The sequence below is a fragment of the Clostridium sp. UBA2485 genome (genome assembly GCF_002341865.1).
Classification (GTDB): Bacteria; Bacillota; Clostridia; order Clostridiales; family Clostridiaceae; genus Clostridium_J.
The window spans coordinates 1-57671 of record NZ_DDOV01000056.1 but is presented as its reverse complement, the minus strand read 5'-3'; the positions used below and the strand labels follow the sequence as shown (position 1 = coordinate 57671).

The window sequence follows — 57671 nt, the reverse complement described above, 5'->3', positions numbered from 1 at the left end:
CTGTACTAATACAGCTGAACGATGACAAGTTCCTCAACCTGCAGTCAATACTACAGCATCTACTCCTTCTTCCTTTAACATTTTTGCTATCACTGGTCCTGTTTCATTAGAAAACTTCTCTTGATTTCCACCACCACCCATGAATCCAATGTGTATTGATGAAATTTCTTTTATGAATCCTTCTTCTTTTAATTCTTTTAATCTATCTATAGGAAACATACAGTTTATATCTTTATTGACATCCCCATTATCATAACCACCATGTGATACCATAAGTTCAGATGATGGTGTATCTCCTGGTATTATTCTATAAGTAAAGTCCCCTGCTAGGTTAAATCTTTTATCCGTTTTTAAGTGGACTCCTGCTGCAGTTGCAAAAGCTACCTTCATATCCTTAAGCTCTTTTGTAACAGGTGACCATACTGGTGGTGGTGTTATAGGTACAAATATTTCTGATTGTAAGTTCTTAACAATAGAATAATCCATATTACTTTCCCGCCTTTCTATTTCTTTTCTCAATATTACTTACATATTTTTCATTTGCTTCTTCTGATAAAACCTCTGGAAAACTCATTTTAAACCCAACCTCTTGTCCTAGTTTAAGAGGGTAATCTGTTATAAGCATTCTCATAGGTATCTTCATGTAACCAAGCCTACCTTTTAAATCAATTCCAACGGCTCCATCCTGTACTTCTACTATTATTCCTTGCATTTCAATAATTTTATCTCCGTACCGCATCTTTTACCTCATTATATAAAATCACTATTTTGTAGCATATTTTTCTAGTCTTTTTTGACTCATAGGTATTGAAGTTTCATTTTCTACTCTATCAACTTTTATATCAGAAGCTTTTTCAACTTCATCTAAATTAGATTCCTTAACATTTGGATTCCATTTTCTTTCAGCAGCTTTAACTTCCTCACCTGACATAGCAGACTTAACCATAGCTAATGCTCTTATGGCATCTTCTTTGCAAAGGGTATTACAGGAAAGAACCTCATTTTCTATTCCTGCTTCTGACTTGTTATTATCAACCATATATTTCATATATTTATTACCAACAACTAGTGCTCCTTGTACAGCACAGAAAGACATCCCAACACAAATTACTCCTCTCATCCCAATTTGCTCTATATGAGAAGCAAAATCTATATGATTGTTTCCAAAACCTTCTGTAGTAACTATAGCTCCATCTACGTCCATAGACTCTACTATCATTCCTAATCTTTCAGATACATAGAATTTTTCAGAGTTAATCTGTGGAGAACCTACAAAAATAACTCCTGCCAAATCTATTTCTTCATCTTTCATTGCTTCTATTACTAATGGTTCTCTAAAATAATGCCTTGAACACTCTTTAGATGCTGGCCCTATACAAGTTAATGCATGTATACCTCCATCTAATACCTCCAATGGTGACAACATTACAGGAACATTTCCAAGGTCAACATTTGGTTTCCCTCCAAGAACTCCAACTGGTTCCACTGGCAAAATTAAATTATCATGCATTGCACCTTGTCCCATTATTTCTTTAACTATAACCAACTTTTTCTTTCCTGGTCTTCTATATTGAACTAATTCTTCAATATTAACTACTAAACTTTCATCTAAATCTTTTAGTGCCATTCTTATTTCTTGAGTTATAAAATCTGTTGCTTTATGTGCTGCTAACGGTCCTGGTCTTTCCATATTAGTTCCTCTAGCTATACCTACTTCTGTTTTTATAAAAATTTCACCCTTATCTGGAGCACCTGGTCTTCCCCACATTATATTTTCTTCTAATATACCTTCTGATGAACCAAATTCACCTATTTGTACTCCATCTTCATCAGTTCCAGTAACCATTACAATTACTCCATCTAATATCCTTGTAATCCCTGTACCTAGTTTTGACTCTGCTTCTTTTGTAGCTATTGGCTGTACGTCCATTATGGTTTCAGAATAGATATTATATTTTTCTGGAGTTATTATATCTACTTTTATTGATTTCACTAACTCACTTTCATTTACTGCATCTTCACAAATATTTTCTCTTATATAAAGAGTTGTCCCTTCAATTTTAGTTTCTTGTCCAAACTTAACTTCATCTATTTTAAAGTGTTTTTTAGTTAGATTTCTTACTTTTCTAGGTTCTAAAATCACTTCTTTTACTTCACATTTATCTTCTATTTTTACTTCCTGTGCTTTGATATTTGATAATTGAGTCTTAGTAGTTGTCATTTTTGCTGGAGATTCTGACATTGATGTCATTGTTAGTGGAACTTCAATATCAATTCCTTTACCTTCAGCTATTTTAATTTTGAGAACTCCACCGTTAAAGCTTGTAATGGTTTCTGATTGATTTGGTATTACTGCCGCCTCATCATCATATCCCTCTAGCATGTTTCCTGTAACTGAAGTTAATGCAACTGCATCAACCTTTAATTTTTTTCCTACAACTTCTCCTATAGTTAATACATCTTCTTCCAATTTTATAAGTAATGAATCTTCTAATTGTTCAAAATGCATTGGATTTTCTAAATCATCACTTGAAATAATTTTACCTGACTTTTTATTAACTTTAAGTACTGCTTTAGCATTTTCATCTATGCTTTCTTTCATTTTGCTTTCAGCATCTGTAGATAAGCTTTTAAGCCCTTCTAATAATTCTAAAGTTAAAGGTGTTAACGAATCTATAGTTTTAATTAACCTAGCTCCTAAAACTTCACCTATTTTTAAACAATCCTTTGGTATATTTAATAATCCTGAATCAACCATATCAGGGAAAATTTCTGGATCTTCTAAATTATCTGCTGAGATTATAGTTCCAGCTTCTGTTCTACAACATACAACCGCAACTTCATCTTTTAAAGCTTCTGCATGTTCCCTACTCATTGACATAATCAAAGGCCTCCTTTTAATCTACTATTTTAATGTAGTTTTACAATTATGAATATTCAACAAATGTAGTCCATATAAAATAACAAGTGAAAAATACATAATTAAAGTCTTCTAGTTAATTTGTGATCTACAGTTCTAAATATATGATCTGTATGATGATATACAGGTAAACCAGCCTTAGGTCCACAGTTCATAACAGTGTTTGAACAATCACTACAATTAGAAATCAATACTCTCTCTGCTTTAGCCTTTTTAAGGTCTAAAATTACAGCAACCTGTCCTGGACAATCTCCAGGAGTTTTACATTTGTTAGCGCCTTTAACATTGACTATATTTTTACATTGTACTACCTTAACAACATTTGATTTCATTTTACCTGCTAAGTCTCTTAATCTTTCTTCATTTGCTCCACAAGCACAGACTAACAATCCTAAATTGCCTTTAAATTCAGGCAATTCTATAGTTACTATAGCTCCTCCTGATATTTTTGTTACAGTAGCTTCCTCAAGTTCTTCTGCTTTTCCTGTATATGGTCCACCTATTACAAGTTCACCATATTCCCCATCTATTCCACCGCATTGATCAATTAACTCCTTTATAGGAGTTCCTATAGGAACATCAAAAAACACTTTAGATTCTTTACCACATTTAATTTTTCCAGCTATAGTTATATCTTTATCTATAACAGGTTTTTTATCTTCTACAGCTCTTGTTATATTTGCTAATGTTTCCGTATTCAATACAACACATTCAGCTGCTAATGGAAGTTCCGTTGGTTCTAACCATCTTCCAAAAATCCCATGAATTAAAGCTCTTTCTTCTCCCATAGGATAAATGTCTTTAAGCTTTTTTATTTTTATATTATCAATTCCATTTATCTCTTTTTCAAGAGACGCAATAGCCTTTTCATTTTTAGCCTTTATTCCTATGTATGCACCTTTAGCTTTAGTAGCTTCCATTGCATATTTTATTCCTTTTATAACTATTTGAGGATTTTCCTCTAAAAGTCTTATATTATGTTCTAGTAATGGTTCACATTCTACACAGTTAGCTATTATATATCCATCTGGTATTTCAGCTTTAAGTTTTATATGGGTGGGAAATCCTGCTCCACCAGCCCCTACTATACCAGCTTCAAATACAGTATCAACAATATTATTACATTCTTTAATCTTTACATAATCTTTGTTTTGATTTTTATCACATAAAATTATTATTTCTCTATTTGTTATTTTAAAAATTTCACCATTAACACTACTGTGAATTTTAGCACCTAATCCCTTTGTAGGATTTGCAATACATTCTCCTCTTTTTACTTTTTGTCCTTCTTTCACAATAGGTTCACAAGCTTCGCCTATATGCATTTTTAAAGGAAAATTAAACATATTACTCATAGATTCCCCTCCTTTTCTTACTCTATTTACCAGCAAAAACTATGCCAATATCATTAATATTATGAAAATTTATAGTTAAGCATTGGAAAATAGCCCTAATAAATACAAAACGCTTCATTAATAAATTTTATTTATTTTTCCTTTTAGTCAAAAAACTGACATTTTTTTCACTACGATTTTATTAGAATACTTGTAATCTCCCATTATATAAAGATTTCCAATCATTATATATATATGTCAAAAAATCAACACACCTGTCAATTTATTGACAGGTGTCTAACATATTATATTGCTTTAATTTATAATATAGTGTGCTTCTTTTTACTTTTAAAATTTCTGCTGCTTTAACTTTATTGCCGCCAGTAATATTCATAACTTCCCTTATTATTTCACACTCCAAAGTTTTAACCATTTTTTCTAAGTTGTATTTGTCCTCTGAATCAATATCTTTATTTATAAAATATTTTTCCTCTTCATAACTTAATATATATTTTGGAATGCTATCTACTGATATACATTCTCCATTAGATAATAGAACCATCCTTTGAATTACATTTTTTAGTTCTCTTATATTTCCTTCCCATTTATAGGATGATAATATGTTATAGATTCTATTATCTATTTCCTTTATCTCTATTCTCTCATTCTTTGACACTTGACTGATAAATAAATTGATTAAATCTTTAATATCTTCTCTCCGCTCTCTCAGTGGAGGAAGTTCAACTTGTACAATTGCTAATCTATAAAATAAATCATTTCTAAAAGTTTCTTCTTTAATAGACTTTTTTAAATCTTTATTAGTAGCTGCTATAATTCTTGTATTAGTATAAACAGGTTTGCCACTGCCCAATTTATATATTACGCCATCTTGAAGTACTCTTAAAAGTTTACTTTGCATACCAAGAGGCATGTCCCCAATTTCATCTAAAAACAAGGTTCCGTTATTTGCAAATTCAAACATTCCCATTTTTCCTTTTTTAGTAGCACCAGTAAAAGCTCCTTCTACATATCCAAAAAGCTCACTTTCTAAAAGATTTTCAGGTATAGCACTACAGTTTATTGCAACAAATTGCCCATTTCTTCCACTAGCTTCGTGAATTGCTTTCGCAAAAACTTCTTTTCCCGTCCCACTTTCTCCAGTAATAAGTACAGAAGCTGAGCTTGGTGCTACCTTTTGACAAAGATTAATAGCCTCAATTATCTTTTTACTCTTTCCTCCTATATAAGAAAAACTATAATTATTAGCAATTTCTTTATTATAAGCATTACTTAACATTTCTACTTTAGCATTAGCACTTTCTAATTTTTTTGATAACGATACAACTTCTGTTACATCTCTATCTGTAGATACCACTGCCACCATTTCTTTTTTAGGATTATATATTGGAATTACACTTAAAATTACCGACTTTCCTCTCATAGGCTCATGTCTTATATTCTCTATAGCTTTTCCCTCTTTCAACACTTTAGGGATTAGCGGATTATTAAAATATTCTGTAACTTTCAATCCAATAATATCCTTAGCTTTAATCTTATATAGTTTTTCTGAACTTTTATTCCAATAAGTTACTATTCCATTAATATCACAAATACATACAGCTTCATGAATATTATTCAAAATATTATTTTGGAGATTAAATATCTCATCTACTTTTAGATAAAAACTATCTCTTAAATTATTGTTTGTTATTATTCCAATAATTTTATCTTTCTCCATTACTGGAAGACGCCCAATATTATTTAAGATCATAATATCTCTTGCATCTCTTGCAAATTTATAAGGATTTATAGTAACTACGTCTTTTATAGCATAATTTATAACTTTATCTTCTAATAGATCTTTTCTCTCAGTACTTATTTTTACTAAATCCTTTCTAGTAAAAATACCCATTAACTTGTGCTTTTCATCAACTACTATAACTTCATCTAAATTCTGTGTTATCATCATATCTGAAACCTGTTTAACATTATCACTATAAAGAACCTCTTTAAATTCTATATTCATTATATCCTTTACTTTATAAAGTAATTCCCCAATGTTCATTTTCTCCTCCTACCACCCTTATAAATTCAATTAGCATTTATATAGTAAATCTATATCCTTTAGTTAATATAAAATATTACTAGTTGCTTTTAAATTAAAATTAAAAATATTACAATAATTTAACTAGCTTTAAGCTAGTTTTATATAAAATAGAAGATTGAGTAAAATTAATTTGTATATTGAACTCAAAAATAAAATTTTATAAATTCATATACTTAAATAAAATCGTGACAAAGTCACGATTTTATCCAAGTCTTCAAAATTCATAATAATTATTTAAACATTATCTTTTCTTATTAAATTATACCCTAAAAGTATAATAAAGGCACTTAAAATTCCTACTAACATACCTACAAATACATCACTAGGATAATGAACATATAAATAAATTCTTGAAAAACCTATAAGTACAGCAAGCACTATAGGAATTATTTTGTATTGAGGTAATAATATAAATAATATTGTAGCTACCGCAAAAGATGATGAAGTGTGTCCTGATGGAAAAGAAAAAGATTTAGGTATGTGTATCAATGGATCTGATATAGGATACCTAATAATTGGTCTAACTCTTTCCACCACATTTTTTATTATACCCTCTGTTAAAATAGTACTTAATAATAAGGAGCTAAGACAAAGCAGTCCTATATGTCTATAATCTTTTTTAAATAAACATATTACAGATATAATTATCCATATAACTCCTCCATCACCTAAATGAGTTATAATCGGCATTAGTTTATCAAATAATGGATTTCTTAATCCATGGTGTATAAAATCAATTAGTATTTTATCAATAGCATGAATACTCTTAAGCATATTTAATCTTTTCTCCCATTTAAATTCTCATATAAGGCATCTGAAAGAAAATAATAAACCAAAGATGTTAGTATATTTTATATCAGACAAGGCGTCAGGTTCTGCTCATAGTGCTGCTATGGGCGGGTTCTGACAACGCAGTATGATGAAAGATAGGCTAACATACTGGTCAATTATTTTTTGAAGATGCCTAAGATCTTAAGTTTCTAATTACTTTTAATAAGACACTTAAAAAATAACAAGTGAAAGATATTAGTATGTTTTATATTAGATTCTGATCATAGTAATGCTATGATCAGAATCTAACAACACAGCATGATACAAAACAGATTAACACTAGCTTGTTATTTTCTGAAGATGCCTAGAAAATGCCTAACATAATTTATAGTAAAATATACTATTATTCTACTATAAATTATTAACTATGTTAACCGAAAATTTTTATTGTTTTGATAGCGCTTAAATAACCTTCCCCATCAGAAGTATAGATTAAAGTTAACGGCGTTACAGCAACTCCTTTAGCTGAAATATGGTATAAATCTCCTTTTTTCTCACTACATATTCTAGAGATATAAAAACCTATAGTATCATGTATTATAAAGTATTCATCATAATATTTACCTAAATAAATTACAACATGACCATCTAGATACATAAGACATCCTGGAGTCATCGTATCCAATACTTTTTTCTTTTCTTCAATAGTCATATTTTCTATACACTTAGTTATTCCTATGGCCTTCTTCTCTTGCTGAGATGTATTTCTAGGAAGCATTAGTCCCATAGTCTTAAATACATCTACTACTAAACTGGAACAGTCTCTTCCAAAAAATTCTCCTCCCCATCCATACCTTTCTCCTAAGCATTTAAAGCTTTGCCTTATAATATTCTCTTCTGTATAAGGTAAATATCCATAACATACATCTTCACTTCTCGAAATTAATATTTGTGTAAACTTTAAACTTTCATCATAACGCCTTACTGGAAGCCATACCACATAACTTCCACAAGGATACATATCATAAATAGTTTCTAAAATATCTTCTTCTTTTACTAATGGAAGTTTTACTCCCATATCTATAGGAATCATAGATATGCTTTCATCAAAAGGATTATACCCAGTATAAATTCTTCTACCTGTAACTACTAAAAATTCCTTAGCTTTTGTATATTTTAATATAGGTTCCTTTTCTCCTATAGCAATATCTTTTCTTTTAATCCATCCTTTATACTCATATGCCTTTATAAAATACCATTCTTTATCCTTGCTTTCATGTAAAATTACACAAGGATCGCAAATATTAATCGCCGTTTCCAGTAATCTATCTAAGTCATAATCCTTTGGATTTTTAAAAATTCTATCATCTGTAGGATAAGATTTTATATGTGATCTTCTTGTAACCATTCCATACCGTATTAAGTTTTTTTCTTTTATAGCTTCTAAATTTAAATTTTTACTTAATTTTAGAAAATATTCTTTTTCTAAAATAACACTATTTTTATATCTAATTGTAGAATGAGGTTTACTTACAGATAAAATTAGGTTCCTTAATTCTTTCTCTTCGAGAAAATTTTGTAATGAAAATATATCCTCTATTATATTACTTTTCATAGATCTTTCATTATATCTTTTTATCTCATCATCGCATATTATTATTCTCTTTGAAGTATTACTATTATTTATCCAAAATTCAGGATATAACATTTCTGTTTTAACCCTAGCAACTTTTGAAGAAAATTGAGTAAACATTACACTCACCTCTTTATATACACTTTTATTATATATTGTATTAATTCTTAATGGATTATAAAACCATTAATGGTAGATTAATATTTACTAATCTTAAAAATAAGTATATTTTTAAGATTAAATTTATACAAAAAGTATTATTTTTTAATTCTTAATTACTATGTACAATTTTTTATTTTAGAAGTCGAATTATTATATAAATTTAAGCTTGTGCTTAAAACCAATATGAAAATTCAAAATATACTCTAGAAAATAAATTTTCTATAAAAATAGCTTAAATCCTTAGAAATTAAGGATTAATAATTAAGAGTGAAGAATTAAGGAAAAAATTCACCCTTAGTGAATTTCTTAAAATAAAATTTATTTTAAAAAACTCCAAAAGCTTTGGCGGTGGAGTTTTGACCATAATTCTTCATCTTTAACTCTTAATTTTTAATTCATAGAAAAGAATTTTTGTTATAGTAATTAAAATATTATATAAGCTAAATTTTCATTGTGGAATCCTATAGTTATAACATACTTGCTGATTATATCTCTCATTGAAATTATTATTGACATGAAATTTATAAGTGATATAATATTATAAATATATATTTGTAATATACAAATTTTAATAATATGCATATGCTATTATTAAATAAATAATAAATGCAATGAAGAGAAGAGTAAGCTGCCTTACATTTACAGAGAGAGAATACATTAGCTGAAAGTATTCTTAAATAGAATCAGTTGAAAACCACCTCTGAGTGACTCTAATAAAGTCCGGATAAATCCGTTAAATTTTTTTAAAGTGGTATATCATAATTTTGATATACAATTTGGGTGGAACCACGGGAATTTTATCTCGTCCCTTTTCTAATTATTATAGAAAAGAGACGAGTTTTTTATTTATAAAGTTTTATAGATTATGAAAAATTATATATTAAAATACTATGAAGAGAAAAGTAAACTGTCTTACATTTACAGAGAGAGGATATATTAGCTGAAAGTATTCTTAAATAGAACCAGTTGAAGACCACCTCTGAGTGACTCTAATAAAGTCCGGATAAATCCGTTAAAATTTTTAAAGTGGTATATCATAATTTTGATATACAATTTGGGTGGAACCGCGGGTATAGTATCTCGTCCCTTTTCTAATTATTTATAGAAAAGAGGCGAGTTTTTTATTTTAAAAAATAAATTAATAATTCTCAATAGTTTTAAGGAGGTAAACAAAAATGATTAAAGTTACATTAAAAGATGGTTCAATAAAAGAATATGAAAACTCATTATCAGTTTTAGATATTGCTAAGGATATTTCTGAAGGGCTTGCAAGAGTAGCAACCGCTGGATTTGTTGATAATAAAACTGTAGATTTACGTTATATAGTTGATAAAGATTGTAAATTAAGCATTCTTACTTTTAATGATGAAGAAGGGAGAAATGCTTTTAGACATACAACAGCACATATATTAGCTCAAGCTGCTAAGAGATTATATCCTAATGCTCAGCTTGCTATAGGTCCTTCAATTGAAGATGGTTTCTATTATGATTTTGATTTAGAAAAACCATTTACTTCTGAAGATATAGAAAAAATTGAAGCTGAGATGAAAAAAATTGTTAAGGAAGATTTAAAAATTGAAAGATTTGAGCTTCCTAGAGAAGAAGCACTTAAATTAATGAATGAAATGAATGAACCTTATAAAGTTGAATTAATTAATGACTTACCTGAGGATTCTATAATTTCATTTTACAAACAAGGTGAATTTGTAGATTTATGTGCAGGTCCTCACCTAATGTCTACAAAATATATTAAAGCTATAAAATTAACTAAATTAGCTGGTGCATATTGGAGAGGAAATGAAAAAAATAAAATGCTTTCTCGTATATACGGAACTTCTTTCACTAAAAAATCCGATTTAGATGAGTATTTAGAAAGAATTGAAGAAGCTAAAAAACGTGACCATCGCAAACTTGGTAAAGAACTAGAGCTTTTCACATTGCTTGATGAAGGTCCTGGCTTTCCTTTCTTTTTACCTAAAGGAATGGAGCTTAGAAATACTCTTATAGATTTTTGGAGGGAAGTCCATAAAAAAGCTGACTATAAAGAAATTTCTACTCCAGTTATATTAAATAAGAATTTATGGATTAGAAGTGGTCATTGGGAATATTATAGAGAAAACATGTATACGACAGAAATAGATGAAATGGACTATGCAATCAAACCAATGAACTGTCCTGGAGGAATGTTAGTATATAAAACAAGTCTTCATTCCTATAGAGATTTACCTCTTCGTATTGGTGAATTAGGCCTTGTACACCGTCATGAATTATCCGGTGTACTACATGGATTAATGCGTGTTCGTAACTTTACTCAAGATGATGCTCATATATTTATGCTTTCTGAACAAATTAAAGATGAAATTAAAGGAGTAATAAGACTAATAGATGAAATTTACAGCGTATTTGGCTTTAAATATCATGTTGAATTATCTACAAGACCAGAAAATAGTATGGGCAGTGATGAAGAATGGAATAGAGCAACTGAAGCTCTTAGAGATGCTCTTATAGAACTTGAATATGACTATAAAGTTAATGAAGGTGATGGTGCATTTTATGGTCCTAAGATTGATTTTCACCTCGAAGATTGTTTAGGACGTACATGGCAATGTGGTACAATACAACTAGATTTCCAGCTTCCAGAAAGATTTGATCTTCATTATATAGGTCAAGATGGTGAAAAACACAGACCAGTTATGATACATCGTGTAGTCTTTGGAAGTATAGAACGTTTTATAGGAATTTTAACTGAACACTTTGCTGGTGCTTTCCCTACTTGGCTTTCACCTATACAAGCAAAAATTCTTCCTATTTCTGAAAAATACAATAATTATAGTGAAGAAGTAGTAAACAAATTAAAAAGTTCTGGTATAAAAGTGGAAATAGACAAACGTACTGAAAAAATAGGATATAAAATTAGAGAAGCACGTAATGAAAGAATTCCTTATATTTTAGTTGTAGGTGAAAAAGAAGCTTCTAAAAAAGAAGTATCTGTTAGAAGTCGTAAAAATGGTGAAGAAGGCAATATTTCTATAGACAATTTCATTGAGAAAATTCTTAAAGAAATAAAAAGTAAAGATTTATAGGAAAATTTACCATATAAAATTATTCTCAATTTAACATTAATAGTTAATAAGATTAAACTAGACTTAATAAAGATATAAGTATTTTATATCTTTACACTAAAAATTATAAAATAATTTAAAATACTTCTTTTAAATTTATTTTTATTATTATATAATTTTAGTAGTAATAAATTTATTTAAATATGGTAATAATAGTATAAAGCTGTGAAGAGAAGAGTAAACTGCCTTATATTTACAGAGAGAGGATACATTAGCTGAAAGTATTCTTAAATAGAACCAGTTGAAAACTACCTCTGAGTGACTCTAATAAAGTCCGGATAAATCCGTTAAAATTTTTAAAGTGGTATATCATAATCTTGATATACAATTTGGGTGGAACCACGGGAATATTATCTCGTCCCTTTTCTAATTATTATAGAAAAGAGGCGAGTTTTTATTTTAAAAAATAATTTAAAAATTCTCATGCTTTGATGTGAATTATCATAATTAATTATCAATAATTTTAAGGAGGTAAATAAAAATGATTAAAGTTACATTAAAAGATGGCTCAATAAAAGAATATGAAAACTCATTATCAGTTTTAGATATTGCTAAAGATATTTCTGAAGGTCTTGCAAGAGTAGCAACTGCTGGATTTGTTGATAATAAAACTGTAGATCTACGTTATATAGTTGATAAAGATTGTGAGCTGAGCATTCTTACTTTCAATGATGAAGAAGGGAGAAATGCTTTTAGACACACAACAGCACATATACTAGCTCAAGCTGTTAAAAGTTTATATCCTAACTCAAAACTTGCTATAGGCCCCTCAATCGAAGAAGGTTTCTACTATGATTTTGATGTAGAAAAACCTTTTACTTTCGAAGATATAGAAAAAATAGAAGCTGAGATGAAAAAAATTGTTAAACAAGATTTAAAAATTGAAAGATTTGAACTTCCTAGAGAAGAAGCGCTTAAATTAATGAATGAAATGAATGAACCTTATAAAGTTGAATTAATTAATGACTTACCTGAGGATTCTATAATTTCATTTTACAAACAAGGTGAATTTGTAGATTTATGTGCAGGTCCTCACCTAATGTCTACAAAATATGTTAAAGCTATAAAATTAACAAAAATAGCTGGTGCATATTGGAGAGGAAATGAGAAAAATAAAATGCTTTCCCGTATATACGGAACTGCTTTTACTAAAAAATCTGATTTAGACGAGTATTTAGAAAGAGTTGAAGAAGCTAAAAAACGTGATCATAACAAATTAGGAAGAGAACTTGAATTATTTACAACTGCTGAACCAGTAGGTCAAGGACTTCCACTATTAATGCCAAAAGGAGCTAAAATTGTTCAAACTCTTCAAAGATGGGTAGAAGATGAAGAAGAAAAAAGAGGCTACCTATTAACTAAAACTCCATTTATGGCTAAAAGTGATCTATATAAAATTTCAGGACATTGGGATCATTACAAAGATGGAATGTTTGTTCTTGGAGATGAAGAAAATGATGAGGAAGTATTTGCACTTCGTCCAATGACTTGCCCTTTCCAATTTATGATATATAATTCTAAAAAAAGAAGCTATAGAGATTTGCCATTAAGATATGGTGAAACTTCAACTCTATTTAGAAATGAATCTTCTGGAGAAATGCATGGATTAATTCGTGTAAGACAGTTTACAATTTCTGAAGGTCACTTAATAGTTACTCCAGAACAGTTAGAAGAAGAATTTAGAGGAGTAGTTGATTTAATTAACTATATGTTAGAAACTTTAGGACTAAGAGAAGATATAACTTACAGATTCTCTAAATGGGATCCAGATAATAAAGCTAAATATATAGATAAACCAGAAGCTTGGGAAGAAACTCAAGTTATAATGAAGCAAATTCTAGATAACTTGGGACTTGATTATAAAGAAGCTATTGGTGAAGCTGCTTTCTATGGTCCAAAATTAGACCTACAAATTAAGAATGTTCATGGAAAAGAGGATACAATAATCACTGTTCAAATTGACTTCTCACTTGCTGAAAGATTTGGAATGACTTATATTGATAAGGACAGTAAAGAAAGATATCCATACGTAATTCATAGAACTTCAATTGGATGTTATGAGAGAACTCTAGCGTTACTTATAGAAAAATATGCCGGTGCTTTTCCAACTTGGCTAGCACCAGTTCAAGTTAAAGTTCTTCCAATCTCTGAAAAACATCATGATTATGCAGAAGAAGTTGTTAAAACATTTAAAGCAAATAATATAAAAGTTGAAGCTGACTATAGAGCTGAAAAAATAGGCTACAAAATAAGAGAAGCTCGTAATGAAAGAATTCCTTATATCTTAGTTGTAGGTGAAAAAGAAGCTGAAAATAAAGAGGTTGCTGTAAGAAGTAGACAAAATGGTGAAGAAGGTGCTGTAGCACTTGATGTATTTGCTCAGAGAGTATTAACTGAAATTAATAATAAAGAAAGATAAAATAGAATCGTGGCTAACTGCCACGATTTTATAATTTAAATTGCTCTAATAAATACATGATATTTATAATTACCTAATATTAATAATTACTTAAATAAGGTTGTAAATTTAGTTTTTTTAAAATATAATTAATAATATATTAACTTTTTAATAATAATTTATATTCTTAAATTCATTATCTCATAATAAAAAAAAGGTAATAGCATTTTGCTATTACCATCAACAAGCGAAAGTTTATGTGAGGTATGATTTTTTTACTTCGCATTTAAAGCAAGTATATTAAAGGGTATAAATTGGGTATTAAACTATTTTTTTAATTTTTTAGGAACTGCTGGTTGATACCATAATCCCCAACAAGCTGTTCCTGCACTCATTTTAGCAACAGCTAGAGATGCTGTTCCTATTCCTTTAAGAACTAATGAATTTTTTTTCATAATGACTTCCCCCTCTATAAATTATATTAATAAAGATACTGCTTCTATAAATATAGCTGCAGAACCTATATAACAATAAATATTTAAATCTTTATTTAATATAAATAAAGCTGTTATAATGGATACTTCAATAAAATATGTTATAAATGTTCTTTTTCTATAAATCCTCTTTTCATCTTCATCTAGAGGTTTATTTTCCGTATCCTTTGGTGCTAATTTAATAAATATTATCAATGCTATTAGAAGCATTCCTATTAATATTATTGGATTTCTTATCAAACCTATATTTTTAAATAAAAATATAGAAACATTACTTAATATTGCAAATGATAGAAAACATCCTAATGGTGTACTAGCATGATATCCTCCTGCTTGCAACCTCATAAAAAAGAATATTACTGTAAAAACTATCATCTCTTTAAGCCAATTAAATAAAACACCTAATAAAATTAATCCAATCAGCTCTCCTATAGTTATTAATAACATAGTTAAGCCATACATATAAACTTCTAAATCATCTTCGTTAATTATTTTGTTTTGAATTAATGAAGTACATATTTTGCTAGATATTCTATTTACCATAACTTTACCTCATTTATCAAATTTCTTTATTTTTCTATTATTAATATAAGCTACTTTTACTTTAAAATAAAGTAGCTTTGCATAATTTGACATTGAAATGTAATAATTGGACAATCTTTTATAAAAAGTACCTAATAATGTTATAATTAATAGTTTTACATATCTAGATATTACTGTTTTCAAATTATAATATAAATTAATTCCTTAAAATTATAATTTAAAAATATAAAAGATCACCTATATTTATAGGTGACCTTTTATAATCCATAGGTAGTAATGGATTGCTAATTTATGTGGGATTAATTTATTTATAATAAAGTAACTGACTGAATAAAAATAGCAAAAGCTATTGTACATGAATATGATGATAAATTCTTATTTATCAAAAATAATATTAAAACTACTAAAGCCTGTAAAAAATAGGCTATAAATGTATTTCTTCTAAGCTTTTTTCTCTTTTCTTCAGAACAAGAAGAAAATTTTATTTTATAAGGTGCTTGTTTAAAAAATATTACAAGTGCTATAATCATAAGCACCACAGTAATTATTATATTATTTCCTGATAATTCATTAACTGAGGATATGTAAACACTTATTAATGCTAAAGAGGAAAAGCAAATGAAATTCTTTATATAATTGCTAAGCCAACATCCTCCTGCAAACATCCTCATTATTCTAAATGATATAATAAATAACATCATTTGTGAAAGACAATTAAACAATATTCCAATTACTGTAAATCCTATAACATCTAAAATTAACAAGATAACCTTTTGAAGTTTCTTTATATAAGTCTGAAAATCATCAAATTTGATTATATTGTTTTTAACTAAGGACTTACATATCTTTACTGATAAAGTGCCTATCATTGTATCACCACTTAATAAAGTATTTACTCTTCAATAGCTATATTAATATATCCATTTAATTTTTAAAATACATTTTGCACATTTTGACTTTCAAATGTAATAATTGGGCTAAAAATATTAAAAACCTTATAAAAATAAGGTTTTTAACATATCTCTTTCATAGCAATATTTAAAATAAATTCTTCTTTTGATTGTTCAATTTTTAGCAATCCATCATATTTATCAACAATATATTTTATATTTTTAAGCCCAAATCCATGGTTTTCTTTATCTATTTTAGTGGTTTCATAACTATTTTCATCAATAAATACATCTTCTTTCTTACTATTTTTTATTTTTATAATTAAATATTCACCTTTCATATACATATAAAGTTTTATATATTTCTTTTTCAAGTTTTCACAAGCTTCTATGGCATTACTAAGGGAATTACCTAGTATAATAGAAATATCCATAGAATTAACTTTTAGTTCTTTAGGAATATCTATATTTAAATCTACTTCTATATCTTTTTCCTTTGCTACTGTTAAATTATTATTTAGTATGGCTAAAATTGTTGAATTTTCTATGTTTACTATATTATTAACTTCTTGTACATCTTTTAATAATTCTTTTGCATATTTCTTAGCTTCATCAATATTATTCAAGTCTAAAAGCCCATAAATACAGCTAATATGATGATTAAAATCATGTCTTTGAGCCTTTAACTTATATGTAAGTCTATCTAAACTTTCTATATAATTTTGTTGTCTTTCATATTCTCTCATAAGCAATAGCCATTCAGATTCCTTTTTTGAATATTTAATTATTTGATTTATAACATTTATGACCATTGCAGTAAAAATGATGATTGTTATTGTCATTGTAAATATAGCTGATGAACTAGCTTCAACTATATCTTTGTTCTTAAATAAGCTAAATATCATAAATATAAAAAATATATTTATACTTAAGGTCATTATTAATTCATATACATATACCTTCTTTAAATTTTTTTGCACTATTTTTATATTACCTGCAAATCTAATCATTAAATATACTATTGTTCTAGTTAATATAAAATATATTACTGTATATAAATTAGAAGAAACTAGTTGATTTTGATTTATATCAAATAACATATAAGTAAATGAAACAAATATAAGTTCTACAAAGGTTATTACAATTATATAAGCTAAATTCCCAAAAATTATTTTTAACAAATCTGAGTTAAAAATATATTTATAAGTAATTACATTTGAAAATATTATAAATAAAATCCCCTTTTGACTTCCTAATCCAAAGTAGCTATTACTCAAGTAAGTTACTGCAATTTGAAAAATTAATAGAATAACCACTATATGTTTAGGTCTATTATTTTTATCAAACATAGCTCTCATAAATAAATATCCTAAAATTACTTCTACAACTTTTATAAAAATATTTGAAATTACTACTATATCCACATACCCTCACCTATCCAAATAAATTGCTTGCTAAGCATTCTCTTACTTCTTTAACTGATGCTTTGCTTACAGGAATATCAATATCTAAATCTGAAATATATACACTTTGACTTTTATAGGAGGTTAGTTTACTTCTGTTAATTATAAAACTTTGATGACATTGTACAAAGTAATCCATATCTAACACTTTCTTTAGCTCTTTTAAAGAAGCATAATATTCAATAGTTTCCTGTTTTGTTATCACCCTTACTTTCCTTAAATACTTTTCAAAATAATATATATCATCGTATCTAATTCTATAAACTTTATCTTTATTATCTATTACTAGTTCTTTAGATTTTTTGATTTTTAAACTTAATATTTCCATTGCTTCTGAAATAATACTATAAAACTTTTCATAAGATATAGGTTTAATAATATAATTAAAACTCATTATCTCAAATGCATTCAAAGCATAATCTTTAAATCCTGTTATATAAATTATAATTGCTCTTTTATTAACTTCCCTAATTTTGTATCCAAGCTCCATACCATTTAAGCCGCTCATTTCAATGTCTAGAAGAAAAATGTCTATATCACTGACTTTTAATGATGAACTATTTTTTGATAGTTTGTCCAAAAGTTCTTCTGCACTATTAAAACTTAAGATATTAAATAAATCATTGCCATCAGAAAATTTATTTAAATATCCATTAATGATTCCCACTTGAACATTATCATCATCACAAATAATAACATTATATGACATCTATATTCCCCCTTCCTAGATAGTCATAATAATACCTATTATAATATCAATTTTCCAAATATTCAATTTCTCCTTCTTTCTTCGAGGTTTTAATTTATAGATAATAATAAAATTATTGTAAACGATTTAATTAATTATTTTTATATAGACTTTATTTTTACATTTTCCAAATTTTAAAACTATACTAAATATTTATTATTATTATGCTTTTAAATTGATGTTGCAAATGTTACAATTGTGTTAATTAAGATATCTTTGCGATTTTTTGTATAAAATCTTTAAAACTAGGAGGGTTAACAACTATGGAAATAAATAAAATTCATAACTTTTTAGAAGAAAATAGAGAAAATATCATAAATCATACTAAGGACTTAGTTGAAATTCCAAGTGTATCTCAAAATATAGATAAAGTAAAAGAAGCTTTAAGACTTGCTATAGATAAAGCTTCTAATATGGGCTTTAAAGCTTACACTGTATTAAATGATTCCATAGGAATTATTGAAATGGGAGAGGGAAAGGAAACAATTGGGATATTAGCTCATATAGATGTAGTTCCTGCTGATGATTTAGAAGACTGGAAAACCAAACCTTTTGAAATGGTTGAAAAAGATGGAGTTCTATTTGGTCGTGGAGTATTAGATGACAAAGGACCTATAATTTCTGCATTATATGCTATGGATGCTATTCGTAAATTAAATATGCCTATTAAGAAAAAAGTTCAACTTATAATAGGTACTCAAGAAGAAGTAGAATGGACAGATATGAATGAATATGTAAAGAAATACCCTCTACCCGATTATGGTTTTACTCCTGATGGACAATTTCCTATATGTAACAAAGAAAAAGGATATGCAGATATATCATTTAAATTTGAAGGAAAATGTGAAGATAGTATAGATAATTTTAAAATTTTAGACCTACAAAGCGGTAATGCTACAAATTCAGTGCCTGTAGTAGCTAAAGCAACTTTAAAAGGAAACTTGGAAGAACTACAAGCTATAGTTGAAGCCTACATAAAAGAAAATAAAGATGAAAAAATATCATTAAAGTTAGATGGTGAAAACATCATAGTAACAGCACAAGGAATTGCTTGTCACTCAGCATATCCTCAGCAAGGTGTTAACCCTATAATAATGATAGGGAAATTTTTAAATACTTTAAATTTAACAAATAATGCAGGAGCTAAATTAGTTAAATTTATAGCAGAGTTTTGCTATGACTATTTTGGAGAGGGCTTAGGTCTATATAGTGAAAGTGAATATTTAGATGGAGAGTATATGCATAGAAATATTCTCTCCCCAACAGTTGTTAAAGGCGGAAATGACATCTATGATATAAACCTAAATATGAGACCAGTATATGGTACTACAGTAGAAGGCTTAAAGGAAACTTTAAATAAAGTATGCGAAAGTGCTAACTGTACTTTTGAAATTGAAGATTTCTTAGCTCCAATATTTGTAAGTAAAGAAAAACCTTTCTTGAAAATAATGGAAGACACTTATAATGAATTAAGTGGATTAAAAAATGAATTTACATTAGGTCATGGAACCTCTTATGCAAAGGCAATGCCAAACACAGTGGCATGGGGACCTGTATTTTATGACGAAGACGAATGCTGCCATATTGCTAATGAATATATGTCCGTTGAAAAATTGCTAAAAGCAACAGAAATCTATGCTGTAGCACTAGCAAGAATGGTATCAACTGAAGATTCACTGATATAAGACATATTTAAAAAATATATTAATATCTTTAGTTTATTATTTTCTTTTAGATTGCTAAAATTAAAAGCCGTAATCTTCTATTACGGCTTTTAATTTTATATCTATTTACAAATCATTATATCTAAAATTACATTATCACAATCACACATACCTTTATTTGCTATACTTGCAAGATTTCTAATTGATTTATCTGCTTCTTTGCTTACTATTCCATCTTTTTCAGATATTTCAACTCCTCTTGTTGAAAGTATAGCAGATTTAACCGCTGCCCCAACTGCTGTTGATAACTTTAATGCACATCCTGGCTTAGCTCCATCGCAAATCATTCCTGAAACATCACCAATCATATTTTTAATAGTATAACTCACATTGTCTAATTTCCCACCCATCATGTAAGTCATTGCTGAACTTGCCCCTATTGCTGCTCCAACACCACATCCACAAAGTGCTGAAAGTCTCCCTAAATGACTCTTAATATAATAAGTAATTAAATGACTCATTGCTAATGCTCTTACCAATATATCTTCACTACATTTTAATTTTTCATTTATAGCTACTATAGGTAGTATTGCAGTTAGTCCTTGATTTCCACTACCTGCACTACTCATAACTGGTAATATACATCCTGACATTCTTGCATCAGCTCCACAAGCTGTTACCGCCATTGTATAGGACATAATATCGTCTCCAATTAGTCCTTCTTTAATACTTTTCATTAAAGTCTTTCCAACATTCATGCCATAGTCATTTTTTAGTCCTTCTTCTGCAACTTTCCTATTCATCTCAGCACCATCAAGTAAAAATTTAATATCATCAGCATTAACATTTGTTATATAATTATAAATTTTTTCTACCGAAAGTTCCACATTAGAAGTATTAGCTGAAGTAGTCTGCTCACTTTCATCTACTGTAAACACCACTTTTCCATTTACCTCAATTAATATAATATTTGTATGCTTATCTTTTATCACTACTTTAGCCTGTTCTTCTCCTTTTATACATATAGCCTCTATGTATAGCTTTTCATGCCTATCAGATAAATGTACACTTACATTTTGATCATTAACCATTTTCTTAGCATCTTCTACATCTTTTATAGTAGCATCTCTTAAAACTTCAAGATTTAAATCTGCATTTCCTGCTATAGCCCCTAATGCTGCTGCTATATGTATTCCACTACTTCCCGTTCCCGGTATACCTACTGACATGGCATTCTTAACTATATTTGTACTTAAATATAGTTCTATACGTTCTGGTGCTCCATTTAGATAACTTGTGCCCTTAGCCGTAGCCATTGCTATAGCTATGGGCTCAGTACAGCCTAAAGCCGGTATAACTTCTGTCTTTAATAGCTCAGTAATTAAATCATAATTCATTTAATCTCCCCCTACACCTGTGTAGATATATTAATTTTAAGATATAAATTGTAATAATTTTATTAATATAATTTTTCAAAAGCTTACAAATTAAAACCTTTATAATAATTGTCTATAAATTAATTTAAACAAAAAAATACTTTTAGTACAAGTATATTCAACTAATTCTCATCAAAAAATGTAATAATTTTTCGTTTTTTCTTACTATTTTGAATTTTTTCTCAACGACTCTAGTTTTTTAATAGCTAATTAATTATAGTTATGTACATTAATAAAAAAGCTATTATCANNTGATAATAGCTTTTTTATTAATATTGGTTGCTCTTAACTTTACCTATAATACAACACTTGAAATTAAATACAATTGTTAATTAGTTCTTTGAAAAGATTTAACATAATCTCACTCTTTGATAACATCATTTCTGGATGCCATTGAACTCCAATAACAAATTTTTTATCTTTTAATTCTATTGCTTCTACAATTCCATCCTTTGATAAAGCTGTCACTTCTAACCCTTCACCTATATTTTTTAAACATTGATGATGAAAACTATTTACCATAATATTTTCTCCAAATAAATTAAACAATTTACTATTTTCCTTTACTTTTATATTATGGCACTGCTCATACCTTCTTGATTTTTGGATATGCATCAATGTTCCCTTTGGATGTTCGCTTAAATCTTGATATAGATCTCCATTTAAAAATACATTTAAAAGTTGGCATCCCTTACAAATACCTAATATAGGTTTATCTTCTTCTAAAAATATTTTTAATAGCTTAAATTGATATTCATCAATATCCTCTCTCATAAATCCTATTTCTTTATGTGGTTCATCTTTATAAAATTTAGGGTGAATATCATATCCTCCACCAAGTATTATTCCATCACAATTTAATAATTGAAGTTTTATTGTTTCTTCTTCTTCCGCAATAGGCAATATTATAGGTATTCCTCCTGCCCTCTCTACTGCTTTTATATAATCCAAACTAATAGAGAACTTTTCTATTTCTCCTATATTATCATCATAACTAGTAATAATATTTCCAACTATACCTATCAAGGGTTTTTTCATCTTTATCCCCCTATACAGAATTAATTAATTTATATTTTATACATCTTTAAAAATAACTAGTCAATGTGCTAAAACCTGTTTTCTGTAATGTTTCATCAATAAAATATTCTATTATACTACTATAAGCAAAACTTGCTAATCTGCATAACAGAAAATATTCATCTCACTTCTAACTAGTTATTTTAGAGGATTTAATCTACAAAATGACAAGCTACATAGCTTCCATTGCTGCATTTTTTAAATTCTGGTGTAGCTTTATTACATAGATCTTTTTTATAAATACATCTTCCATAAAATCTACAACCATCACTGGGATCTATAGGACTAGGCACATCACCTTCTAATAAAATTCTTTCTCTTTGTATGTCTACTTTAGGAATAGGTATTGCAGATAATAATGCCTGAGTATATGGATGCTTAGGACTTTCAAATAATGTCTTATAATCTGAAAGCTCAACTATTTTTCCTAAATACATTACGGCAATTCTATCACTAACATGTTTAACTACACTTAAATTATGTGATATAAATAAATAGGTTAAGTTAAATTCCTTTTGAAGAGTATTCATTAAATTTAAAATTTGAGCTTGAATACAAACATCTAGTGCTGAAACAGGCTCATCCATAACTATAAACTCAGGATTTAAAGCTAAAGCTCTAGCAATCCCTATTCTCTGTCTTCTCCCACCATCCAGTTCATGAGGATAAGAATTTTCTAATCTTTTTTCTAGTCCCACAACTTCCATAACTTCTTTTACTCGTTTCCCTATTTCACCTTTAGTTTTATAAGCCTTATTTACATATAGTGGCTCTGAAATAAGCTTGAATACAGACATTCTAGGGTTTAAAGATGAATATGGATCTTGAAAAACTATTTGAAGCTTTCTTCGCATATCTTTCATCTTTTTTGAATTATAACTTACTATATTCTCTCCTCTATATATAACCTCTCCTGCTGTAGGTTCATGTAATCTTAATATTGCTCTTCCAGTAGTGGACTTACCACATCCAGATTCTCCAACTAATCCTAAAGTTTCACCTTTATTTATATAAAAATTAATATCATCAATTGCATGTAGTTTACCTTTTTTAGTATCAAAATACTTCTTTAAATTTTTAACCTCTAGTAATATCTCTCCCATATACAAGCCCCCTTATATTATTTCTCATATAAGAAACATCTTACAAAATGTCCTGAATCAACTTGATATTTTAGAGGAACTTCCCTAGAACATTTTTTCATAGCCTTCCTACATCTTGGATGAAAAGAACATCCAGATGGTAAATTAGTAGGATCTGGAGTTAATCCATCTATTGTTTCTAATTCTTCTTGATCCGCATTTAAATCCGGAATAGAACTAAATAACCCTTTTGTATATGGGTGTAATGGGTCTAAATATAAACTTCTTTTATCAGAATATTCAACTACGTTTCCTGCATACATGATAGCTACCTTATCACATATTTCAGCAACAATTCCTAAATCATGAGTAATCATAATCATTGAAGTTTTATATTTTTCTTTTAAATCTTTCATAAGCTCTAAAACCTGTGCTTGAATTGTCACATCTAAAGCTGTTGTTGGTTCATCAGCAATTAAAAGACTAGGATTACAAGCCAATGCTATAGCTATAACTACTCTTTGCTTCATACCACCACTAAATTGATGAGGGTAATCATTAATCCTTTCTTTTCTAATTCCTACTATGTCAAGCATTTTTTCTGCCTTTTTTAAGGCCTCTTTTTTATTTATATTCTCATGAAGTTCTATCATTTCAGCTATTTGTTCACCTATAGTTATAACAGGATTTAAAGAAGTCATAGGATCTTGAAATATCATGGCAATTTTACTACCTCTTATATTTCTCATATCCTTTTCTGATTTTTTTAATAAATTCTCTCCTTCAAAATAAATTTCTCCGCTCATTATTTTTCCTGGTGGACTACTAATCAATCTCATAATTGCTAATGCAGTGGTAGTTTTACCTGCACCAGTTTCCCCTACAAACCCTAATGTTTCTCCATAATCTAACTGTAAATCTAAATTTTTTACTGCATTAACTGCTCCATTTTCAGTATTATATTCTACACTTAGATCTTTTATATCTAATAAAATCTCATCTTTTTTCATACCATATTTCTCCTTAATCCTAATTTAATTTTTTAATTTAGGATCTAATGCATCACGCAGACCATCACCTAATACATTCAGTGCAAATATAATTAAAACAATTGCCAATCCTGGGAAAATAGTCATATAGGAATAATCTCTTATATAACTTCTTCCTCCTGATAACATTGCTCCCCATTCCGGAGTTGGAGGTTGTATTCCAAGTCCAATAAAACTAAGTCCCGCTACAGTTAAAATTGCTATGGCCACTCCTAAAGTAGCTTGAACAATTATTGGTGCCAAACAATTAGGTAATATATGTGTAGCAATTATTCTAAAGTCACTAGCTCCCATTGCCTTAGCTGCCTCAATAAATTCATGATCTTTAACAGATAGAACTGAAGCTCTTACTATTCTTGCATATTGTGGAACAGATGAAATACCTACCGCAATCATTAGTTTTATAAGTCCTGGTCCTAGTGCTGCTACTATAGAAATAGATAATAATATTCCTGGGATTGCAAGCAATATATCCATAAAACGCATTATGACATTATCTATTTTCCCTCCATAATATCCAGATATAGCTCCTAGAAATCCGCCTATTACTATAGCTATACTGACAGCTATAAATCCAACTTTCAAAGATACCCTAGAACCATATATAATACGACTAAATATATCTCTACCAAATTCATCAGTACCAAACCAGTGTTCAAGACTTGGTCCTTTAAGCGCTAATTTTAAATTTTGTTTCGCATAATCATAGGATGCAATAAAATCAGCAAATATAGCTACTAAAACTAATATTATAATTATGACTAAACCTACTAAAGCCAATTTATTTTTCTTTAATCTTCCCCAAATTTCAGCTATATTACTTTTCTTCTTCTTAGGTATGTTAACTTCTGCCATAATTCCTCCCCCTAACTATATTGTGATTTTATTCTCGGATCTGCATATGCATATAACAAATCAACACATAAATTTACAATACTAAAAGTTATAGCAATAAATAAAACTCCTCCTTGAACAACCGGAAAATCTCTCATCTTTATTGACTCAACCATTAATCTTCCAACGCCAGGTATAGAGAAAATTGATTCTGTTAACAACGCTCCACCTAATAATCCACCAAATTGTAATCCTATTACAGTTATAATTGGAATAAGTGCGTTTTTTAAAGCATGTCTTAAAATAACCTTTCCTTCCTTTTGACCTTTAGCTCTTGCTGTTCTTATATAATCCTGCCTTATTACTTCAAGCATACTAGATCTTGTCATACGAGTAATTACTGCTACTGATTGAGCACCTAAAGCTAAAGATGGAAGTATCATATGTTTAAAGCTACTAAATCCCGAAGCTGGAAGCCATCCTAGCTTTACAGAAAATAATAGTATTAATAAAAGTCCCAACCAAAACACAGGCATAGATATTCCAATAAGTGCTCCTATCATTGCAATAGTATCAAAAAGAGAATATTGTTTTATACAAGATAATATTCCAATAGGTATACCTACAACTACACCTACAACTATTGATAGTGACGCTAATTTAAAAGTAGCTGGAAATACAGCCTTTATTTCTTGTAATACTGGTCTTTTAGTTACGTAAGATCTTCCTATATCTTGATGAAAAATTAAATTTTTCATATACCTTCCATACTGCACTAAAAATGGATCATCTAATTTCATTTCTTCTCTTAACTGTAAAACTGCCTCTTCTGTGGCCATTTCCCCTAAAATAATTTTTGCTGGATCACCAGGAGTTATATACATTAACGTAAAGACTATAAAGGTTACTCCTAATATAACAGGGATAAGTAAAGCAATTCTTCTAACTATATATTTTAGCAATTAAATTCTCCTCCCTTATTATTTATAGAATTAATAAATAATGAAGAATTATGGAGAAAGTCAGTTATCAACCTCTTAATCTAAACAAGAACTCTCCACAATTCTTCATTTAAATTCTTAATTCTAAGTTTTTTAAACATAGTCTATTTATAAATTTTGCTGGCTGTTAAATGCCAGACTTAATCTTATTAATAAAATTATCAAAGATATAATTGAATATTTTTTATACTCCTAACTATTTCTAATTTATTTTACTCAAATTTCACATTATATAGAACGTGATATCCTACTGGACTTGTTTTAAATCCAGTAACCTGTTTTGTTGTTCCAACAACTTGTTCTCCATTTTCCATAAATACCGCTGGTGCTTTTTCAACTAAAATTTTTTGGACTTCTTTATATGCCGCCTCTCTTTCTGGAGAATCTAACATTGTTGCACCTTTACTTAATAATTCATCAACTTTACTATCTTCAAAGAAGGATCTATTTCCACCAGCACCTTTTGCAGATGAATGATATAGCGCATAAAGAGCTGTATGAGGGTCTGTAGTTTCTGCTGTCCATCCTAAGAAATACATATCATGCTGAGCATTATCTAAACCACTTAAGTAAGCTCCCCATTCAAAAACTTTAACATCAATTTCAATTCCAACTTGCTTTAACTGTTCCTGAATTATTGTAGCCATATCCACTCTTTCTTTTTTCTCATTTGTCCAGATTTCTGCTTTAAACCCATCAGGATATCCAGCTTCTGCTAATAATTTTTTAGCTTTTTCAACATTATATTCTAAAGGCTGAAGACCATCATTATAATATTTTATAGTTGGAGACATAGGCCCTTTAGCAACTTTACCTATTCCTCTGTATGCACTCTCAACAACTGATTCTACATCTATTGCATGAGTTATAGCTTGACGTACTTTTTCGTTGTTAAATGGTGCTTTTTGCGTGTTAATTCCTAAATATTGAACTGAATAATCAAATCCCCTTACAAGCTTTAGATTTTCATTCTCTTCAATTCTTTTTAAGTCATTTGCTGAAATTTCATAAGCTATGTCTACTCCTCCACTCTCAAGCTCTATAGTCCTATTTGTTGGTTCAGGTATAACTTTTATAGTGATATTTTTTAATGCTGGCTTTTCACCGTAAAAATCATCAAATCTTTCAAGCACTACGTTATCACCTTTAGCCCAACTTACAAATTTGAATGGTCCTGTACCAATTGGACTCATTCCATAGTTTTCTCCTGCTTCTGTATATGCTTTCTCACTTAATATAGCTGCTCCTGAGTGCACCAAGCCTGCTAAAAAAGCTGATGAAGGATTTTTAATTTTAAAACTTATGGTGTAATCATCATCAATTACAAAACTATCTATATCAATATCGCCCATAATATGAGCTATAGGAGCTGATTGGGCTGCTTTTGTAAAACTGAATTTTACATCAGAAGCCTTCATTTCTTCACCATTATGAAATTTTACACCTTTTTTAAGTTTGAATTTAAAAATAGTCTCATCTACCTGTTCAAAAGACTCTGCTAATAGTGGTTCTAGCTTTCCGTCGTCACCTTCTTTTATAAGAGTTTGGTAAATTTGCATCATAACATTAGCAGATGCTACGTCATTTACTGCATAGGGGTCTAATGATTTGGCATCATAGGCTGTTGCTACAACTAAAGAGTCTTTCTTTGATGAACCAGAATTATTGTTATTACATCCTGTAAATACTCCTATCATAGCAATTGTTAAAATTGTAGCTATTAAAGATTTAAATCTTTTACTTTTTATCAATACCAATACCTCCTCTTTTATTCATAAATGAGTACGTTTATAAACTATATATACTTAAAGTTTTATAAATTTATAACTTCATAAAATTCTTTTAATAATTTTACTTTAAAATTTATGAGTTTTTATAAGAAAAAAACTTGAATTTATATAAAAAACCACTTACTATTTAAAATATAATTTAATAGAAGTGGTTTATTTCAAAAATATATGCAATTATAACTAACCTTGAAAAATTATGTAGATCTAAAAATTTATTATTAATTTTACTTAGAACAAATGAAAAATTACTAAGTATTCTTTAAATATTTCCTGTAACTTCTATACATAGTGAATTCTCTAAGAAAGGTTTTAGTATTTTATTTCCTATTAGCTATATTTCTTTCCTAAGAAAATAAGTGATGTAAATTGTTCTGTTAATAAAATAATTTTAATAAACTTAGTTTAAAGCTTATACATTTAACTCATTAGTGCTTTTTAATTCTAGTTTATGTTTAAAATACAATGTGACTAAATTACCTAAAGGTATTAAATACAAATAAATTGCGAATATCAAAGATTTAGAACTCAATTCTAAATTTTTAAGTGGTACCATTGCCGCTATATTCCATGGAATCAATGGTGCTATTACTATAGCAGTATTTTCTAAATCTGCTGCAAGAGAATAATTATCTATACTTCTATCTCTATAACAATTTTTCATAAGTAAATGAGTCATCATTACCGCTAAAACCTGTGTACATCCAAAAGCTGAAGCACATACGCTAGAAACAATAGTATATAAAAATATCTTAGGACGACTATCGGCTTTTTTCATAAGCTTTTCAATATAATCAAACATTTTAGCCCCTTCAAATAGCCCTGCTAATCCTGATGATATCATAACCATGGCACTTGATTTCACCATAGAAATAAGTCCTCCCCCCTTTATAATTCCAGCAAGAGGATTATCCTGTGGAAGACTAAATCCTATAACTAAATATTTAATAATTTCTTTTACAGAAATACTTTGATAAATCACCGCTATAAATGATGCTATCAACATACTTATGAACATTGAAGTTTTAACTTTAACTTTCAACACACACAGTACAAGTATTGCTACTGCTGGTAGTAGTACTATTAGATTCACATTAAAATACTTCGTTATATTATTTAGTACATTTGATTCAGTATAATTCAATGGATAGCTAAGGAATAATACTAAATAAAAAATTATTGATAATACTAAAGGTAGTATAGACGTCTTTAGCATGTTTTTTATATTTGTATATAAATCTGTATCAGTTATAGATGCCACAAGGTTTGCACTTGAAGACATAGGAGAGCATCTATCTCCAAAATAAACTCCCGCTATTATGGCACCACCTACCATAAGTTCATTTCCTCCACCAGCTCGTGCCATAAGCATCATAGATATACCTATAGTACCTACCGTACCAAAAGAAGTTCCTATAAGTATTGATACTACTGCACTTAGTATAAAAGCTGATAAAATAAATAGATTAGGATCAATTAAATTAATTCCATAGTAAACAATAGCAGGTACTGTTCCTGCTGCCATCCAAGCAGATATCAATGCCCCTATTAGAATAAATACCTCTAGCACTATAAGTGATTTTTTACTAGAATTAAAAATCATTTTTAAAGTTTCTTTTAAAGTGAAGCCTCTTCTTAAGGTAATAAAAATAAAAATTAATAAGACTAATATTAATGAATAAATTATATCTATGCCAGTTATAACTGCAAATAAAAATAAAATTGCAGAAACAACTATTCCTATTAAAACGTCCATGTAATTCTCCTTTTGTTAAAATTTAATTACCCTTTTCTCTGTAATTATACCGTCAATCTTAATATCATAATCTTCCATAGGTACACTGTCTATAATTTGTAATTCATAAGCAATAGCTATCTTTGGAACGGAATCTTTTACATCACTTAAGAATTTATCATAAAAGCCTCCACCATATCCAATCCTTCCACCTTTTTCATCAAAAACAGCTCCAGGCATTAATATAAAATCTATATTATCTTTATTTATTTTTTCGCAACTTTCAATAGGCTCCATTACCCCAAAATATCCGCTTTCTAAATCAGAAAGTGAGTGAATTTTAAAAACTTCCATCCCCTCTTCTTTTTTTCTTATTTTAGGTACTCCAATAGTTTTACCTTGTGAAAGAGCATACTCAATAAACTTATGTGTGTTCACTTCACTTTTAAAGCTTACAAAAGCAAAAATACTCTTCGCTTTTTTATATTCATCACTATTTACAAGTCTATTAAATATTTTTTCATCTATAAGTTTTTTCTCTTCTTCACTTATTAAATCTCTCTTTTGTAAAATTTCTTTTCTTATTTCTTTTTTACTTTTTATATCCATATAAACCCCTACTTTCATATCATAATAAAGCTTCTAAAATTATTCTATCATTTTCACTAGCAATTTAAATATAAAAAAGTTAACTAAAATAAGAGCTAATAATTAAAACTATTAGCCCTATCTTTATTTGTCTTATAATCAATCTATAAATATCTTCGTTAATTTATTTTTTTATTCCATTTTTTGAACGTTTATAGCTTGTAGACCTTTTTCTTTTTCTATAGTATCAAACATCACTGATTCACCTTCATGCAGGTCTTTATCATGGCTTTTCTCTTTTACTTGAGAGTGATGTACAAAAACATCTTTTCCTTCACTACCTGATATAAACCCATATCCTTTTTTATTGTCAAACCACTTTACTACACCTGTTTCCATTATTAATCCTCCATTTCAAAATATAATATGCATTTAGCTTTTACAGTTTTATACTTTTAATACTTTAAAATAGGAGAATAATTTATAAAATTTCTTTGACAATTAATATTTTCTATAATCCTCTTAAAAATTCACTTTTATAACTATTACTATCATTTAATGCATTATTTATAGTATTTAATATTTTCTCTTTATCTAAAGGTAATGTTCCCTTCAAACTTACATAATTAGAAGCATGATTACTTCTAAATACAGTATTTTCTACATTTACATTTTCAATAAAAATTTTCATTTCTTCCATAACTTCCTGTGGATTTAATAACTTAAACTCTCCACTTTGTACTTTATCATATAGCTTTGTATCTGATTCTATCATCAGTGTTAAAAACCCTAAATAGTCAGGATTTATTTGACTTATAACCAGTGCGGATTCTAACCCATGTTCCTCTATATTTTCTCTTCCACCTAATCCAGATATTAGTGTTACTGAAAGTTTAATTCCACACTCCTTAACTTTTTTCCCCGCTACTATGATTTCTTGTGATGTTACACCTTTATCTACTTCCTTTAATATTTTGTCACTGCCGCTTTCAATACCTAAATAAACTATTCCTATTCCTAAATCTCTTAATTCCTTTAAATCTTCTATAGATTTAATAAGTATGGATTTCGGCGAGCCATAAACCCCAACTCTTTCGCACTCCGGAAAGATTTCTCTTATAGCTTTCAATATAACCCTAAGTTTTTCCATAGGAATAATAAGTACGTCTCCATCTGCAAGAAAGATTTTTTCTACTTTCTTATATAAATTTCTTGCCATATGTAAATCTTCAATTACTTCCTCTACTGGTCTTATTCTAAAATTCTTTTCTTTATACATACTACAAAAATTACATTTATTATGAGAACATCCTATAGTAGCTTGAATTATCAAGCTATATGCCTCACTTGGTGGTCTATAAACAGTACCTTCATATCTCATATAAAATTCGCTCCTTATTTCTTTCTTAATCAAAATACATAATTTATGGCTTTAAATAATAAAGCTTAACATTGTATTATTTTTATGCTCAACGTGACTTTAGATCTTTTATTGTTAACTCTATATAATTTCTATCTTGTAAATACCCATGTATCTTTATTACTTAATTTACTATTAAAACTATATCCATCTGTATCAAATTTTTTTATTTCTTCAACTTTATTGATATGATTTTTGATAATATAAGAGACCATAAGTCCCCTGGCAGCTTTGGCTTTCATTCCTATTACCTTATATTCACCATTTTTATTTTCTTTAAAAACTATATTTAAAATTTTGTATTCTTCACTCAATTTTTTCAAATCAATACTCTTTGAATATTCTTCTGAAGCAAGATTAATAATAGTTTTTTCACTATGATCTTTAATTTCTTCCGCCAATACAGATGTTATTTTTTCACCCCAAAATTTATACAAATTCTCTCCATAAGAATTTTTTAACTTTGTGCTCATTTCTAGTCTATATTCTTTTATTAAATCTAAAGGCCTAAGTATTCCGTAAAGACCAGATATAATTCTTAAATGATTCTGCGCAAACTCTATTTCTTCTTCTGAGAAATCTACAGGATTCATAGATTTATAAACTTGTCCATTGTAAGCGAATATTGCTTGTTTAACCTCATTACTCTCTTTGAACTTATTAAATCTGTCTATATTTAAGTGAGCAATATTTTTGCTCACTTTCATTAACTTCATAATCTCATAAGAATTCATTGTTTTTAGCTCATCTATAAGCTCATTGCATTGAATTAAGAACCTAGGCTCTGTAGATTTCTCCAACGTTAAAGTTGAATTAAAATTTAATGACTTTGCCGGAGATATTATTGTTATCATTTTCATCACCTCAATAATAATTATACTAAAAATTATATAAATCTCTAACATTTTTTAATCTCTATTGTATTTACTTAAATTTACTTTTCATACATTTGTCGAAAATATATTGATATTATTTTAACAAAATATATTGCTTTTTTCTTCCCATATGTTACAATATAATTAGTTAAAAAAATAACAATCTATTTTGGGGGTAGTTTACATGAGTCAAGCGGAAAACTTAAATGTTACTGAAGAAAAGAATTTAGAAGTTAAAACTCCTAATACACAAGAATCTATAGACTTATTAGTAAATAGGGCTAGAAAAGCTTATAATGAATTTTTAAATCTCAACCAAGAACAAATAGATAATATAGTAAAAAAAATGACCTTAGCCGCTCTTGCAGATCATAGAAAATTAGCTAAAATGGCTGTTGATGAAACTGGAATGGGCATATATGAAGATAAAATAACTAAAAACATTTTTGCATCTGAATATGTATATCATAGCATAAAAAAGATGAAAACTGTCGGAATTATAAAGGATAATGATGAAGAAGATTGTATGGATGTTGCTGAACCTATAGGTGTTATAGCAGGTGTTACCCCTACTACAAACCCTACATCAACAACAATTTTCAAATCTCTTATTTCTATAAAAACTAGAAATCCTATAATTTTTAGTTTCCATCCTAGAGCTCAACAATGTAGTGTTGAAGCAGCAAGGATAGTTAGAGATGCAGCAATAGAAGCTGGTGCACCTGAAAACTGTATTCAATGGATTGAAACACCATCAATTGAAGCTTCTCAGCTATTAATGAATCATTCTGGCGTTGATATGATTTTAGCAACAGGCGGACCTGGAATGGTTAAATCAGCTTATTCTACTGGTAAACCTGCTTTAGGCGTTGGGGCTGGAAACGTTCCATGTTATATTGAAAAAACAGCAAATTTAAAAAGAGCAGTTAACGACTTAGTTATGAGTAAGTCGTTTGATAATGGTACAATTTGCGCTTCTGAGCAAGCAGTTATAATTGATAGAGATATTTCCGAAGAAGTTATTCAACTTTTAAAAGAATACAATTGTCATATACTTAACAAAGATGAAATGGATAAATTGGAAAAACTAGCAATTAACCCAAAATCTTGTTCTATGAATGCCGAGATAGTTGGGCAAGCAGCAACAAAGATTGCTAAAATGATATCAATTGATATTCCACAAGATACCAAAATATTAATAACTCCACTGGAAGGAATAGGACCAAAATACCCACTTTCAAGAGAAAAATTAAGCCCAATACTATCAATGTATATTGTAGATAGTACTGAGGAAGGAATTAAAAAATGTGAAGAAATGATAGAGTTTGGTGGACTAGGTCACTCTGCTGTAATTCATACATCAAATGAAAAAGTTATAGAGGAATTCTCAAAAAGAGTCAAGGTTGGAAGAATCATTGTAAACTCTCCATCTTCCCAGGGAGCTATAGGTGATATTTATAATACAAATATGCCTTCATTAACTTTAGGCTGTGGTACTATGGGTAGAAATTCAACTACTCAAAATGTTAGTGCACAAAACCTTATAAATATTAAAAAGGTAGCAAAAAGGAGAGTTAATATGCTGTGGTTTAGAGTGCCTGAAAGAATTTATTTTGAACCAGGCTCATTACAATACTTGGAGAAATTAGAAGGAAAGAAAGCATTTATCGTTGCAGATAAATTTATGGATAAATTAGGATATGTTTCAAAAGTAATGTATCACCTAAAGAAAGCTAATATGGACATTAATGTATTCTTAGATGTTGAACCAGATCCGTCTACAGAAACAGTGATGAAAGGTACAGATCAAATGAGAAGCTTTGAACCTGATGTTATCATAGCCCTTGGAGGAGGTTCTGCAATGGATGCCGCTAAGGGAATGTGGTTATTCTATGAAAATCCAAACATCGAATTTGATGGATTAAAGCTTAGATTTATGGATATAAGAAAGAGGGCTTTTAAGTTTCCTAAATTAGGTAGAAAAGCTAAAATGGTAGCTATTCCAACCACATCTGGAACTGGTTCTGAAGTTACTGCTTTTGCAGTTATTACAGATAAAACAAATGGAGTTAAGTATCCATTAGCGGATTACGAGCTAACTCCTGACATCGCTATAATTGATCCAGAACTAGTTATGACCGTTCCACCTTCAGTTACTGCTGACACTGGAATGGATGTATTAACTCATGCTATAGAAGCATATGTTTCCGTTATGGCTTCAGATTATACAGATGGATTAGCACTTAAAGCTATAGAGTTGGTATTTGAATATCTACCACTGGCTTATAAAGATGGTTCTAATGCACTAGCTAGAGAAAAGATGCACAATGCTTCTTGCATAGCAGGGATGGCATTTACTAATGCCTTCTTAGGTGTTAACCATAGTATAGCTCATAAATTAGGTTCTGAGTTCCATATACCACATGGAAGAGCTAACGCTATAATGCTTCCTCATGTTATTAAATACAATGGAAGTAATCCAAGTAAGTTAGTATCTTTCCCTAAATATGAATACTATATGGCACCAGAAAAATATAGACAAATCGCTAAACACTTAGGTCTTCCATGTTCTACTAAAGAGGAAGGTATTGAAAGCTTAGTCAATGCTATAAAAGATTTAATGAATGAGCTTAATGTATCTTCTACACTATCAGAATGTGGTGTTACAAAAGACCATTTAGATTCAGTTATCTATAACCTTGCTGATGAAGCCTTTGAAGATCAATGTACAACTGCAAATCCAAGACTTCCATTAGTTAAGGAGATTATAGAATTAATTCAAAACGCATACTAAATAAATTCCCCATGAAAATATTTATTCAAGTATGAATGCTACTCTGTTAGACCTTAAAGAAAAAAGCATGATGAAAAATCATGCTTTTTTCAATTGGTAATTAATCCAAAGTTTCATATATAAGCATTCCATTTATTATAGGAAGTACATTTATCACAGGTACTTCATAAGGATGTACTTTTTTTATTACTTCTACAACTTCTTTTATTAATTCCCTTTTGCAGCAAAATTCAACCTTTGCTTCTTCTGCCTCACAAATTTCTCCTACCTCACCATTAAAAGGATTAGCACCTTCTAGTGGTCTCCATGATCCTACAACCATAGAATAACTCATACAATTATCATAATTTCCTCCTATAGTTAATGCCCCTATTTCATTTAATTTATATCTTAATTTATTTATATATTCCTTAGGTATAAACACTTCAACCTTTACTAAAGAAAATTCCATAGTTTTCTCCTTCTACCTCTAACTATTAAATTTATAATTATTTTTTTACTTTTCCCATATAATTACCTTTTTATTATGTTTTAGCCTCACTAATAATAAATTTATCAAAATTAACATCCTTAATTTTTTATTTAAAATTGAATAATTTCTAATTTTATTTGTATCAAAAGAAAAACCTTGAAATTTTTATATGAACTAATCTCTAGTTTCAGACCTGTTAAAAAGACGCGCCTGAAAAGTAATTACAATTCAATAAATCTCAAGATTTTCATTTTATTAAGGCATCTGCAAGAAAATAATAAACTAATATGCTGGTCTATTATTTTTTGAAGATGCCTTAATTAGTTTGTATAACTAAGGGCCTTACTTCCCATACTAATCCAAACCTTTTTAAAGGTTTCTTTATCAATTTTAGAGTTTTTACTTTCTTTTAATGGATCATTATAATAAACATAATCCTTATCATATCCAGTTAAAAGAACTGCATGCTGATTAAAATGAACTTCTATAACTTTGTCTCCTTTTTTCCAAGAAGCATCCTTTGAAGGCATAGAGAAGTCATTAGTAATCCACGCTATAACAGGCCTTTTCATACTTAGGTATACTTCCAACTCACTATAATCGCTTTTAGTTAAGTCCACTGCTTTAGGCATTATATATTGTTGCATAAGTGGCATTAAAGGTTTAGGATTAACGGAATATCCTGGCGAATATTTTCCAGTAATATCTCCTACAAATCCTTCATCTGGATCTCCCCATTTGACTATTTTCCCATAGCCATCATACTCTATACTGGTAGTATCCTTTTTGACTTTATTAGCTAAGGTCATCTTATCTATTTTGACTCCCTTATATTGCAAAAGCATAGTTAAAGACGTAACTTCACATCCATTTTTAAGCTCTGGCAACTGATTTATAGGCTCTATATCAAGTATTATTTTTTCAGGTAATTTTTTTTCATTTCCTTTAAGCTCTTTTTCTTGCTTTGCCTTTATAGCTGCCAATTCTTTTTCTCTTTCTGCTTTCATTTTAGCCTCTTTTTCAGCCTTTATTTTAGCTTCTTTTTCAGCCTTTTCCTTAGCTTTTTCTTGTTCCTTCTTTTTTTTCTCTTCCTCTTTCCTCTTTTTTTCCTCTTCCTTCTGCTTTTGTTCTTCTATTTCTTCTTTTTCTATTTTAGTTAAAAATCCTTCGCTAATTTGTCCTGAAGACTTTATACTGTGTATTTGGTCTTTAATTGCACTTTCTTCAGCACTAACATTTATATAATTGTAGGAAGCTACAGATAATAAGCACAATGAGAGGATAAAAGTTATTATGGGAAACTTTCTCTTTTTCTTCATATAATTCTACCTTTCTCATGTTTTAGGCATCTGAAAGAAAATAATGACCAAAGATGTTAGTATATTTTTTATCAGACAAGGTGTTAGGTTCTGCTCATAGTGACGCTATGGGCGGGTTCTGACAACGCAGTATGATGGAAAATAGGCTACTATAATGGTCTATTATCTTTTTGAAGACGCCTTAAGGAAATAAAAAATACTTCTCTATTGAATATAACGTAATATTACTACATTTCTTTATATTGCACACTGATTATATAAAGATAGTATTAATAAATTAATTATCTATTTTTTCAATTTTAAATACATTAATTACATCTACATCAGGACAACAAATTAATACTTCACCATTATCTTTACTTCCTGGAATAGTTCCACCATATCTTAATATGTCTACATAAGGAAAAGCTACATGCATAGCCATAGGACAAAGTTTACCTCTATCACTATCAAAATCAAAACTATCTCCTATTTTATGTCCATGATGACATCCACATTTCCCCTTTTTATCTACTAAAGTAATTCTAATTTTTGGTCTTTTACTCATATAAAATCCCCCCTCTTCCCTTATCTATTTTAATTATAACAGATAATATAGATATACTACTTTTAAAATTAATGTATAGCTGAATATAGCTACAACCTTGAGTATTTCAATTCACAATTCACAATGCAAAATTCACAATTATAGTGGAAATTAATTTTTACAAATTAATTTCTTTAAAAGGTTTTTCAATAAAAGTGACTGTGTCACTTTTAAAAGGGATAAGTTCAAAACTTCTCTTATAAAAGAGAAGTATCCGTAATTGTCCATTGTCAATCGTCAATTCTCAATTGTATAAGTATTGACAACTATACTATGTTATTTTAACATAGCATCATAGATATTTTACGAATATTTGAAATAATAAAATATTCTATACTGCTAAAGATATAAATGTACTGATTTCAAATTTAATTTATATGTTCATATAATTGTGGTATTGAATTATTGGCATTCACATTAGTATAAAATTATTGACGATGAACAATTTGGGATATTTCTCAGTAATAGCTAAGAATTTTAGAATTAATTTATTTTTTAAAATATAAAATCACTTAATAATAAAAATCAATTATTCTACATATACATTGGTTTCAAAAATAGTTTAGGTATATGGATAATTGTATTATTAGTAATAATACAAGCTGAATGTCAATTTTAACAAAATTTCAAACTAAAGTCTATGTACGAAAATAATTAGTAAAGGATGGTTATAAATTATGTCTAAAAATAAAAAATTCGTTGAAGCCATAACCTCAATGAATGAAGACTTTGCAAAATGGTATACAGATATAGTTAAAAAAGCAGAACTTGTTGACTATTCTAGTGTTAAAGGATGTATGATAATTCGTCCATATGGATATGCCATATGGGAAAATATGCAAAAAATTTTAGATGAAAAACTTAAAGCTACAGGACATGAAAATGTATATATGCCTATGTTTATACCTGAAAGCTTGCTTCAAAAAGAGAAGGATCATGTTGAGGGATTTGCACCTGAAGTTGCCTGGGTAACTCACGGTGGATCAGAGGAGTTAACTGAAAGACTTTGTGTTCGTCCTACTTCAGAGACTCTATTTTGTGAACACTATGCTAAAATAGTTCAATCGTACAATGATTTACCTAAACTTTATAATCAATGGTGTTCTGTTGTGAGATGGGAAAAAACAACACGCCCTTTTTTAAGAACTACAGAATTTTTATGGCAAGAAGGTCATACAATACATGTTACTTATGAAGAAGCTGAAGAAGAAACAATAAATATACTGAATCTTTATGCAGATTTTTGCGAGCAAGTACTTGCTATACCTGTTATAAAAGGAAAGAAAACTGATAAGGAAAAATTTGCAGGTGCAAAATCTACCTATACAATAGAAAGTTTAATGCATGATGGTAAAGCACTTCAAAGTGGTACATCTCATAATTTCGGGGATAATTTTGCTAAAGCTTTTGATATTAAATATAGTGATAAAAATGGAAATCTACAATATGTACACGAAACCTCTTGGGGAACTACTACTAGGTTAATAGGTGCATTAATTATGGTTCATGGAGACGATAGCGGTTTAGTGTTGCCACCTAAAGTAGCTCCAAAGCAAATAGTTATAGTTCCTATTGCTCAACATAAAGAAGGAGTTTTAGATAAAGCTAAAGAACTTGAAAAAAGAATCTCTAATAGCTTTAGAGTTAAACTTGACGCTAGTGATAAAATGCCTGGATGGAAATTTAATGAATATGAAATGAAAGGTGTGCCTATAAGGCTTGAAATAGGTCCTAAAGATATTGAAAATAATCAAGTTGTTCTAGTTAGAAGAGATACAAGAGAAAAACTTGTAGTTTCTATTGATGAACTTGAAAAGGAACTTTCTAAACTCCTTGATACAATTCAGCTAGACTTACTTGAAAAAGCAAAGAATCATAGAGAATCAAAAACCTTCACTGCATTAACTTTAGAAGAATTCAAAGATATTGCTGAAAATAAACCTGGGTTTATAAAAGCAATGTGGTGTGGAGATAAAACTTGTGAAGATAAATTAAAAGAAGAGGCAGGAGTAACTGCTAGATGTATACCATTTAAACAAGAATCTATTTCTAATACTTGTATATGCTGTGGAAAAGAAGCAGTTTCTCTAGTATATTGGGGAAAAGCTTATTAGAAGAGCTAACTTAAAAAACCGTAACTAAGTTGCGGTTTTTTTGATTAGTTTTTAATCTTTAACAACATTTATCAAAAATAAGATAAATATTTTATCTAAGATAAGGAGTAATATCACCTTGGCAATACTACTATTATATGATTTTATCTTTAAAGCATAATATAAAATACAATATCATACTGATTAACTATATTTCAAAATCCCTTATATATTTTTTTATAAAATTTGTCTATAATAATAATAGTTATATTTATTAAAGGAGGTATTCTATGATTAAAGAATTTAAAGAGTTTGCACTTAAGGGCAATGTTATGGATTTAGCAATAGGAGTTATTATCGGTGGTGCCTTTGGTAAAATTGTTACTTCCTTAGTAAATGATATAATAATGCCTATAATAGGGGTATTACTTGGCGGAGTTAACTTCACATCTTTAAAATATACAATTAGACCTGAAAATGATGGTTTAGCAGCACTTACACTAAACTATGGAATGTTTATTCAAACTGTTATAGATTTTTTAATAATTTCTCTTTCAATTTTTCTATTTATAAAATTTATATCTAAATTTAAACGTAAAGAAGAAGTAGAGGAAAAACTAGCGGTAACTGAAATAAGCAAAGAAGAAGCATTACTTACTGAAATTCGTGACATATTAAAAGAGAAATAAAAAGCGTGACATAAATCACGCTTTTTTTTATTTATAGTTAACAAATTAAGGTGTTATTCTAGTTCTATCTCTTGGAAATAAAGAAGCTTCCCTTACATTTTTAAGTCCTATAAGTTGAGCTGTTAATCTTTCAAGACCTATAGCTAAACCACCATGAGGAGGCATACCAAATTTAAATAATTCCATATAATTATGAAAATTTTCTAGATTTAATCCTTTTGATATCATATTTTCTATAAGCATTTCGTAATTATGAATTCTTTGACCTCCTGTAGTTATTTCAAGTCCTCTAAACAGCAAATCAAAACTATGAGTCAAATTATCCCCTTTAGGCATAGTATACATAGGTCTTTTTTCTTTAGGATAATCTGTTAAAAATATAAATTCAGAATTTAACTTTTCTCTAGCATATTGTGAAATGAGTTTTTCTCCTTCCGAGTCTAAATCTCCTTCTAAGTCAGTCTTATTATACTCCTTTTTTAATATCTCCATTGCTTCACTAAGTGTTAAAGAAGGTATTTCTTCTCCTATGAAAGGTACTTCTATATTTAATATTTTTAAATATTCTTCTCCTTCTATTTTTAACTTATTTAGCATATATCTCAAAAGGTCTGTTTCTAATTTCATAATCTCTTTTTCATCTTCAATAAATCCCATTTCAAGGTCCATACTCACATATTCATTTAAATGTCTATTAGTATTATGCTCTTCCGCTCTATAAACACTGCCTACTTCAAAAACTCTCTCATAACCTGCCCCAACCATCATTTGTTTGTAAAACTGAGGACTTTGAGCTAAATATGCTTTTTTTTCAAAATATTTAATCTCAAAAATTGCAGTTCCTCCTTCTGCACCTTCTGCTACAATTTTAGGAGTAAAAGCCTCAATAAATCCTTCTTTTATAAGATACTCTCTGAAGCCTTGAGCCAATAATGCCTGTATTTTAAAAATTGTATTTAACGCTACATTCCTTAAACTTAAGGCTCTATTATTTAATATGGTATCTAAATTTCCATTAATTCTATCTAAATTTACTTCTATAGGTAAATCTTCCTTTACCTCTGATATAATTTGAACATTATTCACTTGTATCTCTATAGGTGAAATCTTATTGTTGCTTTTTACCACTAATCCCTCTATAGAAACTACTGCTTCTAACTTAATGTTTTTTAAAAGTTCATCATTATCTATAATTACCTGAACCATACCAGACCTATCTCTTATTACTAGAAATGCAATCTTGCTGAGTTTCCTTACTCTATGAACCCAGCCCTTTATAGATACAATTTGATTTTCATAATTTAATAATTCATTTATCATAATTCTTTTCATATAAATCTCTCCTTTAAAATAAACCTTGATTTTAAACTTTAAATCATTTACACATTAAAGCCAATTTCTTTACTAAGTTAAAGAAATTTAATTTACCTTGAGAAATCAATAATTTATCATAAATGTCCATAATTATTGATACTTATAGAGTCTATTTAAAAAACTAGTTTTTATAATTAATCTAATTTACAATTATTTATTTTTAATTTTGATATATTAGTTTACTTGATGAAAGCTTTCTTTTCTAATAAAAATTAAAATCCCTTGAGATAAATCTCAAGGGACGAAAAATTCGCGGTACCACCCTAATTAACCTTAATATATAATTAAATTTTAAGCAGCACATTATGAAAATTAAAAAACTCTCACTCATTGTGCATGAGTGAGAGTGTAAACTTCACGGTACCATCCTGCTTAACCTCAATTAAAAATTAAAGTTATCTCTAATCCTGTAACGTAGGAATACGTTTTATCCTATTAACTAAAATAGCGTTCAGATAAACTTCTCTGGAATGTCATTCAGCATTGTTTTTCTCATGAGGCTTCCACCATCCCTCATTCGCTTTAGATACTAACCCAATACCTACTCTTTCCTTCATAGAATTTAATAAGATTTTACTACTAAATATTCAATTTGTCAATATAATTTTAATATTAAAAAAATAATTTTTCACTTCTCCTAAAGCTCTTTAATTCTATTTCATTTACTTTAACTCATTATACAAATTACGTTCCATATAAAATCTATGAATTCTATAATATTAAATATCATTTATAATGAAATTGACTAATATTGTGCTTAATTTACCATTATGATACTATTTTTATATATAGGCTATCAGATAATATTTAATAATTATAATAAGAAAGTAGTGAGTTTAATTATGGAGTTTAATGAATTCAAACTTGAAATATATGTTCCAAGAGAATACATATTAGAATTGAGAAATGGACTTAATAATGTAAATGCTTGTAGAGTTGGAAACTACGATAATTGTATTTCTATAACTGATGTTACAGGATATTGGAGGCCTTTAAAAGGTTCAAATCCTTTCAATGGTGAAGTAGATAAAATATGTGAAGGCGAAGAATGTAAGCTTGAGGTAAGGTGCAAAAGAGAATATATAAAGGATGCCATCAAAACTATTAAAGATATTCATCCTTACGAAGAACCACTAATTAATATTATTCCAATTGTAAATGAGCTATTCGAATAGAAAACTAAATAATAAATTTTTTTCATTGCAATATATCTCTTTTAACAATAATTAAATATTTATTCTAATGTTTTTATTGCAACTAATGAAGCTCATAATAATATTTTTAATTTTCAAAAAATAAGTTTTATAATCTGTTGACTTTTAATTCTATACATTATATCCTCTAGATAATCTCTAAATTAATTAAGGGGGTATTCAATATGAGGGGCTATGTATTTTCCAAGCGAAATATTACAATTTTTATCACATCCTTCATAGTAACTACTCTAATGAGAATAAAAGCAGTGAAAACATATCTAATTCCCTTTAATGCTTGTACAGAGAATTTATATGAAGCATGGTGTAGTTATATATCTTGGATGATTAGTCATAATAAACTTTTAGATTATTTTATCATTCTAATCTTACCTTCGTTATTAATTGCATTGATAATAACTTTTATACTAAATATTTTTCAAAAATAATAAAACCCTATGAGAGCTGTTGTCTTTCATAGGGTTTATTAAAATTATGATTTTTAATATATTTTTATAATTTACTTATTTTATTCTAAAATCTAATTATATTATTATAATCTTTTAAATACTAACATACAATAATCATATATAAATACTTAAAAAACTACGATTAAAGGAGATATTTTATGACAGAAAAAGAAAAAATGATCAAGGGTCATCCTTATATAGCAAATGATCCTGAATTAGTAAAAGAGAGAATGAGAGCTCGAAAATTAACTAGGCTTTTTAATAATTCCTCTGAAGATGAAATAGATAAGCGTATTTCTATATTAAAAGAACTCTTTGGATCTACAGGAGAATCTCTTTATATAGAACCCACTTTTCGTTGTGATTATGGATATAACATACATGTAGGAGAAAATTTCTATGCTAACTTTAACTGTGTTATATTAGATGTTTGTGAAATACGTATAGGATGTAATTGCTTTATAGCTCCTGGTGTACATATATATACAGCCTATCACCCACTTGATCCTATAGAAAGACTTAAAACTGAGTTTGGAAAACCAGTAACCATAGGAGACAACGTTTGGATAGGTGGCAATTCTACTATAAACCCTGGTGTAACTATAGGTGATAACGTAGTTATTGCTTCTGGCTCTGTTATAGTAAAAGACATACCTAACAATGTAGTTGTTGGAGGCAATCCTGCTAAGATAATAAAAACTATAAAATAATAACTTTTATAAATATATATGTATTTATAAATATTAAAAAATATAACCTAATAGGATAGTTCTATTAGGTTATATTTTTTAATCTATAAAGTTTTTTGTCTTAAAAGTTCCTGCGGTAAATAAAGCTAATGCAAACAATACTACTATAAATGATAACGAAACATTTCCCGTGTCAATCGATTGTAGTGCCCAATATTGTGGAGTAAATTTTGAAAATACTCTTATACCTTTAGGTAAAAGGTCTATAGGCATAAAACTTCCTCCAACAAAGCATGTAAAAGATATTATTATTTGTAACACTATAGATATAAGATTTTCGTTTTTAATTATCCTTGTAATAAATACTCCTAAGCTAAGTGCAAGTAATACTAAAAACACTATATTTAATATTATAATAGGTGCTTTATTTAGGTAGCTGTTTGAATTTATAAATAAATTTAATAAAAATATTCCGCTATATCCTAGTGAAGATATTAAAAATAATGCTGCTAGAACTCCTCCAATTATAGTCCTAGGCTTATTTGATGTAGTAAAACTTCTTTTTAAGATATTTTGTCTTTTAAGTTCAAATAACTCCATAGAAATTCCTATAGAACTAAATAAAACAAAGCTTATAATCATATTCAAAGTTATTATATCACCCATTACTTTTTTATCTTTGCCTATTACATTTATATTATTTTTTTCGTAATTTAGAGCTTCTAATGAAATGTCTTTCCCATTATTTTTAAGTTCACTTCTCAAAATCATCTTATTTATTAAAGAATTTGCACTAAACTGAAAGTTGCCTGACTCTGCACCTTCTTCTATTTTATGTGAAATAATTTGAGGTTTTTCGCCTTTAGATATTAGCTCTGAAAACCCTTCTGGAATCTCATAACATAAAGACATTCTTTTCTTCTTAACTCTTTCTATTCCTTCATCTTTTTTATAAATTTTAACTTTACTATTTTTTTGAATTTCCTTTATGAACTCTTCTCCATAAGCACCTTTATCATTATTTATAATTGCATATTCTTTCTCCGTATTAATTCTATTAAATATAAATCCAAGAGTTAAAATAACTATAGCTGGCAATAGAAAGTTTGCAATAACAATTTTTTTACTTTTAGTGATTCTTTTTAAATTACTGTTTAAAACAATTAAGAATTTCATCATTGCTCCTCCCAACTAACTTTAACTCTAATAAAACTTACAATTAAAAGTATTAACGATAACATCATCATAATTATTATCTGATTTTTAGCTCCATAAATTTCTTGAGCTATAGATAAATTTTTATATGAATTTAATATCAATGAGTTTGGTGAAATATCTGAAAGAAACTTTAAAATCTTAATCTCTATTAAATCAGAGTAAAAAAATACTCCACCAATTACAGCTGGTATGAATACAATGATATTCATAATAGAATTTGCTATTTTCTCACTTTTTATAAAAGAAATTATCATTCCTACTACAGCTGTTTGAAGTAAGCTTTGAAGTATTATAATTATAATATTCCCTATAAAATTACCTAAGAACGCTATTCCTAATATTATATTTGCAACTATATAAATAAAATTTATAACTAATGTTAAGATAAAACAAGAACTTAAATATCCCAAAAGATAACTTATCTCACTATTTGGCGTAGAAAAACTTCTTCTAACTACTCCTTGTTTCTTCTCTTTATAAAACTCTTTTATTAGAACTATAACAAGCATTATTGATGTAAAACTAAACATTGAAATTGTATAATACTCTCTAGCTCCTAAACTTTTATAGCCCTCTACCAACTGTTCTTTTATTAACGGTTTTTTATTATTTTCTTGTAATTTAAATAGTAGCTTATTTATTAATTCCCCTTTTTCTACAGAGGTTAAATTTAATTTATTTACATTATCTACTACTACATTATATTGATTTATATTTTCATTAAAGATTTCCATAAATCCCTTCACCATGTCTACTTGAGCATCTGATCCCTTTAATTTTTTAATGTCTATGGTTTTAAAATCATCACTTATGATTACTTTACATTGGGGTTCTTCATCTGCTACAACAGTTATAAAGCTTTTCGTTTCTTTGTCCTTTAGTATTGTTGTTAAAACTTTTCCTTCTTTTGAAGATTTATCATAATCAAAAATAACCTTTATTGGTTCAAAATGACTTTTTCCTTGAAACATATCCTCTTGCATTGCGCCGTATATATAAGCCATTATCATTGGAAAAATCAAAAAACAAATAATTGTAATTTTACCTTCTCTTAAAAATGATATTAAGTTCTTTTTAATCTGAGGAAATATTTGCATTTTTATTCCTCCTTATCTCTTAATTTTTTACCAGTTAAAGTTAAGAAGACTTCTTCTAAAGTTGGTTCTTCTATACCTATATTTTTGACTTCTACTTTATGTTTTGAAATTTCATTAAATAATTCATTAAGGGTTATCTTTTCATTGGCTATTATTTTAAGCTCTTCCCCTTTTATTTCTACTCCTCTTATGGTAGAAAGCTTCTTTATATCAAACATAAGTTCTTCTAACTCTCCTTGAGCTTTTATTTTTATTACCTTATCACTTTTAACCATTCTTTTTAATTCTTCTTTACTCCCATAAGCAACTTCTTTTCCTAAATCAAGAATAAATATATTGTCACAGAGTGTTTCTATCTCCTCCATATAATGGGAAGTGTATATTATTGTTGAATTATATTCTTTATTCATTTTCTTAACCACTTCAAAAATATGATTTCTTGATTGAGGATCTACTCCTACTGTAGGCTCATCCATAATCAAAACCTCTGGATGATGCATCATAGCTGCAGCTATATTAAGTCTTCTTTTCATTCCTCCAGAATATTTTTTTACAGGCTTTTTTATATGTTCCTGTAAAACTGCTATTTCTAAAGCTTCATTTATTCTCTCTCTTAACGTAGCTCCTCTTAGTCCATAAAGGCCTCCCCAATATTCTAAATTTTCTTTAGCATTTAGGTTTTCAAAAGAGCTATTTCTTGCGGAACTAGTCCTATTTTCTCCTTTGCCTTTAAAGGTTCCTTTGATATATTGTATCCCCCTATAACTACTTCTCCTCTATCTATTTTTAAGAGTCCAACCATCAAATTAATTAAGGTAGATTTACCAGCTCCATTAGGCCCAAGTAATCCAAAAATTTCACCCTTTTCTATTCCTAAAGAAACATTGTCTATAACAAGTTTATCATTAAATCTTTTTGTTAAGTTTTTAATTTCTATAAACTTCATACTAATTACCTCCATTAACCTTATAAGTCAATTATAAATTAATTTTGTCATTCTACCTATTAGCCTAGGTAATCATATTAAATGACTTAAGTCATTTAATATAGTGCTAAAAGCAAAAGAGGCTGATTATAATCAACCTCTTTAGACCTAAGTACTTTCTAAAATGTTTCAATTCTTAATTTAATATTTATTTTTATTGCCAATTATTTTAAATTTGAATGTCAAACTAAAAACTATCAGATTATAATATTACTGAGCCAAGTTATTTTTAAAAGCAAATATAGCTATCTGAGTTCTATCTCTGAGGGAAAGCTTCGAAAGTATGGTAGTTATATTGTTTTTTATAGTCCCTTCAGTTAAAAACATTTTTTCTCCTATTTCTTTATTTGATAATCCTTTAGCTATTTCCTTAATTATAGTTAACTCTCTTTCCGTTAATCCTGTTTCTTTTTCTATATTTTCTGTCTTTAACTGTTCACATTGTGTTTCTTCCTTTACCATAAACTTTGCAATAATCTCTGGATGAACTACTACATTACCTCCATGAACTGCTTTAATTCCGCCATATATTAAATCATAAGAACTATCTTTAAGAAGATATCCTGAAGCACCATTTTTAAGAGCCTCCTCAATATACTCTCCATCTTTAAAGGTAGTTAAAACTAAAACTTTCGTATTAGGTGTAGTTTCCTTAATTAGCTTTGTTCCAAGCACCCCGTCACATTCTTCCATCCTTATATCCATCAAAACCACGTCAACAGTATTTTCTCTGCAGAATTCAAAGGCAACTCTTCCATTTTCACATATGGACAAGACTTGAATATCTTCATAGGTGGAAAGTATTATTTTTAACCCTTCTCTAATTAATTTTTCATCATCAACTATTATTATTTTTATTTTATCCATTTATTTCGCTCTCCTATAATAAAAATTATACTCCATCTAAACTTAGCTTCACCTTATCCATTGCTACTACAAGCTCAAAGCCTTGCCCTTCTTTAGTAAAATACTCTATATTTCCTCCCCAAGTTGCAACTCTTTCTTTTATGCTTTGAAGTCCCATTCCTGGTATAACCTTAGAACATCCTACTCCATTATCTTTTAAATGGATTCTTAAACGAGTTTCTAAAAAATTTAAGAATATTTTTACCTCTGTTGACTTACCATGTCTCACAGCATTAGATAAAAATTCTTGAATTATTCTATATATAACCATGGTCTGATCTGAGTTTAATTTCCAAATACTATCTGATACTCTTAATTTCACCTCTACCCCTGTAAGCTTCTGAAAGTTTTTTATCATTTCTGATATAGCTATTACACCTTCATACTCCTCAAATTCTCTAGGCTTCATAGCCCTCACAGCGCCTCTAACTCTTTCCATACTTTCTTTTGTAAAATCACCTAAATTCTTAGCCATCCTTGAAGCTGTTTCTTCATCACTTTTGCATATTTTTTCAATAGCTCCTAACTGTATTATTATTGTAGATAATGCATGTCCAACATTATCATGTATTTCCCTTGATATTCTATTTCTTTCTCTTAAAATAGTAATTTCTTCTATAGTATTAGCGTAAACTTCCAATTCTTTATTTACTCTTTTTAGTTCTTCATCTTTCTCTCTTAACTTATCATATAAGTTTTGAGCCTCTAACTTTCTTCCTTCTTCATCTTTTACTTTTGCTAATAATAAAAATATAGGTAAAGCTGCTATAAGCCAACTTATCAGCAGTTCTGAATTCTTTTGAGTAATTATCAATATTGTTATTCCTAATATATATATTAGTGTGTACACTTTTTTAAACATATAAATAATATCTATTAACGACAAAACAAATATTAATCCACCAAAGTTTCCAGCTAAAATATATAATTTATAACCTAACAATATTTCAACTGTCAGTGACGGCACTATGAAAGTATTTTCCTTAGGCAATATAAAAAACCTTAACTGATTATTTATAATATAAGTTAGCAAAATTATAATTTCTATTGAACCTATATTTTTATACTCTTTACCAAAAGACAGTAGAAAAAGTAATATATATCCATACCTTAAAAATATCATATATTTTTGTTGTTGTACTTTTCTAAACATGTTTCCCCCTTAATAAATTTATTTAATGAAGTTTTAATTCTTCATAGTTTACTATATATAATATAAATCTATCCTTACTCATTATTTTACAATAATAATCTATTGCTGCAAAACAAAAAGAACTACTTTATATAAGCAGTTCTATATTTTCCCCTTCTCCTTTAATAAGCAATATAATCACATTGTTATTTAAATTCACTTTCTTCTACTTCTCCATAAATAACAACTCTACCATTATCAGGACATTTCATTTCAAATTTTTTCTCTTTATAATTACCATAGTCTAATGTAGCACCATTTAGAAGAGCGTATACGCTTGGGTATATACTATTCCAAAGTTCATGGCAAATAGGTGGACATATGTCTTCAAGAATAAAACTATCACCATTTTTATAATATCCACATCTGCATTTACTTTCTTTTATTGTTAATTTAACTTTTGGCATAATTTTTTCACTCCTTAAATGGCCATAAATTACTACAGTTGTATACTAAATTATAGATTATCTATGTGATAAATATATTTTCAAATCACTGATATAATAATATTATTATCTTAAAATTTTCTTTTAAAAAATTAATTTTACAATTATAATTCAATAAATAACAGCTTCTTTTTAATTATTGAATCATTAAAGCTAAAATAATTAGCCTATATTCTTTAAAAAGCATATTATTCTATTAACTTCTGTATATCCTATTTTTTTATGAAAGTTATAGCTCTCTACATTATGAAATTCAACATCGGACCCCATTTGTGTACATCCTCTTGATTTTGCCCATTCTTCGCCACTTCTAACTAATATCTTAGCAATATCTTTTCCTCTATGATTTTCTTTTACAAATATACCTTCTATAAATCCAACAGGACTAGAATTTGATCCTTCTACATAGTCATGCCTTATAGCAACATGATTAAATCCAATAAATTCATCTTCTAGCTTGTATAAAAGTATTCTTTCTTTTTCATTATTTAAAATTTCAGTTAGTTCTTCTTTGAGTCCCTCATAAGTATTATTAGGCCATAGTTGTAAGGCCATAATTGTAATATCATCAATATCTTTTAAACTTGCAAATACAACATTTCTATCCATATCTCCCTCTCACTTCACTAAATTATTAATTGAACTAAACTAATAATATTCAAATAATCATGTTTATATTTCAATAACTTTTTTAACTATACTACTTTTCACTTGGCCAAAAATATCCAATTTCTTCTCTATCTAAGTTATTTTTAAAATCTCGTTTTACTTCTAATAGGTACTCTAAATCATTTAAAAATTGAAATAGTATTGCTCTGCTCTCAAACTCTTCTCTAGTCTTTGGTAACTCTTGAATACGGCAGGCTTCTAAAACTAATTTAAATTCTTCTAATAACTCTTCTGCACTATTATATTCATGCAGCTCTAACGCAATTTTTTCTGCAAAACTTGCCACAATCTCCGTTTGAGTTGGCGTCATTTCAAACTTTACAATATGTTTACGCATATGTTCTAATATTGTAAATTGAGTAATTCTCATCTCCATATATTGTACATAGTATTTTACTTCATGCATAATATAATTATCTAAATGCTGTCTTGCACGCTCATTTGCTTCTTCTAACCGTTTTTCTAAATCCTGAAAAGTTTTCTCTTCATCTATATAAACAGAGTGACTTCTCAAGGTATAAGCCATATTTAATAAAATCTTACGTATACTTTCTTCAATATAACGTTGATCTTCTTTAATCTCCCCTTCAATTTTAGGCATATAAGCATTTAATAAAATTCCAATTCCTGCACCCACTGCCATCAACAATATTTCATTTTCCATCCAGTAAAATGAAATAGATTCTTCAACTAATAGATGAGTTACTAAAACAGAACTAACTACTATACCATCTGTCAAATTGAACTTTACCGTAAATGGAATAAAAATAAGTAAAAATACTCCAAAGGATATAGCATTGTAACCAAATACAGTAAATAAGATAGCTGCTATTCCTAGTGCCATTACTGTGGATTCAAATCTTTGAAAAGCTAAAGTAATTGATTTTTTCTTTGTATTTTGAATAGTTAAAATAGTAATAACCCCTGCTGATACAGCATATTGTAAACCTATTGCCTTAGCTAAGATAATGGCAAGTGTTGCTCCAATAGCAGTTTTTAATACTCTAAGTCCAATAAATCTCCCCATAGACGCCTCCTTTATCTGTGAAGTTATTATATTAAATTAACCTGTTGTACTAGTTAAATTAATATAATAACTTTACAAGTATAAAAACTCCAACATAATATGTTAACCTTTCATTAAAAATAAGCAAATAATCAATGGAGGTAATATATATGTTAGAGTCTCGTAACACAAATATTACCACAACAATTGAAGATTTAAAAGACTTTTTTACTTTAAGTCCTACTATAATTTATAGTATTTATCAAAAATGGTTTCTAATAAAATTAAAAACCGTAAAAATATTAATACTTCTATAATATTTGATAGTAAAATAATTACCATTGCTATTGTAGGTAACCTCATGACTATAGATTCTAAAAAATCATGGCTTGGATTTTGCTGAAAAAACTAAGAGAGTCGTTTCCTAAATTTTGCAATAAAACTCGTTTTAATTATACCCGTAAATTTCTTTTTAAAGTTATAGAACTAATCCATAAAAAACTTACTGAAATACTTGATTATTACTCAGATCCATATAGCATAGTAGACAGTATGCATATATATGCTTATAAATTTTGAAGAGCAAAGTTTCAGAAAAACATCCTACTTCTAAAGGAATTCAGCTTATAGATCTAACACTAGAAGATTTAAAATCTACTAAGCTTACAGCAAAATGGGAACAGACATTAAATTTAATAAGCAAAGGAAAGGAAAATCTTAAAGATTTCATAGAAGAAATGAGAAAGTATTCTATAGAACTTGTTAAGACAGTTTCGGAAGTACTACAAAATATGTTCATGACAATATGACTAGAGAAAAATGTCCTGATTGTGGTAAATACTTATTAGAGGTAAATGACAAAAAAGAAAAGATGCCTGTATGCCAAGACAGAACCTGTGGATACAAAAACGGAATAGCAAGAATAATTAATTCAATATGCCCAAAATATCACAAAAAGTCGAAGTTAAGAGGTCAAGAAGAAGGCCAAATATTTGTATGTCCAAATTGTAATTATAGAGAAAAAATGTCAGAGTTTAAAAGCAAAAAACAACAAGAAGATTACTAAACAAGAAATAAATAGATGCTTAAGAAAGCAGCAAAAAGAAAATAATGAACTTATAAATTCTGCACTAGCAGATGCTTTATCAAAATTAAAGTTTTAAATATAAATTTTATTATTATGAACATTTCAGGGAAAGAGATTTCACTGGAGTGTTAAACTATCTAAAAGTTAATGTGTACCTAATATAGTTACAATACTCCATTGTATAAATGTACAGTATATCTCTGAACAATACCAACAAATTTAACTAATATTTTAGAGAAAAACTAACAAATATTAAAATCAGGGTATAAATCTAAGAATTTGAATAATTTATTAGATTTTATCCAAAGCAAAGAGGTTAATCTAGTTTTATTAATATATTTATAGCAAAACTCTCTAAATATCTATCAGAAAGATTTTCATAGAAAAGTCAGCTTAACTATTAAATCTAATATAATTAATTTACTGCAAACCTTTTATATACAAAGGTTTGCAGTAAATATTTTTGTTGAGCGAAGTTTAAGAATAGTATTCATTTTCTATATTACTTTTTAAATTTGTAGATTGTATAACTGCTCATATTCTTCAGAAATTGCTAGTAGAGATTCATGGTTACCATCACCAACAATCCTGCCATCCTTAAGAACTATAATTTTATTAGCATTATTTATAAAATTGTTGAACTTATGTGTTATTACAAAACCAATCTTATCTTTGAAAACCTTTTTATATAGCTGAGCCATTTCAAATTCAGAAATAGAGTCTAAAGCTGCATTAGGTTCATCTAAAAAATATAACTCTGCATTCCTCATAAAAGTTCTGGAAAGTGCTACCTTCTGCCATTGTCCAAATGAAATCTGTTTTCCAGACTCAAACCAAAATCCAAGTTGTGTGTCAATGCCCTTTTCCTGTTCTCCAACTAATTTTTCAAGTTCAAATTGCCTGCATACATCATAAATTTTTTCATCTTCATTTATCATGTTTAAGTTACTATAAGAAACATTTTCCCTTATAGTTCCTTCATATTTAGTAAAATCCTGAAAAAGGGCCCCAATGTTTTTCAAGTAACTATCTTTTTCTATATCTCTAAGATTAATATTATTAATAAAAATTTCTCCTTCATATTCATCATAATATCCCATGAGTATCTTCATAAGAGTGCTTTTTCCACTTCCATTGCGCCCAACAATTGCAATAAAATCACCTCTTTTTATGCTTAAATTCACATCAATTAAAGCATATCTATCACTTTCATGGTATTTATACGATAAGTGGCTTATAGTTATGGACTCGATATGATCAATTTTAATAGTTCCACTTATATTTTTTTCTTCTAGTTCCATAAAATCAAACAGCTGTTCAATAAACATGCTAGATTTATTTAGCTCTGAAAAAGACATAATTACACTTTGAATTTCACTCTTAGCTGAAATCATTGCTCTCGTATAAGTTATCACATCTCCAATTAAAATTACTCCGATATACCCGCAGTATATGGTATATGAGAAAAGTCCTCCTATCAACAATTGTTCAAATATATTAAAAATGATTAAATATTTCAATCTTTTTTGTAAAATCCCTAAATCTTGTTTAATGAATTTTTGTGTCAATTTATTAAACTTTTCTATAAAATGTGAAAATAAATCATAAAGTTTTAATTCCTTGTAATTAATTCCACAAGTAATAATATAACTATAATACCACGCTTTCCTTTCATCATCTGTGCGTTTTTTTACCATATTAAATTCTTCTTTATTAATCTTATTACTTATCATAAATCTTATTATTGGAATGATAATAAGCAATGGCACAATCCAACTTTTAAAACTTAAAACAATTATAAAATAAGAAATGCTAGTAATCAACATACCTATAACATTTAAAGCTTTATCAAAATAAGAAAGTAATCCCCCCTCACCCTGTTGTTCAGCTCTTTGAATCATATTGTAAAGCTCACTTTTTTCAAAATCTTGAAGCTGTAACCTTGAAGCTTTTTGTAAAATCTCTCTCTTTATAATCAGATTAAAATTAAAAGCAAACTTAGATTTATAATATCCCCAAACCGTTTGTATTATGGTTTCAAATAAACCCAAACTCAAATATGCAATAATCAATATAAAAATTTCTTTCAGATCTTGTATACTGGTTTGTATCATATTTATAATTTCCTGCATTATTTTTAATGAGGCCGCTGGAATCAAACTAGTGACAATAACTATGCTCATTACACTATAAATATATCGTTTATCCACATCATAAATAATCCTAGTTATCTTAGTTAAAGTTTTTATGTAATTAATATTAAATTTCTTTTTCATTAACATCTCCACAAATTTTAAATTAGCATCAGTATTTTTTTATAATCATTTACGCCATATAACAGATCTAAAAAGACAAGTATACTACCTGTAACTCCACTTAGTAAAGAATACTCACCTATATAACCTTCTAATCTTCCATCTTCATTCTCTATCAAAGACATATCTTTGTGAACTTGATCCGTATTATAATCACTTAATGAAATAATCTTATCAATAATCTTATCAATCCCATACTCCATGCTCTGCCCACTACTCTCATTCATCAAACAAATCTTAGCTGCTAATACACTACTATACCCATGACAAAGAGCCGGACTTACTACATAAAATTGTTCTAGTGGAAGTTCTAATGCTTTTATTAGTTCACTTTTATAAAACTCACTTAAATCTTTTAATCCCATATTCTGTGCTGTTAACATTAATCCACGTAATATGCCAATATTGCCATAACACCAACTACAAGCATAATGGATATTATCTTCTTCAACCTTGTTATTTTTATATTCTTCAAAAGACAATTGTCCCGGCCAATATGAAATTCCGTTTTTAATAACTCTAAAATCATTATAAAATTTTAATATAGTATTTATAGCAATTTCCAAATCTTTATTTTTATAACCATAGCTATATGCTTTCGATAACGCTACTAAAGGTGCAATCATACCATGTGCCATACCAAAATTAAAATTTCCATTTGGATATAAGACTTTCTCTTCATCATTAAATTGCTGTTGAGATTGAATATGAAAATTGTAAATCATCTCATTCTTATAGTTATGTGTACTTGTTAACTTCACTAAATATTCTATAGCCTCTTCTATTGTTTCTTCATATAGTTCATCATCACCTCTATAATCAAGCAAATAATATAACACTCCTGAAATGCCTGATACACAATCATAATTACCCATTTCAGTATGTTCATAATTTTTTTGAAAGCTTTCCGCTCTGAATTTTGTTTCTTTCATTAAAAGAGTGTGCATACTTTTTGAAAATCCTTTTAACCTTCCTGTATTCTGGGAGTATAATTCCACAGCATAACACATATATCCAAATCCCGCTAAAATAGAAACATTATTCTTATGCACATGATAATTTTCAATATAATATTTTATCTTACAGCACATCTCATATCCTATTTCTTCCCATTTTTCCTTATCTTCATATGTTTTATATGCAATAGTTGATAAATGTAATATGTCTGCATAGTATATATATTTAATTTCATTTTTTTCATAATCCGATTTTATGCAATCTAAAGTACGATCTATATAGTTTTGTAATTTCTGGTATATCTCTTTATTTACCATGATGTTATTTCACCTTTCCTTAGTTATTTTGCATTATTGCTATTTACTCTCTGGTTTCGTGATTACCTATATTTCAGTTATTTCCTTTGTGGAACACAAAAGGTAATCTTCAAAAGCATTTGTAAAACAATTTTTATCTGATACTAATATATATTTGTTGCACTCCTCTATTCTCTTTTCTATAGTAGTTCCATCAATAGCTACCACAATATCTCCTAGCTTTAAAGGGGCCTTATCTTCCATGCCAGCAATGACAATCTTACCATCTATATTAAGTATTGATGATTTTGTTTTGTATGTTCCAAAGTGTTGTTGTAGCACCTTAAAGTTATCATAAAAAAACCATGAGAGTCATGAATATATATGGTAAGATTTGCAATAGATAATACATATGATTCCTTATCTTTTTGAAGTGCTAACTCAGGAATCTTGTCATAAAGTACTTGATTCCAATCTTCATCCATGAGATTTTTATATGGATAGAAATATTCTATAATACTCCAATAACGAAACAATCCAAGCAATCTCATTCCTGTGTCTTCATACTTTCTACCTACGTTTTTAGTATTATCAAATTTTATTTTTAACTATAACCATGAGACAGATTCTTATTTTTATATTTTAATAATAACTACTTATTCTTACTTATTCTTTCTTTTAGCAC

51 protein-coding genes, 1 pseudogene and 4 other annotated features (1 of these 56 running past the window's edge) are annotated in these 57671 nt (G+C 28.3%); of the genes and pseudogenes, 12 read left to right on the top strand and 40 right to left on the bottom strand.

The window, feature by feature from the left end:
• From prdB to B3603_RS11985, 7 genes are all read right to left on the bottom strand, one after another.
• Nucleotides 1-486, bottom strand: partial view of a D-proline reductase (dithiol) protein PrdB gene (prdB, locus tag B3603_RS12015; RefSeq protein ID WP_291565106.1) — the 5' portion only. 240 nt of this gene lie to the left of the window's left edge; 486 of the gene's 726 nt are visible here — the first part of the coding sequence; its start codon is at nt 484-486; the stop codon falls past the left edge of the window.
• A gap of 1 nt (nt 487) precedes the next feature.
• Nucleotides 488-739: a CBO2463/CBO2479 domain-containing protein gene (locus tag B3603_RS12010; protein ID WP_291565104.1), complete on the bottom strand. Its 252-nt coding sequence runs from the start codon at nt 737-739 to the stop codon at nt 488-490.
• A gap of 24 nt (nt 740-763) precedes the next feature.
• Nucleotides 764-2881, bottom strand: a complete 2118-nt coding sequence (prdA, locus tag B3603_RS12005) for a D-proline reductase (dithiol) proprotein PrdA (protein WP_291565102.1) — start codon at nt 2879-2881, stop codon at nt 764-766.
• A 101-nt stretch (nt 2882-2982) separates the two neighbouring features.
• Complete coding sequence (prdC, locus tag B3603_RS12000) at nt 2983-4275, bottom strand: proline reductase-associated electron transfer protein PrdC (RefSeq protein WP_291565100.1); 1293 nt, start codon at nt 4273-4275, stop codon at nt 2983-2985.
• A 262-nt stretch (nt 4276-4537) separates the two neighbouring features.
• Nucleotides 4538-6319, bottom strand: a complete 1782-nt coding sequence (locus tag B3603_RS11995; protein WP_291565098.1) for a sigma 54-interacting transcriptional regulator — start codon at nt 6317-6319, stop codon at nt 4538-4540.
• Nucleotides 6320-6595: 276 nt separating this feature from the next.
• Nucleotides 6596-7135 carry a phosphatase PAP2 family protein gene (locus B3603_RS11990; RefSeq protein WP_291565096.1) on the bottom strand — a complete coding sequence of 180 codons (540 nt, stop codon included), beginning with the start codon at nt 7133-7135 and terminating at the stop codon, nt 6596-6598.
• A 427-nt stretch (nt 7136-7562) separates the two neighbouring features.
• Nucleotides 7563-8885 carry an SH3 domain-containing protein gene (locus B3603_RS11985; RefSeq protein ID WP_291565094.1) on the bottom strand — a complete coding sequence of 441 codons (1323 nt, stop codon included), beginning with the start codon at nt 8883-8885 and terminating at the stop codon, nt 7563-7565.
• Between the two features lie 644 nt (nt 8886-9529).
• Nucleotides 9530-9740 (top strand) — a binding site (T-box leader).
• Nucleotides 9741-9808: 68 nt separating this feature from the next.
• Nucleotides 9809-10018, top strand: a binding site (T-box leader).
• A gap of 84 nt (nt 10019-10102) precedes the next feature.
• Here B3603_RS11985 and thrS (B3603_RS11980) point away from each other — a divergent pair.
• Together thrS (B3603_RS11980) and thrS (B3603_RS11975) are read left to right on the top strand one after the other, a co-directional pair.
• The gene (thrS, locus tag B3603_RS11980) at nt 10103-12010 is read left to right on the top strand and encodes a threonine--tRNA ligase (RefSeq protein ID WP_291565091.1); all 1908 of its coding nucleotides are present in this window, start codon (nt 10103-10105) and stop codon (nt 12008-12010) included.
• Between the two features lie 195 nt (nt 12011-12205).
• Nucleotides 12206-12415, top strand: a binding site (T-box leader).
• Nucleotides 12416-12530: 115 nt separating this feature from the next.
• Nucleotides 12531-14468, top strand: coding sequence for a threonine--tRNA ligase (gene thrS / locus B3603_RS11975; RefSeq protein ID WP_291565090.1), 1938 nt, complete (start codon nt 12531-12533; stop codon nt 14466-14468).
• Nucleotides 14469-14773: 305 nt separating this feature from the next.
• On the opposite strand, the gene B3603_RS11970 is transcribed toward thrS (B3603_RS11975), so the two are convergent.
• The 5 genes from B3603_RS11970 to B3603_RS11950 all read right to left on the bottom strand — a co-directional run bounded on the left by B3603_RS11970 (nt 14774) and on the right by B3603_RS11950 (nt 18546).
• A complete protein-coding gene (locus B3603_RS11970) occupies nt 14774-14902 on the bottom strand; it encodes a cyclic lactone autoinducer peptide (protein ID WP_080618872.1) in 129 nt (42 codons plus the stop codon).
• Between the two features lie 21 nt (nt 14903-14923).
• The gene (locus B3603_RS11965; protein ID WP_291565085.1) at nt 14924-15484 is read right to left on the bottom strand and encodes an accessory gene regulator ArgB-like protein; all 561 of its coding nucleotides are present in this window, start codon (nt 15482-15484) and stop codon (nt 14924-14926) included.
• A gap of 308 nt (nt 15485-15792) precedes the next feature.
• Complete coding sequence (locus tag B3603_RS11960; protein ID WP_291565082.1) at nt 15793-16353, bottom strand: accessory gene regulator B family protein; 561 nt, start codon at nt 16351-16353, stop codon at nt 15793-15795.
• A 143-nt stretch (nt 16354-16496) separates the two neighbouring features.
• Nucleotides 16497-17798: a sensor histidine kinase gene (locus tag B3603_RS11955; protein WP_291565079.1), complete on the bottom strand. Its 1302-nt coding sequence runs from the start codon at nt 17796-17798 to the stop codon at nt 16497-16499.
• Nucleotides 17799-17808: 10 nt separating this feature from the next.
• Nucleotides 17809-18546, bottom strand: coding sequence for a LytR/AlgR family response regulator transcription factor (locus B3603_RS11950; protein WP_291565076.1), 738 nt, complete (start codon nt 18544-18546; stop codon nt 17809-17811).
• A gap of 302 nt (nt 18547-18848) precedes the next feature.
• Here B3603_RS11950 and B3603_RS11945 point away from each other — a divergent pair, with 302 nt between their 5' ends.
• Nucleotides 18849-20270, top strand: a complete 1422-nt coding sequence (locus B3603_RS11945) for a Sapep family Mn(2+)-dependent dipeptidase (protein ID WP_291565073.1) — start codon at nt 18849-18851, stop codon at nt 20268-20270.
• Nucleotides 20271-20371: 101 nt separating this feature from the next.
• Here B3603_RS11945 and B3603_RS11940 read toward each other — a convergent pair whose 3' ends face one another.
• The 12 genes from B3603_RS11940 to yaaA form a co-directional block, all read right to left on the bottom strand.
• The gene (locus B3603_RS11940) at nt 20372-21646 is read right to left on the bottom strand and encodes a serine dehydratase subunit alpha family protein (protein WP_291565070.1); all 1275 of its coding nucleotides are present in this window, start codon (nt 21644-21646) and stop codon (nt 20372-20374) included.
• A gap of 354 nt (nt 21647-22000) precedes the next feature.
• On the bottom strand, nt 22001-22723 hold the full coding sequence (locus B3603_RS11935) for a gamma-glutamyl-gamma-aminobutyrate hydrolase family protein (RefSeq protein ID WP_291565067.1): 723 nt from the start codon (nt 22721-22723) through the stop codon (nt 22001-22003).
• Between the two features lie 191 nt (nt 22724-22914).
• Nucleotides 22915-23865, bottom strand: coding sequence for an ABC transporter ATP-binding protein (locus B3603_RS11930; RefSeq protein WP_291565064.1), 951 nt, complete (start codon nt 23863-23865; stop codon nt 22915-22917).
• A gap of 17 nt (nt 23866-23882) precedes the next feature.
• Nucleotides 23883-24854: an ABC transporter ATP-binding protein gene (locus tag B3603_RS11925; RefSeq protein WP_291565061.1), complete on the bottom strand. Its 972-nt coding sequence runs from the start codon at nt 24852-24854 to the stop codon at nt 23883-23885.
• Nucleotides 24855-24878: 24 nt separating this feature from the next.
• Nucleotides 24879-25748 carry an ABC transporter permease gene (locus tag B3603_RS11920; RefSeq protein WP_291565059.1) on the bottom strand — a complete coding sequence of 290 codons (870 nt, stop codon included), beginning with the start codon at nt 25746-25748 and terminating at the stop codon, nt 24879-24881.
• Between the two features lie 11 nt (nt 25749-25759).
• Nucleotides 25760-26689 (bottom strand): nickel ABC transporter permease, encoded by a 930-nt coding sequence (gene nikB, locus B3603_RS11915; RefSeq protein ID WP_291565056.1) that lies wholly within the window; start codon nt 26687-26689, stop codon nt 25760-25762.
• 251 nt (nt 26690-26940) lie between these two features.
• On the bottom strand, nt 26941-28479 hold the full coding sequence (locus B3603_RS11910) for an ABC transporter substrate-binding protein (protein WP_291565053.1): 1539 nt from the start codon (nt 28477-28479) through the stop codon (nt 26941-26943).
• A gap of 448 nt (nt 28480-28927) precedes the next feature.
• On the bottom strand, nt 28928-30271 hold the full coding sequence (locus B3603_RS11905; protein WP_291565049.1) for a Na+/H+ antiporter NhaC family protein: 1344 nt from the start codon (nt 30269-30271) through the stop codon (nt 28928-28930).
• A gap of 15 nt (nt 30272-30286) precedes the next feature.
• Nucleotides 30287-30859, bottom strand: coding sequence for a 5-formyltetrahydrofolate cyclo-ligase (locus tag B3603_RS11900; protein ID WP_291565047.1), 573 nt, complete (start codon nt 30857-30859; stop codon nt 30287-30289).
• Between the two features lie 171 nt (nt 30860-31030).
• Nucleotides 31031-31237, bottom strand: coding sequence for a cold-shock protein (locus B3603_RS11895; RefSeq protein ID WP_291565044.1), 207 nt, complete (start codon nt 31235-31237; stop codon nt 31031-31033).
• Nucleotides 31238-31349: 112 nt separating this feature from the next.
• On the bottom strand, nt 31350-32219 hold the full coding sequence (locus B3603_RS11890; protein WP_291565041.1) for a radical SAM protein: 870 nt from the start codon (nt 32217-32219) through the stop codon (nt 31350-31352).
• A 131-nt stretch (nt 32220-32350) separates the two neighbouring features.
• Nucleotides 32351-33112: a peroxide stress protein YaaA gene (yaaA, locus tag B3603_RS11885; protein WP_291565038.1), complete on the bottom strand. Its 762-nt coding sequence runs from the start codon at nt 33110-33112 to the stop codon at nt 32351-32353.
• A 205-nt stretch (nt 33113-33317) separates the two neighbouring features.
• Here yaaA and adhE point away from each other — a divergent pair, with 205 nt between their 5' ends.
• Nucleotides 33318-35927: a bifunctional acetaldehyde-CoA/alcohol dehydrogenase gene (adhE, locus tag B3603_RS11880; protein ID WP_291565035.1), complete on the top strand. Its 2610-nt coding sequence runs from the start codon at nt 33318-33320 to the stop codon at nt 35925-35927.
• 100 nt (nt 35928-36027) lie between these two features.
• Here adhE and cutA (B3603_RS11875) read toward each other — a convergent pair whose 3' ends face one another.
• The 3 genes from cutA (B3603_RS11875) to B3603_RS11865 form a co-directional block, all read right to left on the bottom strand.
• The gene (gene cutA, locus B3603_RS11875) at nt 36028-36378 is read right to left on the bottom strand and encodes a divalent cation tolerance protein CutA (protein WP_291565032.1); all 351 of its coding nucleotides are present in this window, start codon (nt 36376-36378) and stop codon (nt 36028-36030) included.
• 341 nt (nt 36379-36719) lie between these two features.
• Nucleotides 36720-37718, bottom strand: a complete 999-nt coding sequence (locus tag B3603_RS11870; protein ID WP_291565029.1) for a C39 family peptidase — start codon at nt 37716-37718, stop codon at nt 36720-36722.
• Nucleotides 37719-37995: 277 nt separating this feature from the next.
• A complete protein-coding gene (locus B3603_RS11865) occupies nt 37996-38265 on the bottom strand; it encodes a TIGR04076 family protein (RefSeq protein ID WP_291565026.1) in 270 nt (89 codons plus the stop codon).
• Nucleotides 38266-38981: 716 nt separating this feature from the next.
• Between B3603_RS11865 and proS the strand changes: the two genes are divergently transcribed.
• Both proS and mscL read left to right on the top strand, forming a co-directional pair.
• The gene (gene proS, locus B3603_RS11860; protein WP_291565025.1) at nt 38982-40418 is read left to right on the top strand and encodes a proline--tRNA ligase; all 1437 of its coding nucleotides are present in this window, start codon (nt 38982-38984) and stop codon (nt 40416-40418) included.
• A gap of 269 nt (nt 40419-40687) precedes the next feature.
• Nucleotides 40688-41086 (top strand): large-conductance mechanosensitive channel protein MscL, encoded by a 399-nt coding sequence (gene mscL, locus B3603_RS11855; RefSeq protein ID WP_291565023.1) that lies wholly within the window; start codon nt 40688-40690, stop codon nt 41084-41086.
• 45 nt (nt 41087-41131) lie between these two features.
• Here the strand turns inward: mscL and aspS are convergent, their stop codons facing one another.
• The gene (gene aspS, locus B3603_RS11850) at nt 41132-42418 is read right to left on the bottom strand and encodes an aspartate--tRNA(Asn) ligase (RefSeq protein ID WP_291565020.1); all 1287 of its coding nucleotides are present in this window, start codon (nt 42416-42418) and stop codon (nt 41132-41134) included.
• A gap of 276 nt (nt 42419-42694) precedes the next feature.
• Nucleotides 42695-43026 (bottom strand) — a binding site (T-box leader).
• A 276-nt stretch (nt 43027-43302) separates the two neighbouring features.
• Here aspS and cutA (B3603_RS11845) point away from each other — a divergent pair.
• From cutA (B3603_RS11845) to B3603_RS11835, 3 genes are all read left to right on the top strand, one after another.
• Nucleotides 43303-43635, top strand: a complete 333-nt coding sequence (cutA, locus tag B3603_RS11845; protein ID WP_291565017.1) for a divalent cation tolerance protein CutA — start codon at nt 43303-43305, stop codon at nt 43633-43635.
• 203 nt (nt 43636-43838) lie between these two features.
• Nucleotides 43839-44102, top strand: a complete 264-nt coding sequence (locus B3603_RS11840; RefSeq protein WP_291565014.1) for a hypothetical protein — start codon at nt 43839-43841, stop codon at nt 44100-44102.
• A 179-nt stretch (nt 44103-44281) separates the two neighbouring features.
• Complete coding sequence (locus tag B3603_RS11835; RefSeq protein ID WP_291565012.1) at nt 44282-44833, top strand: sugar O-acetyltransferase; 552 nt, start codon at nt 44282-44284, stop codon at nt 44831-44833.
• A gap of 78 nt (nt 44834-44911) precedes the next feature.
• On the opposite strand, the gene B3603_RS11830 is transcribed toward B3603_RS11835, so the two are convergent.
• The 8 genes and pseudogenes from B3603_RS11830 to B3603_RS11795 all read right to left on the bottom strand — a co-directional run bounded on the left by B3603_RS11830 (nt 44912) and on the right by B3603_RS11795 (nt 52352).
• Complete coding sequence (locus B3603_RS11830) at nt 44912-45988, bottom strand: ABC transporter permease (RefSeq protein WP_291565009.1); 1077 nt, start codon at nt 45986-45988, stop codon at nt 44912-44914.
• Nucleotides 45988-47127: an ABC transporter permease gene (locus tag B3603_RS11825; protein WP_291565006.1), complete on the bottom strand. Its 1140-nt coding sequence runs from the start codon at nt 47125-47127 to the stop codon at nt 45988-45990. Before B3603_RS11825 ends, B3603_RS11830 begins: the two co-directional genes overlap by 1 nt.
• A gap of 2 nt (nt 47128-47129) precedes the next feature.
• Nucleotides 47130-48073: pseudogene (locus B3603_RS11820) on the bottom strand (ATP-binding cassette domain-containing protein).
• 249 nt (nt 48074-48322) lie between these two features.
• On the bottom strand, nt 48323-48979 hold the full coding sequence (locus tag B3603_RS11815; RefSeq protein WP_291565004.1) for a response regulator transcription factor: 657 nt from the start codon (nt 48977-48979) through the stop codon (nt 48323-48325).
• A gap of 25 nt (nt 48980-49004) precedes the next feature.
• On the bottom strand, nt 49005-50171 hold the full coding sequence (locus B3603_RS11810) for a sensor histidine kinase (RefSeq protein WP_291565002.1): 1167 nt from the start codon (nt 50169-50171) through the stop codon (nt 49005-49007).
• Nucleotides 50172-50356: 185 nt separating this feature from the next.
• Nucleotides 50357-50617 carry a TIGR04076 family protein gene (locus B3603_RS11805; RefSeq protein WP_291564999.1) on the bottom strand — a complete coding sequence of 87 codons (261 nt, stop codon included), beginning with the start codon at nt 50615-50617 and terminating at the stop codon, nt 50357-50359.
• 201 nt (nt 50618-50818) lie between these two features.
• Complete coding sequence (gene aac(6'), locus B3603_RS11800; protein WP_291564997.1) at nt 50819-51265, bottom strand: aminoglycoside 6'-N-acetyltransferase; 447 nt, start codon at nt 51263-51265, stop codon at nt 50819-50821.
• A 91-nt stretch (nt 51266-51356) separates the two neighbouring features.
• Complete coding sequence (locus B3603_RS11795) at nt 51357-52352, bottom strand: aromatic acid exporter family protein (protein WP_291564995.1); 996 nt, start codon at nt 52350-52352, stop codon at nt 51357-51359.
• A 149-nt stretch (nt 52353-52501) separates the two neighbouring features.
• Here B3603_RS11795 and B3603_RS11790 point away from each other — a divergent pair, with 149 nt between their 5' ends.
• From B3603_RS11790 to B3603_RS11780, 3 genes are all read left to right on the top strand, one after another.
• Complete coding sequence (locus tag B3603_RS11790) at nt 52502-52648, top strand: hypothetical protein (RefSeq protein WP_291564994.1); 147 nt, start codon at nt 52502-52504, stop codon at nt 52646-52648.
• A 258-nt stretch (nt 52649-52906) separates the two neighbouring features.
• Entirely contained in the window at nt 52907-53140 is a 234-nt protein-coding gene (locus B3603_RS11785) for a hypothetical protein (RefSeq protein ID WP_291564991.1), read from the top strand.
• Nucleotides 53137-53397, top strand: coding sequence for a hypothetical protein (locus B3603_RS11780; protein WP_291564988.1), 261 nt, complete (start codon nt 53137-53139; stop codon nt 53395-53397). Before B3603_RS11785 ends, B3603_RS11780 begins: the two co-directional genes overlap by 4 nt.
• Nucleotides 53398-53927: 530 nt before the next feature.
• On the opposite strand, the gene B3603_RS11775 is transcribed toward B3603_RS11780, so the two are convergent.
• From B3603_RS11775 to B3603_RS11760, 4 genes are all read right to left on the bottom strand, one after another.
• Entirely contained in the window at nt 53928-55694 is a 1767-nt protein-coding gene (locus tag B3603_RS11775; protein ID WP_291564985.1) for an ABC transporter ATP-binding protein, read from the bottom strand.
• A 17-nt stretch (nt 55695-55711) separates the two neighbouring features.
• Nucleotides 55712-57007 (bottom strand): lanthionine synthetase LanC family protein, encoded by a 1296-nt coding sequence (locus B3603_RS11770; protein ID WP_291564982.1) that lies wholly within the window; start codon nt 57005-57007, stop codon nt 55712-55714.
• 66 nt (nt 57008-57073) lie between these two features.
• On the bottom strand, nt 57074-57250 hold the full coding sequence (locus B3603_RS11765; RefSeq protein ID WP_291564978.1) for a hypothetical protein: 177 nt from the start codon (nt 57248-57250) through the stop codon (nt 57074-57076).
• A 23-nt stretch (nt 57251-57273) separates the two neighbouring features.
• Nucleotides 57274-57537 carry a hypothetical protein gene (locus B3603_RS11760; protein WP_291564974.1) on the bottom strand — a complete coding sequence of 88 codons (264 nt, stop codon included), beginning with the start codon at nt 57535-57537 and terminating at the stop codon, nt 57274-57276.
• Nucleotides 57538-57671: the final 134 nt, after the last annotated feature.

Excerpts from the sequence above, each read along its gene's own strand:
- B3603_RS12010 (WP_291565104.1), bottom strand. The coding sequence starts at position 739 with ATGCGGTACGGAGATAAAATTATTGAAATGCAAGGAATAATAGTAGAA.
- prdA (WP_291565102.1), bottom strand. The coding sequence starts at position 2,881 with ATGTCAATGAGTAGGGAACATGCAGAAGCTTTAAAAGATGAAGTTGCG.
- prdC (WP_291565100.1), bottom strand. The coding sequence starts at position 4,275 with ATGAGTAATATGTTTAATTTTCCTTTAAAAATGCATATAGGCGAAGCT.
- B3603_RS11995 (WP_291565098.1), bottom strand. The coding sequence starts at position 6,319 with ATGAACATTGGGGAATTACTTTATAAAGTAAAGGATATAATGAATATA.
- B3603_RS11990 (WP_291565096.1), bottom strand. The coding sequence starts at position 7,135 with ATGCTTAAGAGTATTCATGCTATTGATAAAATACTAATTGATTTTATA.
- B3603_RS11985 (WP_291565094.1), bottom strand. The coding sequence starts at position 8,885 with ATGTTTACTCAATTTTCTTCAAAAGTTGCTAGGGTTAAAACAGAAATG.
- thrS (WP_291565091.1), top strand. The coding sequence starts at position 10,103 with ATGATTAAAGTTACATTAAAAGATGGTTCAATAAAAGAATATGAAAAC.
- thrS (WP_291565090.1), top strand. The coding sequence starts at position 12,531 with ATGATTAAAGTTACATTAAAAGATGGCTCAATAAAAGAATATGAAAAC.
- B3603_RS11970 (WP_080618872.1), bottom strand. The coding sequence starts at position 14,902 with ATGAAAAAAAATTCATTAGTTCTTAAAGGAATAGGAACAGCATCTCTA.
- B3603_RS11965 (WP_291565085.1), bottom strand. The coding sequence starts at position 15,484 with ATGGTAAATAGAATATCTAGCAAAATATGTACTTCATTAATTCAAAAC.
- B3603_RS11960 (WP_291565082.1), bottom strand. The coding sequence starts at position 16,353 with ATGATAGGCACTTTATCAGTAAAGATATGTAAGTCCTTAGTTAAAAAC.
- B3603_RS11950 (WP_291565076.1), bottom strand. The coding sequence starts at position 18,546 with ATGTCATATAATGTTATTATTTGTGATGATGATAATGTTCAAGTGGGA.
- B3603_RS11945 (WP_291565073.1), top strand. The coding sequence starts at position 18,849 with ATGGAAATAAATAAAATTCATAACTTTTTAGAAGAAAATAGAGAAAAT.
- B3603_RS11940 (WP_291565070.1), bottom strand. The coding sequence starts at position 21,646 with ATGAATTATGATTTAATTACTGAGCTATTAAAGACAGAAGTTATACCG.
- B3603_RS11935 (WP_291565067.1), bottom strand. The coding sequence starts at position 22,723 with ATGAAAAAACCCTTGATAGGTATAGTTGGAAATATTATTACTAGTTAT.
- B3603_RS11930 (WP_291565064.1), bottom strand. The coding sequence starts at position 23,865 with ATGGGAGAGATATTACTAGAGGTTAAAAATTTAAAGAAGTATTTTGAT.
- B3603_RS11925 (WP_291565061.1), bottom strand. The coding sequence starts at position 24,854 with ATGAAAAAAGATGAGATTTTATTAGATATAAAAGATCTAAGTGTAGAA.
- B3603_RS11920 (WP_291565059.1), bottom strand. The coding sequence starts at position 25,748 with ATGGCAGAAGTTAACATACCTAAGAAGAAGAAAAGTAATATAGCTGAA.
- B3603_RS11905 (WP_291565049.1), bottom strand. The coding sequence starts at position 30,271 with ATGGACGTTTTAATAGGAATAGTTGTTTCTGCAATTTTATTTTTATTT.
- B3603_RS11900 (WP_291565047.1), bottom strand. The coding sequence starts at position 30,859 with ATGGATATAAAAAGTAAAAAAGAAATAAGAAAAGAAATTTTACAAAAG.
- B3603_RS11895 (WP_291565044.1), bottom strand. The coding sequence starts at position 31,237 with ATGGAAACAGGTGTAGTAAAGTGGTTTGACAATAAAAAAGGATATGGG.
- B3603_RS11890 (WP_291565041.1), bottom strand. The coding sequence starts at position 32,219 with ATGAGATATGAAGGTACTGTTTATAGACCACCAAGTGAGGCATATAGC.
- yaaA (WP_291565038.1), bottom strand. The coding sequence starts at position 33,112 with ATGATAACAATAATATCTCCGGCAAAGTCATTAAATTTTAATTCAACT.
- adhE (WP_291565035.1), top strand. The coding sequence starts at position 33,318 with ATGAGTCAAGCGGAAAACTTAAATGTTACTGAAGAAAAGAATTTAGAA.
- cutA (WP_291565032.1), bottom strand. The coding sequence starts at position 36,378 with ATGGAATTTTCTTTAGTAAAGGTTGAAGTGTTTATACCTAAGGAATAT.
- B3603_RS11870 (WP_291565029.1), bottom strand. The coding sequence starts at position 37,718 with ATGAAGAAAAAGAGAAAGTTTCCCATAATAACTTTTATCCTCTCATTG.
- B3603_RS11865 (WP_291565026.1), bottom strand. The coding sequence starts at position 38,265 with ATGAGTAAAAGACCAAAAATTAGAATTACTTTAGTAGATAAAAAGGGG.
- proS (WP_291565025.1), top strand. The coding sequence starts at position 38,982 with ATGTCTAAAAATAAAAAATTCGTTGAAGCCATAACCTCAATGAATGAA.
- mscL (WP_291565023.1), top strand. The coding sequence starts at position 40,688 with ATGATTAAAGAATTTAAAGAGTTTGCACTTAAGGGCAATGTTATGGAT.
- aspS (WP_291565020.1), bottom strand. The coding sequence starts at position 42,418 with ATGAAAAGAATTATGATAAATGAATTATTAAATTATGAAAATCAAATT.
- cutA (WP_291565017.1), top strand. The coding sequence starts at position 43,303 with ATGGAGTTTAATGAATTCAAACTTGAAATATATGTTCCAAGAGAATAC.
- B3603_RS11840 (WP_291565014.1), top strand. The coding sequence starts at position 43,839 with ATGAGGGGCTATGTATTTTCCAAGCGAAATATTACAATTTTTATCACA.
- B3603_RS11835 (WP_291565012.1), top strand. The coding sequence starts at position 44,282 with ATGACAGAAAAAGAAAAAATGATCAAGGGTCATCCTTATATAGCAAAT.
- B3603_RS11830 (WP_291565009.1), bottom strand. The coding sequence starts at position 45,988 with ATGAAATTCTTAATTGTTTTAAACAGTAATTTAAAAAGAATCACTAAA.
- B3603_RS11825 (WP_291565006.1), bottom strand. The coding sequence starts at position 47,127 with ATGCAAATATTTCCTCAGATTAAAAAGAACTTAATATCATTTTTAAGA.
- B3603_RS11815 (WP_291565004.1), bottom strand. The coding sequence starts at position 48,979 with ATGGATAAAATAAAAATAATAATAGTTGATGATGAAAAATTAATTAGA.
- B3603_RS11810 (WP_291565002.1), bottom strand. The coding sequence starts at position 50,171 with ATGTTTAGAAAAGTACAACAACAAAAATATATGATATTTTTAAGGTAT.
- B3603_RS11805 (WP_291564999.1), bottom strand. The coding sequence starts at position 50,617 with ATGCCAAAAGTTAAATTAACAATAAAAGAAAGTAAATGCAGATGTGGA.
- B3603_RS11795 (WP_291564995.1), bottom strand. The coding sequence starts at position 52,352 with ATGGGGAGATTTATTGGACTTAGAGTATTAAAAACTGCTATTGGAGCA.
- B3603_RS11790 (WP_291564994.1), top strand. The coding sequence starts at position 52,502 with ATGTTAGAGTCTCGTAACACAAATATTACCACAACAATTGAAGATTTA.
- B3603_RS11780 (WP_291564988.1), top strand. The coding sequence starts at position 53,137 with ATGACTAGAGAAAAATGTCCTGATTGTGGTAAATACTTATTAGAGGTA.
- B3603_RS11775 (WP_291564985.1), bottom strand. The coding sequence starts at position 55,694 with ATGAAAAAGAAATTTAATATTAATTACATAAAAACTTTAACTAAGATA.
- B3603_RS11770 (WP_291564982.1), bottom strand. The coding sequence starts at position 57,007 with ATGGTAAATAAAGAGATATACCAGAAATTACAAAACTATATAGATCGT.
- B3603_RS11765 (WP_291564978.1), bottom strand. The coding sequence starts at position 57,250 with ATGGAAGATAAGGCCCCTTTAAAGCTAGGAGATATTGTGGTAGCTATT.
- B3603_RS11760 (WP_291564974.1), bottom strand. The coding sequence starts at position 57,537 with ATGAGATTGCTTGGATTGTTTCGTTATTGGAGTATTATAGAATATTTC.